This is a genomic window from Halopiger djelfimassiliensis, assembly GCF_000455365.1.
In the GTDB taxonomy this organism is placed as follows: domain Archaea; phylum Halobacteriota; class Halobacteria; order Halobacteriales; family Natrialbaceae; genus Halopiger_B; species Halopiger_B djelfimassiliensis.
In genome coordinates, this window is the sequence record NZ_HG315686.1 from 811,559 (window position 1) to 865,847 (window position 54,289).

At 61.1% G+C, this 54,289-nt stretch carries 62 protein-coding genes, 1 tRNA gene, 1 other RNA gene and 3 pseudogenes (1 of these 67 only partly in view); 50 read left to right on the forward strand and 17 right to left on the reverse strand.

Annotation, left to right across the window (positions count from 1 at the left end):
* The 10 genes and pseudogenes from TX80_RS14845 to TX80_RS14885 all read left to right on the forward strand — a co-directional run.
* Positions 1–143: the 3' portion of a hypothetical protein gene (locus TX80_RS14845; RefSeq protein WP_049923923.1), read on the forward strand. Its footprint begins 415 nt before the window's first position; only the last 143 of its 558 coding nucleotides appear in the window; its start codon lies off the left edge, out of view; its stop codon occupies positions 141–143.
* Between the two features lie 130 nt (positions 144–273).
* On the forward strand, positions 274–2,064 hold the full coding sequence (locus tag TX80_RS14850; RefSeq protein ID WP_081661625.1) for a carboxypeptidase regulatory-like domain-containing protein: 1,791 nt from the start codon (positions 274–276) through the stop codon (positions 2,062–2,064).
* An 89-nt stretch (positions 2,065–2,153) separates the two neighbouring features.
* Positions 2,154–2,585 carry a hypothetical protein gene (locus tag TX80_RS14855; protein WP_049923926.1) on the forward strand — a complete coding sequence of 144 codons (432 nt, stop codon included), beginning with the start codon at positions 2,154–2,156 and terminating at the stop codon, positions 2,583–2,585.
* Positions 2,586–2,608: 23 nt separating this feature from the next.
* Positions 2,609–2,776 (forward strand): annotated as a pseudogene (tatA, locus tag TX80_RS14860) (twin-arginine translocase TatA/TatE family subunit); the annotation flags it as partial.
* A gap of 20 nt (positions 2,777–2,796) precedes the next feature.
* Positions 2,797–4,572, forward strand: coding sequence for a hypothetical protein (locus TX80_RS14865; protein WP_049923928.1), 1,776 nt, complete (start codon positions 2,797–2,799; stop codon positions 4,570–4,572).
* A 95-nt stretch (positions 4,573–4,667) separates the two neighbouring features.
* Positions 4,668–4,844 carry a hypothetical protein gene (locus TX80_RS19110; RefSeq protein WP_154658672.1) on the forward strand — a complete coding sequence of 59 codons (177 nt, stop codon included), beginning with the start codon at positions 4,668–4,670 and terminating at the stop codon, positions 4,842–4,844.
* Positions 4,844–5,059, forward strand: a complete 216-nt coding sequence (locus tag TX80_RS14870) for a hypothetical protein (RefSeq protein ID WP_049923929.1) — start codon at positions 4,844–4,846, stop codon at positions 5,057–5,059. Before TX80_RS19110 ends, TX80_RS14870 begins: the two co-directional genes overlap by 1 nt.
* Positions 5,056–6,093 carry a hypothetical protein gene (locus TX80_RS14875; protein WP_049923931.1) on the forward strand — a complete coding sequence of 346 codons (1,038 nt, stop codon included), beginning with the start codon at positions 5,056–5,058 and terminating at the stop codon, positions 6,091–6,093. Before TX80_RS14870 ends, TX80_RS14875 begins: the two co-directional genes overlap by 4 nt.
* Positions 6,090–6,932 carry a hypothetical protein gene (locus tag TX80_RS14880; protein ID WP_049923932.1) on the forward strand — a complete coding sequence of 281 codons (843 nt, stop codon included), beginning with the start codon at positions 6,090–6,092 and terminating at the stop codon, positions 6,930–6,932. The genes TX80_RS14875 and TX80_RS14880 overlap by 4 nt, the downstream gene beginning before the upstream one ends.
* Positions 6,929–8,062 carry a winged helix-turn-helix transcriptional regulator gene (locus TX80_RS14885; protein WP_049923933.1) on the forward strand — a complete coding sequence of 378 codons (1,134 nt, stop codon included), beginning with the start codon at positions 6,929–6,931 and terminating at the stop codon, positions 8,060–8,062. The genes TX80_RS14880 and TX80_RS14885 overlap by 4 nt, the downstream gene beginning before the upstream one ends.
* Positions 8,063–8,274: 212 nt before the next feature.
* On the opposite strand, the gene TX80_RS14890 is transcribed toward TX80_RS14885, so the two are convergent.
* Positions 8,275–8,820: a MarR family transcriptional regulator gene (locus TX80_RS14890; RefSeq protein ID WP_049923934.1), complete on the reverse strand. Its 546-nt coding sequence runs from the start codon at positions 8,818–8,820 to the stop codon at positions 8,275–8,277.
* A gap of 270 nt (positions 8,821–9,090) precedes the next feature.
* Here TX80_RS14890 and TX80_RS14895 point away from each other — a divergent pair, with 270 nt between their 5' ends.
* On the forward strand, positions 9,091–9,486 hold the full coding sequence (locus TX80_RS14895; RefSeq protein ID WP_154658673.1) for a hypothetical protein: 396 nt from the start codon (positions 9,091–9,093) through the stop codon (positions 9,484–9,486).
* 43 nt (positions 9,487–9,529) lie between these two features.
* Here the strand turns inward: TX80_RS14895 and TX80_RS14900 are convergent, their stop codons facing one another.
* Positions 9,530–9,808, reverse strand: coding sequence for a hypothetical protein (locus tag TX80_RS14900; protein ID WP_154658674.1), 279 nt, complete (start codon positions 9,806–9,808; stop codon positions 9,530–9,532).
* Positions 9,809–9,969: 161 nt separating this feature from the next.
* Between TX80_RS14900 and TX80_RS14905 the strand changes: the two genes are divergently transcribed.
* Both TX80_RS14905 and TX80_RS14910 read left to right on the forward strand, forming a co-directional pair.
* Positions 9,970–10,290, forward strand: coding sequence for a hypothetical protein (locus TX80_RS14905; protein ID WP_049923937.1), 321 nt, complete (start codon positions 9,970–9,972; stop codon positions 10,288–10,290).
* Positions 10,291–10,501: 211 nt separating this feature from the next.
* Entirely contained in the window at positions 10,502–10,885 is a 384-nt protein-coding gene (locus TX80_RS14910; protein ID WP_049923938.1) for a hypothetical protein, read from the forward strand.
* Positions 10,886–10,991: 106 nt separating this feature from the next.
* On the opposite strand, the gene TX80_RS14915 is transcribed toward TX80_RS14910, so the two are convergent.
* Positions 10,992–11,993 (reverse strand): hypothetical protein, encoded by a 1,002-nt coding sequence (locus TX80_RS14915; RefSeq protein WP_154658675.1) that lies wholly within the window; start codon positions 11,991–11,993, stop codon positions 10,992–10,994.
* A gap of 136 nt (positions 11,994–12,129) precedes the next feature.
* Between TX80_RS14915 and TX80_RS14920 the strand changes: the two genes are divergently transcribed.
* Positions 12,130–12,393, forward strand: a complete 264-nt coding sequence (locus TX80_RS14920) for a hypothetical protein (RefSeq protein ID WP_049923941.1) — start codon at positions 12,130–12,132, stop codon at positions 12,391–12,393.
* Between the two features lie 7 nt (positions 12,394–12,400).
* Here TX80_RS14920 and TX80_RS14925 read toward each other — a convergent pair whose 3' ends face one another.
* Positions 12,401–12,646 (reverse strand): hypothetical protein, encoded by a 246-nt coding sequence (locus TX80_RS14925; RefSeq protein ID WP_049923943.1) that lies wholly within the window; start codon positions 12,644–12,646, stop codon positions 12,401–12,403.
* A gap of 137 nt (positions 12,647–12,783) precedes the next feature.
* On the opposite strand from TX80_RS14925, the gene TX80_RS19830 reads away from it, so the two are divergent.
* Together TX80_RS19830 and TX80_RS19120 are read left to right on the forward strand one after the other, a co-directional pair.
* Positions 12,784–12,930, forward strand: a complete 147-nt coding sequence (locus TX80_RS19830; protein WP_154658676.1) for a hypothetical protein — start codon at positions 12,784–12,786, stop codon at positions 12,928–12,930.
* A gap of 2 nt (positions 12,931–12,932) precedes the next feature.
* Positions 12,933–13,100 (forward strand): hypothetical protein, encoded by a 168-nt coding sequence (locus tag TX80_RS19120; RefSeq protein ID WP_154658677.1) that lies wholly within the window; start codon positions 12,933–12,935, stop codon positions 13,098–13,100.
* A gap of 404 nt (positions 13,101–13,504) precedes the next feature.
* Here TX80_RS19120 and TX80_RS14930 read toward each other — a convergent pair whose 3' ends face one another.
* A complete protein-coding gene (locus tag TX80_RS14930; protein ID WP_049923944.1) occupies positions 13,505–13,855 on the reverse strand; it encodes a hypothetical protein in 351 nt (116 codons plus the stop codon).
* An 80-nt stretch (positions 13,856–13,935) separates the two neighbouring features.
* Between TX80_RS14930 and TX80_RS14935 the strand changes: the two genes are divergently transcribed.
* The 8 genes from TX80_RS14935 to TX80_RS14965 all read left to right on the forward strand — a co-directional run bounded on the left by TX80_RS14935 (position 13,936) and on the right by TX80_RS14965 (position 20,561).
* A complete protein-coding gene (locus TX80_RS14935; protein WP_049923945.1) occupies positions 13,936–14,571 on the forward strand; it encodes a helix-turn-helix domain-containing protein in 636 nt (211 codons plus the stop codon).
* A gap of 210 nt (positions 14,572–14,781) precedes the next feature.
* Complete coding sequence (locus tag TX80_RS14940) at positions 14,782–15,087, forward strand: hypothetical protein (RefSeq protein WP_049923946.1); 306 nt, start codon at positions 14,782–14,784, stop codon at positions 15,085–15,087.
* Positions 15,080–15,337 (forward strand): hypothetical protein, encoded by a 258-nt coding sequence (locus tag TX80_RS14945; RefSeq protein WP_049923947.1) that lies wholly within the window; start codon positions 15,080–15,082, stop codon positions 15,335–15,337. Before TX80_RS14940 ends, TX80_RS14945 begins: the two co-directional genes overlap by 8 nt.
* Positions 15,338–15,898: 561 nt before the next feature.
* Positions 15,899–16,360 (forward strand): hypothetical protein, encoded by a 462-nt coding sequence (locus TX80_RS14950; RefSeq protein ID WP_049923948.1) that lies wholly within the window; start codon positions 15,899–15,901, stop codon positions 16,358–16,360.
* 176 nt (positions 16,361–16,536) lie between these two features.
* The gene (locus TX80_RS14955) at positions 16,537–17,172 is read left to right on the forward strand and encodes a tyrosine-type recombinase/integrase (protein ID WP_049923949.1); all 636 of its coding nucleotides are present in this window, start codon (positions 16,537–16,539) and stop codon (positions 17,170–17,172) included.
* Between the two features lie 77 nt (positions 17,173–17,249).
* On the forward strand, positions 17,250–18,299 hold the full coding sequence (locus TX80_RS19125) for a hypothetical protein (RefSeq protein ID WP_154658678.1): 1,050 nt from the start codon (positions 17,250–17,252) through the stop codon (positions 18,297–18,299).
* Between the two features lie 320 nt (positions 18,300–18,619).
* A complete protein-coding gene (locus TX80_RS14960) occupies positions 18,620–20,284 on the forward strand; it encodes an LA2681 family HEPN domain-containing protein (protein ID WP_049923950.1) in 1,665 nt (554 codons plus the stop codon).
* 91 nt (positions 20,285–20,375) lie between these two features.
* Positions 20,376–20,561, forward strand: coding sequence for a hypothetical protein (locus TX80_RS14965; protein WP_049923951.1), 186 nt, complete (start codon positions 20,376–20,378; stop codon positions 20,559–20,561).
* Between the two features lie 370 nt (positions 20,562–20,931).
* On the opposite strand, the gene TX80_RS14975 is transcribed toward TX80_RS14965, so the two are convergent.
* Complete coding sequence (locus TX80_RS14975) at positions 20,932–21,285, reverse strand: hypothetical protein (protein ID WP_049923953.1); 354 nt, start codon at positions 21,283–21,285, stop codon at positions 20,932–20,934.
* Positions 21,286–21,465: 180 nt separating this feature from the next.
* Positions 21,466–21,540 (reverse strand) — tRNA-Arg (locus TX80_RS14980).
* A 180-nt stretch (positions 21,541–21,720) separates the two neighbouring features.
* Here TX80_RS14980 and TX80_RS14985 point away from each other — a divergent pair.
* The 6 genes and pseudogenes from TX80_RS14985 to TX80_RS20115 form a co-directional block, all read left to right on the forward strand.
* Entirely contained in the window at positions 21,721–21,900 is a 180-nt protein-coding gene (locus TX80_RS14985; protein ID WP_049923954.1) for a DUF7511 domain-containing protein, read from the forward strand.
* A gap of 76 nt (positions 21,901–21,976) precedes the next feature.
* Positions 21,977–22,831, forward strand: coding sequence for a geranylgeranylglycerol-phosphate geranylgeranyltransferase (locus TX80_RS14990; protein ID WP_049923955.1), 855 nt, complete (start codon positions 21,977–21,979; stop codon positions 22,829–22,831).
* Positions 22,832–22,994: 163 nt separating this feature from the next.
* Complete coding sequence (locus TX80_RS14995; RefSeq protein WP_049923956.1) at positions 22,995–23,615, forward strand: RAD55 family ATPase; 621 nt, start codon at positions 22,995–22,997, stop codon at positions 23,613–23,615.
* Positions 23,616–23,693: 78 nt separating this feature from the next.
* Positions 23,694–24,104, forward strand: a complete 411-nt coding sequence (locus TX80_RS15000; RefSeq protein WP_049923958.1) for a CoA-binding protein — start codon at positions 23,694–23,696, stop codon at positions 24,102–24,104.
* Between the two features lie 127 nt (positions 24,105–24,231).
* The gene (locus TX80_RS15005; protein ID WP_049923960.1) at positions 24,232–24,426 is read left to right on the forward strand and encodes a hypothetical protein; all 195 of its coding nucleotides are present in this window, start codon (positions 24,232–24,234) and stop codon (positions 24,424–24,426) included.
* 150 nt (positions 24,427–24,576) lie between these two features.
* Positions 24,577–24,693, forward strand: a pseudogene (locus TX80_RS20115) (plastocyanin/azurin family copper-binding protein); the annotation flags it as partial.
* A 40-nt stretch (positions 24,694–24,733) separates the two neighbouring features.
* Here TX80_RS20115 and TX80_RS15010 read toward each other — a convergent pair.
* Complete coding sequence (locus tag TX80_RS15010; protein WP_049923961.1) at positions 24,734–25,174, reverse strand: hypothetical protein; 441 nt, start codon at positions 25,172–25,174, stop codon at positions 24,734–24,736.
* Positions 25,175–25,590: 416 nt separating this feature from the next.
* Here TX80_RS15010 and TX80_RS15015 point away from each other — a divergent pair, with 416 nt between their 5' ends.
* The 3 genes from TX80_RS15015 (at position 25,591) to TX80_RS15025 (ending at position 29,041) form a co-directional block, all read left to right on the forward strand.
* Positions 25,591–25,968, forward strand: coding sequence for a winged helix-turn-helix domain-containing protein (locus TX80_RS15015; RefSeq protein ID WP_081661628.1), 378 nt, complete (start codon positions 25,591–25,593; stop codon positions 25,966–25,968).
* On the forward strand, positions 25,965–26,240 hold the full coding sequence (locus TX80_RS15020; RefSeq protein ID WP_049923963.1) for a DUF7521 family protein: 276 nt from the start codon (positions 25,965–25,967) through the stop codon (positions 26,238–26,240). Before TX80_RS15015 ends, TX80_RS15020 begins: the two co-directional genes overlap by 4 nt.
* A gap of 194 nt (positions 26,241–26,434) precedes the next feature.
* Positions 26,435–29,041 (forward strand): efflux RND transporter permease subunit, encoded by a 2,607-nt coding sequence (locus tag TX80_RS15025; protein ID WP_049923964.1) that lies wholly within the window; start codon positions 26,435–26,437, stop codon positions 29,039–29,041.
* 273 nt (positions 29,042–29,314) lie between these two features.
* Here the strand turns inward: TX80_RS15025 and TX80_RS15030 are convergent, their stop codons facing one another.
* Together TX80_RS15030 and TX80_RS15035 are read right to left on the reverse strand one after the other, a co-directional pair.
* The gene (locus TX80_RS15030) at positions 29,315–30,295 is read right to left on the reverse strand and encodes a PLP-dependent cysteine synthase family protein (protein WP_049923965.1); all 981 of its coding nucleotides are present in this window, start codon (positions 30,293–30,295) and stop codon (positions 29,315–29,317) included.
* A gap of 156 nt (positions 30,296–30,451) precedes the next feature.
* Positions 30,452–30,802: a DUF5798 family protein gene (locus tag TX80_RS15035; protein WP_049923966.1), complete on the reverse strand. Its 351-nt coding sequence runs from the start codon at positions 30,800–30,802 to the stop codon at positions 30,452–30,454.
* Positions 30,803–30,941: 139 nt separating this feature from the next.
* Here TX80_RS15035 and TX80_RS15040 point away from each other — a divergent pair, with 139 nt between their 5' ends.
* The 7 genes from TX80_RS15040 to TX80_RS15065 all read left to right on the forward strand — a co-directional run bounded on the left by TX80_RS15040 (position 30,942) and on the right by TX80_RS15065 (position 38,753).
* Positions 30,942–31,310 carry an Hsp20/alpha crystallin family protein gene (locus TX80_RS15040; protein ID WP_049923967.1) on the forward strand — a complete coding sequence of 123 codons (369 nt, stop codon included), beginning with the start codon at positions 30,942–30,944 and terminating at the stop codon, positions 31,308–31,310.
* A 195-nt stretch (positions 31,311–31,505) separates the two neighbouring features.
* A complete protein-coding gene (locus TX80_RS15045) occupies positions 31,506–33,764 on the forward strand; it encodes a CDC48 family AAA ATPase (protein ID WP_049924110.1) in 2,259 nt (752 codons plus the stop codon).
* 160 nt (positions 33,765–33,924) lie between these two features.
* Positions 33,925–35,229 carry an outer membrane protein assembly factor BamB family protein gene (locus TX80_RS15050; protein ID WP_049924111.1) on the forward strand — a complete coding sequence of 435 codons (1,305 nt, stop codon included), beginning with the start codon at positions 33,925–33,927 and terminating at the stop codon, positions 35,227–35,229.
* Positions 35,230–35,322: 93 nt separating this feature from the next.
* Positions 35,323–35,634, forward strand: an RNA gene (gene ffs / locus TX80_RS18755) — signal recognition particle sRNA.
* 500 nt (positions 35,635–36,134) lie between these two features.
* Entirely contained in the window at positions 36,135–36,863 is a 729-nt protein-coding gene (locus TX80_RS15055) for a helix-turn-helix domain-containing protein (RefSeq protein ID WP_049923969.1), read from the forward strand.
* 108 nt (positions 36,864–36,971) lie between these two features.
* Entirely contained in the window at positions 36,972–37,880 is a 909-nt protein-coding gene (locus tag TX80_RS15060) for a DMT family transporter (protein WP_049924112.1), read from the forward strand.
* Positions 37,881–37,946: 66 nt separating this feature from the next.
* On the forward strand, positions 37,947–38,753 hold the full coding sequence (locus TX80_RS15065) for a LolA family protein (protein ID WP_049924113.1): 807 nt from the start codon (positions 37,947–37,949) through the stop codon (positions 38,751–38,753).
* A gap of 28 nt (positions 38,754–38,781) precedes the next feature.
* Here the strand turns inward: TX80_RS15065 and TX80_RS15070 are convergent.
* The 3 genes and pseudogenes from TX80_RS15070 to TX80_RS15080 form a co-directional block, all read right to left on the reverse strand.
* A pseudogene (locus tag TX80_RS15070) lies at positions 38,782–39,072 on the reverse strand (mechanosensitive ion channel family protein); the annotation flags it as partial.
* 122 nt (positions 39,073–39,194) lie between these two features.
* Positions 39,195–39,443 (reverse strand): YhbY family RNA-binding protein, encoded by a 249-nt coding sequence (locus TX80_RS15075; RefSeq protein ID WP_049923972.1) that lies wholly within the window; start codon positions 39,441–39,443, stop codon positions 39,195–39,197.
* Positions 39,444–39,512: 69 nt separating this feature from the next.
* Positions 39,513–39,797 carry a ribonuclease P protein component 4 gene (locus tag TX80_RS15080; RefSeq protein WP_049923973.1) on the reverse strand — a complete coding sequence of 95 codons (285 nt, stop codon included), beginning with the start codon at positions 39,795–39,797 and terminating at the stop codon, positions 39,513–39,515.
* A gap of 136 nt (positions 39,798–39,933) precedes the next feature.
* Here TX80_RS15080 and TX80_RS15085 point away from each other — a divergent pair, with 136 nt between their 5' ends.
* From TX80_RS15085 to TX80_RS15105, 5 genes are all read left to right on the forward strand, one after another.
* Positions 39,934–41,016, forward strand: coding sequence for a glycosyltransferase family 4 protein (locus TX80_RS15085; RefSeq protein WP_049923974.1), 1,083 nt, complete (start codon positions 39,934–39,936; stop codon positions 41,014–41,016).
* A 111-nt stretch (positions 41,017–41,127) separates the two neighbouring features.
* Positions 41,128–42,897 carry an ABC transporter substrate-binding protein gene (locus TX80_RS15090; protein WP_049923976.1) on the forward strand — a complete coding sequence of 590 codons (1,770 nt, stop codon included), beginning with the start codon at positions 41,128–41,130 and terminating at the stop codon, positions 42,895–42,897.
* Positions 42,897–43,769, forward strand: coding sequence for a phosphatase PAP2 family protein (locus TX80_RS15095; protein ID WP_049923979.1), 873 nt, complete (start codon positions 42,897–42,899; stop codon positions 43,767–43,769). The genes TX80_RS15090 and TX80_RS15095 overlap by 1 nt, the downstream gene beginning before the upstream one ends.
* Positions 43,770–43,833: 64 nt before the next feature.
* Positions 43,834–45,657: an ABC transporter substrate-binding protein gene (locus TX80_RS15100; protein WP_049923980.1), complete on the forward strand. Its 1,824-nt coding sequence runs from the start codon at positions 43,834–43,836 to the stop codon at positions 45,655–45,657.
* Complete coding sequence (locus TX80_RS15105) at positions 45,657–46,568, forward strand: phosphatase PAP2 family protein (protein ID WP_049923982.1); 912 nt, start codon at positions 45,657–45,659, stop codon at positions 46,566–46,568. Before TX80_RS15100 ends, TX80_RS15105 begins: the two co-directional genes overlap by 1 nt.
* A 55-nt stretch (positions 46,569–46,623) precedes the next feature.
* Here the strand turns inward: TX80_RS15105 and TX80_RS15110 are convergent, their stop codons facing one another.
* The gene (locus TX80_RS15110; protein ID WP_049924114.1) at positions 46,624–46,983 is read right to left on the reverse strand and encodes a hypothetical protein; all 360 of its coding nucleotides are present in this window, start codon (positions 46,981–46,983) and stop codon (positions 46,624–46,626) included.
* 207 nt (positions 46,984–47,190) lie between these two features.
* On the opposite strand from TX80_RS15110, the gene TX80_RS15115 reads away from it, so the two are divergent.
* On the forward strand, positions 47,191–47,526 hold the full coding sequence (locus tag TX80_RS15115) for a HalOD1 output domain-containing protein (RefSeq protein WP_049923984.1): 336 nt from the start codon (positions 47,191–47,193) through the stop codon (positions 47,524–47,526).
* Positions 47,527–47,528: 2 nt separating this feature from the next.
* On the opposite strand, the gene TX80_RS15120 is transcribed toward TX80_RS15115, so the two are convergent.
* The gene (locus tag TX80_RS15120) at positions 47,529–48,293 is read right to left on the reverse strand and encodes a DUF2797 domain-containing protein (RefSeq protein ID WP_049923986.1); all 765 of its coding nucleotides are present in this window, start codon (positions 48,291–48,293) and stop codon (positions 47,529–47,531) included.
* 264 nt (positions 48,294–48,557) lie between these two features.
* Between TX80_RS15120 and TX80_RS15125 the strand changes: the two genes are divergently transcribed.
* The 4 genes from TX80_RS15125 to TX80_RS15140 all read left to right on the forward strand — a co-directional run bounded on the left by TX80_RS15125 (position 48,558) and on the right by TX80_RS15140 (position 53,330).
* Positions 48,558–50,777 (forward strand): alkaline phosphatase D family protein, encoded by a 2,220-nt coding sequence (locus TX80_RS15125; protein ID WP_049923989.1) that lies wholly within the window; start codon positions 48,558–48,560, stop codon positions 50,775–50,777.
* 69 nt (positions 50,778–50,846) lie between these two features.
* A complete protein-coding gene (locus tag TX80_RS15130) occupies positions 50,847–51,194 on the forward strand; it encodes a BsuPI-related putative proteinase inhibitor (RefSeq protein ID WP_049923990.1) in 348 nt (115 codons plus the stop codon).
* 78 nt (positions 51,195–51,272) lie between these two features.
* Positions 51,273–52,172, forward strand: a complete 900-nt coding sequence (locus TX80_RS15135; RefSeq protein WP_049923991.1) for a CbiX/SirB N-terminal domain-containing protein — start codon at positions 51,273–51,275, stop codon at positions 52,170–52,172.
* Between the two features lie 3 nt (positions 52,173–52,175).
* Complete coding sequence (locus TX80_RS15140; RefSeq protein ID WP_049923992.1) at positions 52,176–53,330, forward strand: DR2241 family protein; 1,155 nt, start codon at positions 52,176–52,178, stop codon at positions 53,328–53,330.
* Between the two features lie 37 nt (positions 53,331–53,367).
* On the opposite strand, the gene TX80_RS15145 is transcribed toward TX80_RS15140, so the two are convergent.
* Positions 53,368–53,952: a DUF7524 family protein gene (locus TX80_RS15145; protein ID WP_049923993.1), complete on the reverse strand. Its 585-nt coding sequence runs from the start codon at positions 53,950–53,952 to the stop codon at positions 53,368–53,370.
* Between the two features lie 15 nt (positions 53,953–53,967).
* A complete protein-coding gene (locus tag TX80_RS15150) occupies positions 53,968–54,162 on the reverse strand; it encodes a methytransferase partner Trm112 (RefSeq protein ID WP_049923994.1) in 195 nt (64 codons plus the stop codon).
* Positions 54,163–54,289: the final 127 nt, after the last annotated feature.

Consider the following 54,289-nt stretch of genomic DNA (forward strand, 5'->3'; position numbering starts at 1 on the left):
CGGACGCTCTCGCCGAGCCGTACGAGGAAGGGTCTCACGATAAGGAGAAGGTGTCGCGCGACTACCTTCTCCCGGCTGGTTGCCTGCGCGCCGTGCTTGGCGAACGGCAAACAACCACCGAGGCGAGCGAGACGGCGGTGTAGAGCGCGACTTGTCTTCGCTGCGGGTGATACTACTCGCAGGCCGACTTCTTGCTCAGCGACTGGCTGAATCGGGCCATAATGTCAGACAGCAGATATATAGTCTTGCAATCATATCCTATTACTCAGACGTATGCTTAGCAGAATCAATCGCAGCCAGGTACTGGCCGTCCTGATGGCCGTAGCTCTCATGGGCTCGGCCTTCACGGCGTTCGCCGGAACAGCTGCGGCAAGTGACGGTAATGGTACAGTCGAAATCGTCAACAAGGGCGACTCAGGGCAAGACTTCAATGTCTACGATGACACGGGGACACAGGTTACCTCCGTGAATATCGCGGCTGGTGGCTCGGCGACGGTCGAGGTTGCCGCTGGCACGGGTTACTACGTGGAGGCGGCCAGCGACCTCACTGAGTCGCCGACGTTCGAGGTTGTCGAACACTACACGACGACGGTTGAGCACCACGGAGGCTCTACCTGGGTGGTTAACGAACCGAAATTCGGTACGCTCGAAGTGCTCGTTGAGGACGCTGACACGCTTGACGGCATCGAGGGCGCAACGGTTGACGCCGTCGACCCTGAGACGGGCGAGGTCATTCAGACGACCACGTCCGACTCGACTGGCCTCGCTAACTTCTCGGAGATTGAAACGGGCACCTACGACGTGGAGGTGACCGCTGACGGCTACCAGGATGGTGGTGCCTCGTCGCTGACGGTTAACCAGGGCGAGACGACTACCACGACGGTCTCGCTGAATGAGGCTAACAGCGTGCCGACGGCGGACGCTACGGCGTCCCCGACGACCGCGGAAGTCGGCGAGTCCATCTCGTTCGACGGTAGTAACTCGTCCGACCCGGACGGTGACACGCTGTCGTACTCGTGGGACTTCGACGGTGACGGCGTCGAAGACGCAACCGGTGCGACGCCGACCCACTCGTACAGCGCAACTGGCAGCTACACTGCCGAACTGACGGTCACGGACCCTGACGGTGCGACCGCCACGGACACTGTCTCCATCACCGTCGAGGAAGCGACCTACCCAGTCTCGTTCAACCTTAGCGACGCTGATGGTAACGGCATCGAGGCTGCAGACATCATCGTCACGGACGACGCTGACGGCACGCAGGTTGCCTCGCTGACCACTGACTCGACTGGTGCAGCGTCGACCAACCTCGCTGACGGTAACTACTCGTACGAGGTTGACGCCCACGGCTACACCGACCCCACCGGGTCGGTCAGCGTCTCCGGTGCCTCGGAGAGTGTCTCCGAGACGCTGAGCGCGGTCGACCTCTACGACATCGAGGTTAACGCAGAGGATGACGGCACCGCGGTCGCCGATGCCACCGTAGACGTTGCGGGACAGACTGCAACCACGGACGCCGATGGCTACGCCATCGTTGAGGGTGTTGAAGAGGGTAGCTACTCCCTCACCGTCTCGCACGCCGACTACACGGACGATGTGACGGCTGACCTCACTGTCGACAACCACCTCGACGTTACCGCGGACTTCGCCGACCTCTCGGCCACGTCCGAGGTTGTCGAGACGTTCGACGTGACCTTCGACATCTCGGACGGTGACGCCGATGTCGAGGGCGCACTCGTCGAGTTCGCGGGCGAGTCGGCTGAAACCGACGTGGACGGCCTCGTGACGTTCGAGGGCGTCAAGGAAGGCACGTACACGGCCACCGTGTCGCACTCCAGCTATGCTGACGACCTGACGAACGACGTTACGGTCGACAGCCAGCTCAATGTCTCCGCTGACTTCGGCGCGGCGGACGGCGAGGTCTGGACCGTCGAGACGGTTAACGACGGCTCCGGTGGTGTTGGTGGTGGTGTCGGTATCGTCGTTATTCTCGCCATCCTCGGTGCGCTCGCTGTGCTCGGCTTCGGCGCATCCGGTGGACGGGACGACTACGGCTTCAACTAATCGCAGTATTGCGGTTCGCGGTCTTCTTTTAGGGCGTTAATGTCAGACGGTAGATATTTAGTCTGCCAGACACGTTATTACTCACAGGTATGCTTAGCAAGGCTAAAGACATGACTCACGCCCACCTTGAAGACGTGGGTGCGCTGGTAGCCGGTGGCGTCATCGGCTTCCCGCTAACAATCGGAGCAGCAAATATCAGTTACTTCGGCCACGACTTCAGCTCCATCAGCTACGAGGCTGCCGGGGCGACGTTCGGTCTGGGCCTCATCTTCTGCGTAATCGCAGGGATTGTCAGCCTCACGACGAACGATGTCCGGGGTGACGTGAGCCAGCTGGAGAAGGGCGCGGCGGCGACCGCTGTTGGTCTCCCGCTTGGCTACTCGTTTGTACCTCTTGTCCGTGAGATGGTTCATTACGGTGGCCAGACGACCGAGCTTGGCTTCTCCCTCCTCATCGTCGTGGCGTTCGCCATCCTCGCGGCGATGCCTAACGAGGCGGTGAAGCAGAATATCTTCGGGTAGAACCGTTCAAACGGTGAAATTTTATGACTGCACTACCGCTGATAGCCGTCCCCGGGGGTCCAGAGGTGCTGGTAATAGCACTGCTGGTCGTCCTCTTGTTCGGAGCGAACCGAATCCCGAAGCTCGCCCGGTCGACGGGTGAGGCTATCGGGGAGTTCCGCAAGGGCCGGCATGAGAGTGAGGCGGACCTTACCAACGATGGTGACCTACAATGAGTACACAGAACCCACCTGACACGACCGAGGAACAGACCCCCGCTCCCGAAGCGGGTGAAGTAGACAACGAGGGCCGACTGTATCGCACGGTCGGCCCGGCGATGAGCCGACGCAACATCCTCCGTGCTGGGGCGGCCGCGGCTGGTACTGCTGCCCTCCCGCTGGGCGCGAAACAGCTAGGCTACGAGCCGGTTGGAACTGCGCAGGCAGTCGCCCCTGTTGCGGCGTACTGGGGTGGCATTGTCGTAGCGACGGCGGCTGGAGCAGTCTATCACTGGTACACCGCTGACGACCTCCCTGACAGAGAGGACGCAACCCTCTCGCAGACGCACCGGGATGTTCACGCCATCGCCCGCGGCCTCGATAGTTCCAGCGACAAGGAGCAGGACTTCGAGAATCTCGTTGCACAGAACGCACACCATGCTATCTGGAGTGAGGCTCTGTACGACTTCGCCATCGACTACAACGAGGCTCTCGACAAATCTCTCGCCACGCTGAAGGATGAGTTCCGGCAGCGAATCCGTGACGAGTACGCTGAGCGAGAGAAGCAAATCCTGCAGAACTGGAACACGGATATGCGGCAGCTCGCGGAGATGCTGGCCCGCATCCAGGACTATGGATACGAGGCCGACCTCGACCAGATGCTCCGTGTGTACGTCGTCACGGACGACGGCCCGTACAGCTACTCACGGGAACATTACAACTACGCCACGTTCGCGGATACCCGGTGGTCCACGCCGTCGAGCGACCACGGCCTCACTGCGATGGTCGACCCCTACAGCGAGGAGAACGGCGGTACCATCTCGCAGGAAGACCTCGTCGAGCGCGACTACGAGCTCATCAACTGGGAGGTCGAGACCGCCGTCGACTTCTGGCACAGCGACTTCAGCTGGTTCCAGTTCGACCAAATCAACGAGGGCGGGTGGCTGAACCTCGAAAACGGCGAGGCCGTCCAGTTCGACGGGGCGGATGTCGACCGCATCGAGCACGTCGTCGCCCAGCCCCCGGACGACGCAGACGGCGAGTACTACTTCCTCCACCCGGAGCGCCGGATGAGTGCGCTCGACACCATCCGTACTGAGGCCAAGAACCTCGCCTCGGAGGTTGACGCCTACGTTGACGGGATTGCAGCTACTTACCCGCGAGGAGAGTTGCCCGTGATGGACGTGGTCCCGCCGTCCCAGCTCCACGAAGAGTTTGGGTACGAGGAGGGTGACGCTGGTCTCTCCGCCCTCTACCTGTCGCAGCTCGGCCTCAACACCGACCTGCGCGGGACTGTTACCGTCACCAACTACGGGGACACCTACGACCCGTCGACCGACGAGGGAGATGGCACGGAGCTGACTGGCTACCTCGCCACGGCCGCTGACGAGACGTTCGAGACCGGGGAAGTGTATGACGGGGCGGACTACAACGAGGACATCCTCCTCGTCACGGATGCCGGTGTGAACAAGCTCACTCGGTACTTCCGTGTCGAGGAAATCCGCAGCTATGAGGGTGGGGAGGTCGTCAAGAAGTCCTCGTTCACGCCCGAGTCGTACAACTTCCAGAGTAGGGACCCTGACCTCTACGAGGAAGACATCAAGTCGAACCGTGACGCTCGACAGGACGCCATCGAGAACGAGGAAATCACCAAGGCAGGCATCGGGGGCGGTATCGGTGGCTCGGCTGGCACGGCACTTCTTATCCTCGGTGGTCTCGCAGCAGCCATCCTTGGCCTGTCCGGTGAAGATGGCAAAGGTGGAGTGAACGTCAACCTGCGAGACCGGTAGTCGTCACACTCTTCTCTACCTGTCCAACACCCTGCCCGACCCGTCAGAAATATCAGAGGAAAGACATTTAGACGTTGATATTATAAATAGTAGTAATGTCAGTAGTAGACCAAGATGGGCCACTAATCGCTATAGCTCTGCTCTTAGTGGCCTACGCCATCATCTGGCAAGGTATAGCTGACTGGGCGGCCGCCCTCCCAGTTGGAGCGCAAGTACTGATTGTCGCTGTCCTCGGCATTGCCGGCCTATCCCTGGCGGGAGGTGATGACTGATGCTACCAATAGCACTCGGAGGAGCGAAAGCAGGGGCATCAGCCATCCGACCACTCGCCGCGCTGGTCCTCGCCCTCGCTATCCTCGACGTGACGGGTATCGTCCCATTCGAGATGTGGTTTACCTGGGCGTGGCAGCTGCTCGTGGCCCTGTTCGAGCGCCTCGCGGCTGAAGCACTCGGCCTCTCCGCCTATCCGGCGGGTGGTGGGCTGTGACTCGCAGGGCCGTCACGGGGGTCTTCCTCGCCATGATGCTCCTCTCCGTCCTTGCGGTCGCACCGGCAGCTGCGGCTGACTACGAGGACTGCGAGCTTGACGACGATGTCGAGCAGTACCGTACCTGCCTCGCAGACTCGGTGACGCACGACCAAGTCCTCGACTGGACGCAGGAGGACCCAGACGACCTATCACAGAAGCAGATTGACGCCGTCTACGCCGTCCCACTCGACGGATTCTCCGACGAAGAAATGGAGCAAGTGTCCAACTGGATGGTCGAGGAGAAGACTGGAGTCGACCCGAGTGAGGTCAACTTCAATAATGACTCCCTCGACGGGCTGCGCAACCGACTCGACGACGCAGGCAGCGTCGAGGACGCCCGCAACCGGGTTGATGGATGGGTAGACACTCATACCGAGACAGGACACGAGGAAGACGGTGAGACAACCGTTGAGAGCGACGAGAATGTTGCGGATGGGTCAGAGGATGATACCAGTAGCGAAGCTACTGAGACAGCTGTAGAGGAAGTTTCAGGTAACGGAGTGGACTGGGACTCCTCTGTCATCTACGAGGTTGGCACGCTCCGAGTAATCGAAGAGGATTGGAGTGAGGGCTACATCGTCATTGAAGCCGACCGGTCACAGGAAATCACGTTAGCGAAGAAGTCCTCTATCACCAGCACGACCGGTACGTACGAAGAGATTAGCATCGACTCAGATGAGACGCTCCGCATCGACCTCGACGAGGCGAGCTGGTACAGTATTAGCTCGTCAGGCGAGTTTCGGGAGCGGACCAGTTCGCTGACGCTGCGGCTGTTCCAAACGGCCGCTACGTGGAGTTTCGTCCTACGGACGTTCCTCGTGACGCTCGTGGGGATGTCGGGGCTGATGTACTATATTCACTGGCGGAAGGAGCGCAAGCGCAACAAGGGCGCACGCAGCGAGCTGAGCGGGGAGTACATCGAGAACATCCCCGCGCATACATCGGACAAAGCGGACGACGATGACGCCGACGAGGCGGGTGAGAGCGAATGATGCTCTACATCGCTGGTACAGTGCTAGCCGTGGCGGTCATCGCGGCCGGGACGTACCTGTTCGAGCGGGAGGATGTGGTCGAGGGTTACCAACGAGTGCGGGAAGAGGTACTCGACACCCTCTCGCAGCCGTCTAAGCTGCTGACGTGGGGCCTCATCCTGTTCCTCGTCGACCTAATCCTCGGCGGGCCGGTCGTGGTGCGGCTCAACGCCCTGTCGCTGGCGAACCAGCTGACGTTTATCGTGGCCCTGTGTACGCTCATCATCGGTTACAAGCCCGCACAGTACCTCCACGCCCTTATTTGGAGTTCGAACGACATCCACCTGCTCGTCGTCAACCCGACCTGGAGAGGCTACGTGGACCTTGTCTCGATGTCGCCAGAGGTGCGCGACCAGTACAGCATCACCGGCGCGGACTCGCTGTACCGTAAGCCCATCCCGCTCGCAGGCGAGATATACATCTGCTGGACGATATACACCGACACAAAGGAAATCGTCAGCACGTGGAAGGCGATGCCTGACCCCGTGGAAATCGAGGAGGAAAAGGGCGCGCTGGAGTCGATGCAGCGCATCGTCGAGGACAAGTTCGACGACTGGCGCGACGACCTCCATCTCTCTAACTACCGGAAGAAGGTCGCGCGAGAGGACGCCGAAATCGCCGTCGCCCAACTGTGGGACGAAGGCGAGCGAGTCACGGGCGAGATGACGCTCAAAGAGCTGTACGACCGTGCTGAAGAGGAGGATATAGACCCTGGGGAGGTCACGGTCACCCTTGAAGACCAAGAGCAGATGCCAGGGGCGGCTGCAAACGATGCCCACCAGGGCGGTGAGACGGCATGATTAGCAGCTCTAAGCTGCGCGAGTCACTCCCCTCATTCAGGCTGCCTGTGCTACAGGATGCGGGCCTCATCCCGCCCGAGGAGCAGGAGTGGTTCGACCTCTACCGGCGGACGTACTCGGAGGGGCAAGGCGTCCACTACGAGACGGGTGAGCCCGCTGATGAGTACCACGAGTCAAAGACCTACGTCGACAGGGCACTCCCAGTCATTGAACGCCAAGTTGCGAGTGCCGTCAGGAACGGGAACGAGTCTGTTATGGACTTCATCCGCGGCCTTGACGGAGACGATGGTATTGACATCGCATACTGGGAAGAGTACGAGAAAATCAAGGACCTATTCCGTCAAGAGCCGCGCTACACTGACTTCACGAACTCCATCTTCCAGTGCGTGATTTACTCGTCGGCCGTCCCCCCGACCGGGCGCGGGAAGTCGAACACGATGTACACGCTCGTGGAGATGGCTCAGACCGTCTATCCAAACCTACGAGTCATCACGAACAACACTTCCGACGACTTCGAGACTGCGCCCGAACAGTGGGAAGACATCGAGAGACTCGTCCGAAGCGATGACGGCTGGAAGCTCCTCTGCATCGATGAGGCGGCACAATTCCTGCAGTACGCCGACCAGAGTGGCGGTAAGACCGTTTCCCAGTGCCTGAAGCTCCTCCGGCATAACCACTGCCACCTGTTGATGGTCGGCCACACGGGGATGGACATTCCGGCTGACATCCGCCGGCAAGTATTCTTCCTCGACAAGCAGAGCCAGAAGCAAGGCGTCTTCGGGTATGGAATCACCTCGAACGACATCGGGACGATGGAGGTAGCCAACGAGTTGTTCAAGGTCTCGAAAATCCCGCCCACGAACCTTGACTACGACGATATAGACGACGAAGGAATCGAAATCAAGTTCGATGGTGGGGGAGTTACTAGCGAGTACATCGTTGAGGGCCTTGTCCGCGAAATAGGGCAGGTTAGCGACGAGATTGCCAAGATAGAAGAGTTAGAGGAGAAGCGTCGAGACCTCATCCGGGAACTTGACGAGGAAGGGGACCTCACCATCCGAGAGATTGCGGATGCGGCAAATGTGTCGAAATCCAAGGTTTCGAACATCCTCTCCGAGGAATTCGAATAGCCGTCCACGGGTTGGACAGCCCACATTCTGGCTGCCGCGCATAATCGACAGACAGTGAGCCGTTCGCCGAGTGGACGATTCCACCTGCACAGATACCCACCCTCTACTACGTAGAGGGTGACTATTCTCGGGCCGACCTCGTTGCGCTCGCGCCCGCTAAGACCTACCGTTGGTGCAGCCGCCAACCCGGGGAATACGGGGTAGAATAGGGGTTATTCGTCGTATCGCTCCATTTCGAGCCGCTTCTTCACTCCCGATACCGTTGCTCCCTCCGTTTGCCGGAGCGTCTTTAACGCCACCTCAACCAAAAACTCCAGCTCCTCGACCTTCTCTTCGAGGTCTCCACTCGCGCCCGTGTCTCCGTGTTGGGTGGCTGTTCGGGCCGCGAGAGCGTCGAGGCGGTTCTCGTGCCGGTCGAGACGGCCGTGCAGCTCCTCGAACTCAGACTTAGTGACCGTGACGGTCTGCTCGTCCTGGTCCTCGTTCTCGTTGAGGAGGTTACCGCCGATGTTGCCCTTCCGAATCCGCTGCTCGGCCTCGTCAGTGAGTACGGCGATGCGGGGCGGGAAGCCACCGTTGGGAGCTTCATCCGCTGTCTCGATGCGGATGAGGCCGCGCTCCTCAAGGTCTGGGAAGTAGTACTTAATCTCGCCCCGAGAGAGGCCTGCGTCTGCTCGAATCTGGGAGGTCGTAGCCTCTCCTCCGTGGCGCACCACCGACCGGAGGAACTCGATGTGCGTGTCGTTTAGGTCTGTCATACAAGTGTCACTATAGCCGAAGACTATTGGTTTACCCCTCAGGTTGCAACTACGCCATCCTAGGAGGCTACCCACTAGGATGTCCTCTGACGACCTCCTAGGGGGCGACGGTCTAACGACATCCCCATCGCGCGCGGACCTTTCACCACTGGCGCGAGGTGCGGGCCAGAAGTAGACGAGCGACTGTTGAGGGCGAGGGCCGAACAGCGCAACCCAACCCCGAATCCAAGGGAGGGGAATACCTTTAGAAATGGCAGTCAAGAAACAAGTATGGCAGCATCAGACCGAAGCGACGACGCACAGGCACGACGAGAACAGCTGACCACCGAAGAGCGACTCCAGCGACTGGAGAGTGAAATGGAGTTCCTCGACGAGGTCAGCATCGACCAAGGAAGCAGCCTCAACTTCCTCAACGACGAGAACAACGAGCAGTGGGACGAGATTATCAGCCTCCAACAGGAACTTGTAGAGCTTGAGAGCCGAGTTCACGAACTGGAGAACATGGGCATAGTGTTCCGACATTTACTCAACCTCGACGGTGTGAAGCCAGCGGGCCGCGCCGGAGACATCCGCGAATGCAACGGCGACCCCGACTGCGAGGTCTGCAACGACGAGGACCTAACTGACATCGACATCATCGGCGACGACGTAGAGTACATCGACTGACACCGCCGCCCCATTTCCCGAGAACCTGGCCCACGAGCAGCCGCTACACCGGCGCGGTGAAATAGGCGATTGTGAACGAGAGACCGACGTAGACTATTGCTCCGACAAGGAGGGCAGCTACGACCCGCCCGCTACGCAATGTGAGGACCGAGCTAATGGCAGCGATGAACACCGCGAACAGAGCCTCTGCGTGCGACGTAGGGGCGAGCGTAACGGTGAAAGCGTAGATGAAGCGGGCGATGGAGCCCCCAGCGGCCGAGGAGCTGGATAAGTCCCCGAACCAGAGGAGGAATGCACCCGCTACCCCGACGACAACCACCATAGCGACACTCAATGCCTCTTCTGGGTTAGTCCCGCCCCTCGTTCCCATACCCGAACTACAACATCACGATATATGATAATTTGGACGAGATAGAGATACAGCTGCTACCGACTGTACAGTAGTTTTAACCAATCTCGTACCTACCGGTTGGGTAACTGACTATGCCATCTTGGGACGGAGGAGATGTAATCGATTACGACGGGAACGAATTTGCTGTCGGGGAGCAATTGGAGGTCTCCACCCCAGACGCTCAATACGCCGAGATTCTCCGCATCGGACATTATACACGTACGAATGCTGACCCACTCACAGGATATGGGCAGATGAAGCCAACTTGGAGTTACGACATCGGCGTCTTTGACGAGGATGGAGAGATGGTCCGACGACTGGATTTAGAGGAAAACGAGGTACTGGAGCGTATCGAGGACGGCGAGTGGGAGCGCCGCCGAGAACAGTCCTCGCTGGATGACTGGGGTTCCTAACCCTCGTCTCGAATCCCAAATGCCGCTTCCTTGAACGATGGGAACGCCTCAGGTCCCCACTCCTCTTTCTCTGATTCCACGGTCATAAGGCCCTGATTCTCACCGGTCATAGTCTTACCAACGGGCGCAACAGCCATAGTACTCCCGACCAGCCTGTAAGCAGGGAAGTGTCACAAATAGTTTGATACTCCCACCGTCGAAACCCGGGTGTATGTCCGAAGCAGACACCGACGAACAGTTAGACCAATTCCTCCAACTCGTCGAGGAGAAGACCGGCGAAGAGCCACTCCCCGACCCACACCTCGGAGACATCTGCTGGATTATGATACACTACCCCATCGAGTTCCAGGGCGAGACGTTCCGCGCCGAATTCGACATCAACATCTCCGAAGACGGTGTCACCCCGCAATGGGGCGAAATCCTCCTCGACCTCCCGGACGAGGAGCGTGTGGCAATCCTAAACGACGTTGACATTACAGACCGAATCGGATACGCAGAGGGAGTAGAAGCACTCTACGAGTTCCAGGCGTCCAAGGACCAGATACCCGAGCTGATGGACGACCTCCAAGCGGCCCACGCCAAAGTCTACGGGTAGTCTGTCTACAGGAACAGGAACACGACGTGGGCGACGCCAGGCTATATGTCCGAGGTAGGTGATTGAGGAGCTACAGGTTACTGCAGACTGATTCTGACCTCCTCTATCACTGGAAGTCTCCGAAAGTAGCCTGCCCTCGCTCCGGCCGCTTCCACGTATTTGGTGATTTAGTATTCTCTTCCTCTTCTTCAACCTCCTCGCGCCCTCTGCCCTTTTGGTCATCTGACTCGGTCGAGTTTTCCTGTTCGTCATCTGTCTCATCTTCACGGAGGAGTGGAGCAGGGATGTAGTGGGAAGCGTCTTTCACGTAGGCGATTTGGCGACCAACGTGGTCGGTTAAGACGAACTCTGGTCTATCGGTGAACTTGTCGAAATCAACTTTGGTCCATCTGTACTGAGGCAGAATTCCTCGACTCAAGTGAGCATACATCATGTAATACCTATCTTGAGCGAGCCATTTGGGGAGATGAAACCGGGCTTGAACCTCGGGTACAGTCGGTTCCACGTCTAGCTCGAACGGCGGTTCCCACTCTTCAGCATCGGGAACCATCCAAACGAAGACCTTGTACGCATCATCCTCAATCTCTTCCCGGGTGAGGATGCAGCGGTCGCTCTCGAAATCACACTCGTACGCCCAGAACACGCTGTAACCAAGTCGATGGTAGTCGTGCTGAACCCAGTCAGCATCCTTATCCTCGTTCTTGTGCTGGACCTCAATTATGATACCCTTCCCGAATAGGGGGTCTGGCTCTTCAAATTCAAGAAGAACATCTGCCCTCCGGTACTCAGCGGGGCTTGGAATTTTACCTAAGTCCAGTGTAACCTCAGGTTCGCAGCGTTTCCATTCGGACTCGTCGTAGAGTTCTTTCAATCGAGAGGTGGCCAGAGAAACCCATTTACGGTGAGTTTCTGATTCTCCCCCTCCGCCTCTTCCCGAACAGGACTTACTATCCGCGGATGAGTTGTGAACGAAGTGTCGGGCTCGACCGTCTGAGGTTGGGCCACGAGGATGCATCTCGCCGCCGCAGTCGATACAGGTGACTTCTTCTCCGTCCTCGACCCCCTCCGGGATTACTCGCTCTCCGTCTTTCTCCCCAATCCACGGCATATTCGGCAAGTATCCAAGAAGCAGCATTAACTTTCTGCTCAGATGGAATGTTGGTTGAGCATGGAAAAGCAGGAGCACGATGTGAGTGACGCCAGGCTATATATGACAAGTCTCTCGTCGGAATCTATCGGAAACAATGACAGAGACGCTGAGAGACCAGATTTGGGACGCTACGATGGAGAAACTCGTCGCCGAAGGCAAGCTTAAGGCCGCCCACGTGATGGTCCATTGCGGGCTGGACGAATCCCAGCGACAGACTGTCCGGCGTACACTGCGGGCACTCGAAGAAGACGGCTGGCTCGAACGGGATAGCCCGCAATCTGGCATCTGGCGAATCGGCTGGAAAGGCCGGATGCTTCTCGACGTAGATGACGAGACTATCGAGAACTCACAAACCTAACGAGAAGTCACGGCTGCCGATTCAGCACGTCGCAATTGTCGAGGATTTTACGCTCCCTGATGTCCCGGCGAAGAATAGTCTCCGCCCACACTGAGAACGGAGTGTCCTCGGGACGGCCAACCCGGTCAATCTCTCCCTGCAGCATCCGCTCGACGAACTCCTCGAACGTCTCGTCGTTATCGAGTTCTGCGAACTCGTCACGGAGGTCGTCGATGTTCTCAACCTCGCTGATGTCGTGGTCTAAGACTGCCATACTGCGTCCGTCACCACCGCCCACAATAATATTGTCTATTTGATATGTGGGCACGTGGTCAGACGGTCACGTGACCACGTGGGCACGCCGCCGATAACCACCGATAAACCTTAAGTCCTATAAGATAAGTGATAGGTATGGGCGTACCCGATACCCGAGTACAGGTTCGCTGCTCTCGATGCACCACGACCCTCGTCGTGCCCCGCCAGTGCATCGACGCTATGGCCGAGTGTCCCGTCTGCGGCTACCTCCCCGAGGAAATCCGCGAGACGTACAAGCAGTAACGATGCGGGCCACGCTCACCCTCTGGGTGGTTCTCACCGCCCTCTTCGGCGCGACTCTCACCCTCGCCGGGTGGCTCAACCCGCTCGACGGCATCACGCTGGGCATCGCCTGCCTGGTCTTTGTCGAAGCCGCGAACGGCGACGCTCTCGCCGGTGGTCAGCGTGACTGACGCTTGGCGGCCAGTGTGCAAGCCCGATATTCTGCTCTACGTTGATGGGGATGCAGAGCCACGGTGCTGCCCGTGGTGCGAGTCTTGGTGGTGTCTCGAACAGGTAGACGCCGGTGGTGGAGAATGACCCGTCACGGACGCCAAGCCCGCCTCTTCGAACCGTACTGGGACGACGAACAGACTGTTATCGACGAGTGGGCGGCCACCCGCCAAGAAAAGCAATGATAGGGACCGTGACGAACCATCCATGTCCCGGATGCGGAACTGTTCTCCTGCGATGGGGCGAGGAACTCTCCTGCCCGGCCGCACACTGTCGCATCCGAATGGAGGGCTGCGACTGCCTCGACAGCGGGCTGAGCGACCATTGATTCACTCACGGGCCGAGAGCGCCCGAGAGCTGGCGGTTACCAACGATTCAGGAGCTTCTCAACGTAGTAATCGACCCACGATGGGTAGCGGAGCCATCGTAGCACGGGCAGACCGACCGTCCACCCGCATCGATGGCAGATGAGGAACCGGTCGCCGTCGAGGCGGCGAACGTACGCTTGACAGTTTGGGCACGTGCCCTCGTTCCGAGTGGTATCGTAGTAGTCGGATTTGAGTTGCCGGTAGTACTGCTCGCCGAACTCGATTTTGTAGACCCAGGTATCGCCGTTGACAGTGAGGTAGTCGTCCTCAAATTTCAGCTGCCACCCGTCGTTCTCGTAGACCTCGCGCACCCAGCGCGGCGGGTCTTCGAGCCGCTCCCACGACATACGTCGTGGATTCTCCCACATTGTGATAAGTTCACCGACCAACCATAACGACTTTCTATATTCTCTGGAAAGTGGAGTGTATGCACAATATAGACGGTGATGCGTTGGATTCACTCGGAACGAGTGCAGATGAGCTTGCTGCCATCGGCCAACTGCTCAACCGGCCGCGACTCGCACACATCTGGTACACTCTCTACGTAGAGGGAAACATCGTCCAAGAGGGTGACAACCCGTTTCTCTGGGATGGGCTAACCGTTTCCGAGCTGGAAGAACACCTGAAGGTCCCCCAATCGACGCTGTACAACGACATCGAGGAACTCGTCGACATCGGCGCAGTAGAAGTGGCCTCAGAATCCCAACCAAAAGGGTACAAGGCCACTTTTCTTGAGGCAGAGGGGGACATCGTCGAGGAAATCGATGAAGAAGATGCAATCGTCAACCCTCCGCTGATTGGACTGGTCGGGCAAGCATACGTCGATGAGAAGGTTGAAGAATTCCTCGACGAACACGGACACGACGCTGTCTGGGAGGCACTCTTGTTCTACAGAGCGAAGGGTGGTAGTCAGGCAGAACTCGGATACACTGACCTCATCCCTGACATCCCTGACGACCAGTTGGAGTCGATTGTGCCCTCGCTACGACATATCCTCCGGCAGATGTCACGAGACCCGGTCTGGGGCGGGGATTACTCAGAGGTGTTGGAGTCGGCTCAGTAGCCCGTCGGAGAAACTCGTAGGAATACGACATCAGCGGAATACCTTTGCACTCTGCGAACTACTATCAAGACGCCTTCACGAGTGGTCGGGACCAACGCACACTCAGTCGGGCGGCCCGCCGCCCGCTTTTCCGTGTCGTAGAACCAGCGATAATCCGACACCAACCTGTCAACCGACACACCTTAGACATATAACATATATTACCATTGTATGGCAAAGTCAACTGACAGCGACGAAGAGACCTACGAACTGACCCGCGAGCAGGTCGAACTATTGGTGACCGACATTGGGCCGGAACGCCGTGACCAAGGAGCGTTCGCCCTCGTAATGACCGCCGCCGGTTTGGGGCTGATGGTTGATGCCTCCGAGGTAACAATGGCCGTCGTAGGGACGCTACTCTTCAGTTTCGGGCTCTACTGCGCCATCCAGTTCGACAAGTACGAAGCCGACCTTGACGACTTGGCGTTCGCGCAGTCGTTCGACGAGTGGGCCGAGTCCGGTGGTCGAGATGACTGACGATTTTGACCCCGACGAGGTGGACATCCCCGACTCGGCCGCCCCCTTCGAGGAGGACCAAGAGCGAGTCATCCGCGAGGCGTACTGGGACTCGTACGAGACGAAGTACTACGACGAACTCTCCTTCGACTGCCCAGAGTGCGGGAGTCGGATGAACTTTATCGGCGACCAGCGGTTCAAGTGTCCGAACTGGCGATGCCGGGAAGAGCGGGACGTGGAGCTGGTGCGCGCCGGTGGTCGAGATGAGTAACATCGAGGTTGAGTACGCAGGCGAGGTCGAGAGGATGGGTTTTGTTCAAGATGTAGTCTGGTCCGCAGGACGCCAAGCCAAACAGCTAGCCCACTTCATCCTCTATGGGCCGCGCACCTTGGACGACCTGTAGCTCGTGTCGTAGAATAGGATACTCGGCGACGCCCGGTGTGCCCTCGACGCCCGTGGACCTTCTCACACCCGCCTGAATCCTACTACAGTAGACCCTTGATGCTGCCGGTGAGTTTAACGAGGAGCCAAACGATGGCGTATAACATCGTGTAGAGGCCCAACAACCACGAAGCCAAAACAACCAGTGTCGACGCTCCGAGCAGGAGGAGTAGTGCCCCAAGGAGGGAGCTTCCGATTCTCACCGGCAGCGAACTTGGGTCCGGTGCGGTACCCAAGAACGATTTACCCTTACTGTAGGCACCTGTTGTGAGTCTTCTCGCGGTATCTCTCGCAGCATCAATCGGAGTCGGTAGAGTGTCTAGTATGCTCATAACAAGCGTGTATCTATCATCAGAGATTTTTATACGTCTAGGATGGTAATTCAGAAACATGGACACAGGCCTGACCAACCGAGAGGAGTATGTCCTGACGAACGGGAATCATCCTGGTGCAGTTGAGAAGGGGTTTGAGTGGCTTCAAGAGGAGTGGCAAGACCCGGAGAACAGAGATACAGTAATCGCTGTCCCGAGCAAAGGAAACCTCGATAACATCCGAGACAGCCTAAAATCACTTCTCGGTGAAAGCGGGTTTAAAGACCTCAAGAGCAGCGACAACTACACTAATCTCGGAGAAGGCGTTCATCTCCACACAATGACGAAACGCATTCGTCCGAATAGATGGGATGGAGGGCCGGTATTGGCATTATTTGTCGATGACGAGCAACTGGAAGAGATAGACGAACTACGTGGGACTACATCAATTCTGGCGGTCCCTTGGCGGAGAGAGGATGTTAGCGATTGGGAAGACCGGTGGTCACCAGAGGTAGTCCAGTTTGACCCCAACGAGAACTGAAGTATAGCTAGTGGCCTACCCGAGCAGTATTGTCAGTTTGGGTTTCTCCTTACAGAAAACCAAACTCAATCCCGAAATCACCCCTATATCCACCCCAAACCGGGGCAGATTCGGCCCGTTCTGCAGATGCCAAAACTGACGCAAGACCTATAGTATCGGAAATCCAATCAGTTGCTATGCCAGACACTCAGACCGTCCACCGGTACATCGGCATCGGAGAGGTGGACAAACTGCGCGATGCCGCCCACGACCGAGACCTCCGGTACAACTCGCTCGGCCGCCGGCTGCGCGACGAGGTCCTCGTCGTCCTCGGCATCGACCTCGGCCTCCGCGCCGTCGAACTCCACCGCCTGAAGCGGTCGATGTTCCGACTCAATGAGGGCGAGGTGATGCTCCCCGGCGCGATACAGAAGGACTATCCTGTCGAGGACGCCAGCCCGAAGCCCGCGACGCTGCGCCTTGACCCATACGACCATTTCGGCACAGTGCGGTTGCTCCGCTCGTACTTCGCCTCCGAGTGGTATCAGGAGCGCGACAGCGACTACGTCTTCCCGTCGCGCCAATCCGACCAGATGACAACCGAGTCCATCAGGAATACCATCGAAGACCTCGCCGTCGAGGCCGATGTCATAGTCCACCGGACGGACGGCGAGCCCGCCAACCCTGAGGAACTCCACCCGCACGCCCTCAGGCACAGCGTAGCAAACTATATGCTCGCTGCAGACGCCAACCTCGTCGAGGTGCGGAACAGACTCCGGCACCGGAGCATCAACACCACCGAGAGAGTCTACGACCACTTCCAGAGACGGTGATTCTACTTCTTGGCAGACGAAAAACCGTCCGAGCTAGGAGACAGAACTTAAAAGTAGCATTCTGAGAATGTGCTACCATGGGGAATGACGAGGGGCTAACAAAAGATGAGTTAAACCGTCTCTATTACGACTATTCACCAGTTAGCGAATTCCTCAGAGAGGCGGTTCAGAAGACACAACCCCATCTCCTATGGTTCATCTTCGGAATATTTCTCGTGCAACCGGTGTTACTGGTGTCTGCTGACCAACCATTATCGGAATTACCTGTATTGGGATGGCATCCTGGATTAGCCCCCTTAGCAGTGACTACCATCGGTTGTTCACTTCTGATTTACAAATTTCTGCTAATCCAAGAGCATTCTCTCCATAGCCAGCCCCCGTTCAATACGCCTGAATGGATTTCTAAACAACGGATAGCACTTCTCTTCCTCTCAGTTACATTCGCCCTCACGATTCTCATACCGTTATTTCACGGCATGAACATACCAGAGGGGAAGCCAGCGAGTCCATTCAACGACACATTCCTGCAACTCAGCGGTCTCGCGGTCCTCCTATCCTACAAATACATCTCCAAGGTTTTGTGGGATATGCTAGAACTCACCAAGAATGAGTTTCGGGCATTTGGAGTCATGCTTCTCGCACTTGCAGTTGTTATGATTTCTTCACTCAATTTCCCAATGTTATCCAGTGTAGACCTCTCTCTACGGCAAAATGCCAAGATGATGGTTACATCTGGACTCATAATTGCATCACTCTATGTCGGAGTCTCTAGGCAGCTCAATAGTCTTCGAGAGTCTTACCCAGAAGATACCGGGAGCCCTCAATCTCGACCGTTGGCTATCCTTCGAGAAAGTCGATTAGTCTCAGTCGGAGCTGGAACCATCGTGGGTATCGGTCTGCCTCTCGCTGCTTCGGTCGAAACTGCACGAAATGCTGGCGTAGAGTACGGTGACATGCTCATCATTGACCATCTGATAACGGGGTATATGAGTGCAGTACTCGGTATTGTTGCTCTCGTCTGGTTCTATCTTGTCCTCACAGTAGTGATTGCAGCACTGTTAGGAGTTACCGGCATTCTTGGACGAGTCACAGTACGGTTCCACAGCCGCCTACAAGAGTTTAAGTAGCAAGCCACGGCCAACCGCGGCCATGCACCCTCGCCTTGGAGACCGTGTACGAATTGACGTTCCCGACGAGACAGACCCCGACTTCCGTTGGCATGGCGAGCCCGGCTTAGTCATCAACATCACTGAGAGCGAGCTGGGTCCCATCTACTCCGTCGGTCTCGAAAACTACTCCATTACCATCGACGCCAGTCCGCGAGACCTCCGGCCACCGGTGAATGATAGATTAGTTCGTTAAAACAGTCAAAGAGATGCTTGAACATGGAGATGTGGCAGAGTTGACTGACACGGAACTTAAGTGCAAGTAAGGCCCAAAATAGGTGATGGCTGAAAAGTCACTGAAGGAACTCTTCGAAGCGATTGAAGATGAAGCAGAGGGGGACGGAGCTGCGGCAGGGGAGGCGGAGGAAGCTGTTGAGCGAGACCGGTTACAGAGGTTGCTTGATGCTACAGACGAGGAATGGGATGAACTGAGTGTTAGAGAGCGTCTCAGTTTGGTATCTGCTCTATTCAACTATTCAGATAAGTACGACGAAGTAGAAGGGTTGGAGCGGGTAATCGAACTAAATGACCAACTTGACGTTCAGGACCTTGAGCCAGAATATGCTGCACAATGGTACTACCAATTGGGGAACGCTCATTCAGCCTTAGCGCACAAAACAGCCAGTGGACCGCGAAAGCTCGACTTTTTCGATAGCAATCACTTCATCGAGGCGATTGGTTACAAGCGCGCTGCAGTTGTCCAAGACGACCTCGATAAACTCTCAGACTATCGAATTAGTCAAACGTACTGTAATTTAGCGAACATCCTGGCCGAAACTGGCCGGAGTTCTGAAGCTCTGAGACTGTACAATATTGCCCTTGGTGTCAATCCCGACCACGGGATGGCTTTAGCGAATCGAGGACAGACTAAATGGGAATACTCGCTGTTTCTATTCGATGAACATCAAAAGCATATGTTCCTCCATTCGGCGTATCTGGATTTGAAGGTAGCTCTGGAGAACGCTGACGACATCCATCCAGGAGCTGAGGCAACTTTCCGCTCGACTCTTGAGCAGTTGAAGCCATTTGCGGATAAAGGCAATTCGATACACGCAGAAGACGAGAGGTCGTTAGGTGACTCAGAAGAGGAAATAGCATATAATGAATGGGTTTTGGACAATCGTCTCTTTCTGAACCCCCTTAACGACATTTCCACTCATACCTGCGCCGCTTATGATGATTTTCATCTACCGAACATGATTTTACCGGAGGGGGACTTCCCGTACCCCGGTATGTATAATCGAATGAAACAAGAATTCGCCTCTGCTAGATATATATTCTACGAAGGTCTCACCGGGGATAGAAACCATTTCTCTGATAGACGTGTTCGACTAGAAAATACCCTTGATTACTCTGTATCTGGATACCGCACGGAGCAAATCAAAACCGCACTTCGCCTATCCTATTCAATATTTGATAAAATCGCAGTCTTCTTGAACAAGTACTACGACGTACACGAGATTAATGAAGGAGATGATGAGCCGAGTTTCGATGAAATTTGGTATCCCAATATGTCCTACGATTACCACAATCTCCATGATGTGTTTGAGAGCAGCACAAACTGGGCGCTTAACGCACTATATTGGCTAAAAAAGGACTTCAGTCACCACATCAGTGAGCGTGACGACGAATCATCAGTAACCGTTGCACACGAACTAAGAAGTGTCAGAAATGCAGCCGAGCACGACTACTTCAAAGTAATTGAAAACGGTTTCATTGATGAGGCTCGACACAGAGAGAACCCTGTGTTCCAGGATACAATCTACGACGCCATAGGAGAGCGTGAACTCGAACAAGCCACAATGGAGATGCTCCGGCTCTCCCGAGCGGCTTTGTTCTATCTCAGCTTTGCTGTACACATAGCGGAAGAGGCGAAGCGAGAAGCATATGAGGATGTCCTAGGGGGGATAAGAAGCACTCCCCTTCCGAACGAATTCAAAAGATAACTATCAGTCACCAACTTACGAGCTGCACTTCTTCTTTGCATCAGTGAATCATTTACATAAATCAATAGGGTAGGGGTGCATCCACACAGGTATGGCAAAGTTCCAGGCTGACAAGCTCCGCGAACTCGAACAGGCTAAGAACAGCGACGACGCAGACATCTCCGTCCTCGCCTTCGCAATCGGAGTCGAAGTGGCCGAACTCGAAACTATGAGCAAAGACGAACTCCGGGGCATTGCCCAAGCGAACGCCCTCGACCCCGACGAGTTTGACCTCTAAACACGCCGCTCTTTTCCCCACGCCCGCTGCACCTGAGGAGCGGGCAGCCGCTCGATATTCGCCAGCTCAACATCTCGTTCAATAAGCTGGTCCTCCTGGTGACCCAAGTCCTGATACGTCGAGATGTAGGCTAATATGTAACGGATGTGCGGGCACGTGCGCTCCTCCGGCGGCTGGCTTTGATGCCGCTCCCAAGCGTCACAATCGCACGCTGCGCCTCGGTAGATGTTCATCTCCCCGTCCGCTGGCTCGTACCAGACCGAGGTTGAGAACGAGTCAACCCGCCAGTGAAGGACCAGCCACCCCTGCTCGCTCGACACCATCTTACCAACACTCCAGGGGGCTGACAGATAGGCTTTGCTGCGCGGCCCTACTCCGCGCCGAGGTTGCAGACGAAATCCAACCGGATGAAAGCGACCTGCTGCTCTGCGACCATCACTAAGTGCCCCTCTGGTTCACTGTCTCGGTACTCTAACTCGGCCTCAGGAGCGAGCGATAGGTCAGACGGGTTATCCCACTCCGCGCGCCATCCATCAGGAATACGTACGATTTCGTCCCCGTCAAGGTCAATGGCAAGCTGGTCATCGCGCTCCCCCACATCAACAATATCGATAACGTAGAGGTCTTCCTGGGGCTGCTTGATGCCGGCTTCTTCGAACTGTTCGGTCCACTCGTTCGTGGCCTCAATTACGGTCTCAGCGATGTCGTCCGGTACGTTTCCCATGGTTGGGGGTGACCCCAGGGATTATTACCTCTTGCCAAGTTGGCTCCAGCAGGAATCGTGGCACGGCTCCGACCCCAAAGTCCTCACAGCTTCAAATCGCCGACCCGTCGTGCGAGTCGTAGCTGTAGCCTCGACGCTGTATGGCGATTACCCGTGGCTTCGAGGATAGTTGTGAGAGGATGGGCGCTGCAGGATTTGAACCCGCGACAGCTTGGTCCGAAGCCAAGTACTCTGTCCAGACTGAGCTAAGCGCCCGCACCTGATCCGTATCAGGTGGGTCCGTATAAGTCACTCGATTTTCACCGATTCCGACAGGCGTCGACACACGCCGCGGTGAGACGACTCGAGCCCGCGATCGGCTGCCAAAATACGGCTCGTTCCCACCGAATGAAAACCACCGGAAGGGGTCTATGTAGTGGTGGTCTATGCGGGGATATGACGGTCAACGAGCCACCCGTTCCGGAGGACGGAAACGACGATGCACCGCTCGAGTTGCTGTCGGACGACGAGGGGACCTGGACGGCCGTCCCGGTCGATGCGAGCGGCGACGAGCGGGTGACCAAGTGGCTCTCGATTTCGGCCGACGACCTCTGTGATCTCGAGGAGTGGCGGTAACGGGCGCGAAAGCGAGCGGCGACGGCCGCTGTTGCGGATCGTACGGTTTAACCGGTCCCGTTGAGCAGTTGCGTCCATGACAGCGGGGGAGACGATCCGCGGGTTGGTCGAGTTGACGCGGCCGGTGAACGTGATCGCCGCGAGCGTGCTGACGTTTATCGGCGCGTTCGTCGCCGGCGGGGTCACAGACCAGTCGCTCGAGGTGGCGGCCGCCGTCGGGGCGACCGGGCTGGCCGTCGGTGCGGGGAACGCGATCAACGATTACTTCGACCGGGAGATCGATCGGATCAATCAGCCGGAGCGGGCGATCCCGCGGGGGGCGGTGAGTCCTCGGGGAGCGCTGGCGTTCAGTGTCGTCCTCTTCGTGATCGCCGTTGCGCTCGCGGTGACCCTGCTGCCGCTTGCGGCGATCGCCATCGCGGGGATCAACCTCGTCGCGCTCGTGGCGTATACGGAAGTCTTCAAGGGGCTGCCGGGACTGGGCAACGCGCTGGTCGCGTATCTCGTCGGAAGTACGTTTCTCTTCGGCGCCGCGTCGGTCGGGGAGATCGGCCCCGCAGTCGTCCTCTTCGTCCTCGCTGCGATCGCGACGCTCACGCGGGAGATCGTCAAGGACGTCGAGGACGTCGAGGGCGACCGCGAGGAGGGGCTCAACACCCTTCCGATCGCGATCGGCGAGCGGCGGGCGCTCGTGGTTGCCGGCGGCCTCCTCGTACTCGCCGTGCTCGCAAGTCCGATCCCGTACGTGCTCGGGTACTTCGGCGGAACGTACCTGCTCGTCGTCGTTCCGGCCGACGTGCTCATGCTCGGTGGGGCCTACGAGAGTTTCGAGAACCCGACGGCCGGTCAGGCGCGGCTCAAGTACGGCATGTTTCTCGCGGCGCTTGCGTTTATCGTCGGTCGGACTGCCCTCGAGTTCGGTGCCCTCTAGGAACTTCACGTTTCGAATTGGATCCCGATAACGTTTCGAAGTTACCGGAGCTAGTGGGGCGCTAATCAAAAGTACTATAAGCGTAATACCGAATCTACATACCAACCTGAACGGTACCAGCGGTGACGACGACCACCGCCGCAGATGGATGTGAGTATCTGGTATGTATGACCTAGACGTCCTCCCGGACACCGAACTGGATCCGGGGACGAACGTTCTCATCGCGGGCCCGCCGCTTACTGGCAAACGTCAGATCGCGCTCGATATCCTCGCAAGCGGCGCAGACAGGGGAGACGGATCGATCGTGGTGACGACCAAAGACAGCGCCGAGAAGATCCTCTCGGCGTTTACCGAGCGGGTCGGCGGGGATGTCGACGTCGGGATTGTCGACTGTGTCACGAAACAACGCGGCATCGGCACCATCGAAGCCGATCCACGGGTCAAGTACGCGTCCTCGCCCGTCGATATGACCGGCATCGGAATCAAGCTCTCCGAGTTCCTGCAGGAGTTCTACGAGGAACGTGGAGTGACCGAGAACCGCGTGCTGTTGTACTCGATTTCGACGCTGCTCATGTACTCGGATCTCCAGACGGTGTTTCGGTTCCTCCACGTGTTTACGGGCCGAATCCAGAGCGCGAACGCCCTCGGCGTTTACGTCGTCGACTCGACCGCCCACGACGATCAGACGATGAACACGCTCAAACAGTTGTTCGACGGCGTCATCGAGGTCGATCAGGGCGACGAGAACGGGCCGGAGATCAATACGGTCGGGCTCGCGACGTAACCGACCCGACCCCGGCGCTTCTGGCCGGCCCACGAGGTGACCCGGAGAGGTTTACGGCCCGAGCGACTACCGCCGAGTATGGCGGTCGATTCCGACTCGGAGATCCGAGACGTGCTCGCTCACGAAACGATCGCGGTCGTCGGCTGCTCGAGTACGCCGGGCAAAGCGGCCCACGACGTCCCGAGCTATCTCCGCGAACAGGGGTACGACGTGATCCCGGTCAATCCGTACGCCGACGAGATTTTCGGTCGGCCGGCTCCGGATACGCTTTCGGACGTCGAAACGGAGATCGACGTCGTCTGTATCTTCCGGCCGAGCGAGGAGGTCAGCGATATCGTCGACGAGGCGCTCGAGCGCGACGACGTCGACGTTATCTGGACACAGCAGGGGATTCGTGACGACGACGCGGCCGAACGGGCCGAACGCGACGGTCGGCAGGTCGTCCAGGATCGGTGTCTGAAAGTCGAACATCGACGACTCGGTGCGTAGTGCATTGGGGGACATCAAAACCGGCGGTGCTGTGGCTGACAGCCTTGGTTTGAAACGAACGGCAGCGGAAGGGGTGTGGTCACCGACAGAGACTTACCCGCAAGCGCTGTACACAGTAGCAGTACCCATGTGTGACCGGTCCGGGAGCTGTTCGAACGACGGCACCTGCCAACTCGTGCTCAAAAACCGGAATACTGGGATGGAGTTGGTCGAACACCACTGCAAGGCCCATCTCGTACTCCGGGTGTGGGAGGTCGAACGCGACGAGGGGCTGGCTGTCGTCGACGCGACCACGCTCCATCGGTCATCGTCACCGGGCTGAGGCGACGTCCCCGCCTCGAGCGCGATGTCTCGCCTCGAGCATGGCGAAAGGCAGGAGACGACGGACGACCGTTGTCCGGCCGTGTTTCGGAGCTCTCGAGAGCGCACTGATCGGTGAAAGCGGTTATCCGTTCGCACATACGTTTGAGACAGTGGCACCTACAAGTACGTCTGCGAACCGCACAGAACGATGGGTATGAAGGTGTCGTCGTTGTCGAGTGATGCCCGCTGCGGCAGTCATTCGTCTTTTGACGTCTTTCCAAAGTAGAGGCATCCTCAACGGCTCTGATAACTGCTGTCGGCTCGCTTCACAGAAGCCCGGCAACGACGAGCAGCGCTATCGAGACACCGCTCGCGCCGAGAAACCACGGTCGCGCTTGAGTTGCAGCCGCGACCGCTGATGTCTCAGATGGGCTGCCGGTCAGTCGACGGAACCCGAAGAACAGCACGACTGCGAGGACGAGCCACAGGCCGACCATCGCCAGTACGAGGTTTCCTCGGCCCGTCGTCTGGAGCGATTCGGCAGTATATAGGGTTCCTGCGAGATGGCCGCCGCTGAACAACAATAGAAGGACTGAGGCCCCCGTAAGATGCCAGAATCTCCGTGCGATAAGCGTCAGCGCTTCCGCACTCAGCAATTCGCTTCGCGCTGCCGGGATAACAGCCCCTGCAATCACGAGAGTCCCACCCGTCCACAGCGCAGCGAAGACCGTGTGGATGGTCATTACTACATCAAGTACAGTCGTCATTGACGAACCCCCGCGCTCGATTGCGCATCAACCGAAACGGAGTTGCGCGATCGACGCATTGTGCTTATACGCCCAGCGTTTCTGGGGGTGACTCGGGTAGTAGCTCTGTATGACATCAGTCGATTATTCGGGGCAGGATATAAACATCAAAGGAGGTGTCCCAGAGTCTGGGATGAGTACCTGTGAACGACCAGAAACAGCAGTAACGCACCACAGCGTGCTATTCCAGTACCCTGGGAATGACCGTGGACTCTATACGCTCTACGACGGAAGAATTGAGCAATATAACATGGCGCACGTGAAATGCCACAGCGAGTATACAATAGACAGCACCTAAGATGAGCGAACAAAACGTTGATCCGAATCGACTATCACTGATTCCGTCGAACATTTCATTCCGAGAATCATCGACTGAAATGGACCGATGGTCGTCCGAAGAACCCAATGAACCCGCCCTCCCGATGGTGTTGAAATCCCTCGACGACGATAAATGTCGAACCATACTCACGCTCTTGGACGAACCGAAGTCCGCCAGCGAACTCTGCGAGGAGTGCGGTCTATCGAGTTCGACGGTGTATCGGAAGCTCGAACTGCTTCGCGAATCGATGCTTGTCCGTGAATATACGGAGGTTCGGCGTGACGGACCAAACGCGACCCTCTACGAACGCGATTTTACTGATATCTCGATCAGTGTCACCGATGACGAGTTCACGATAGAGGTATCTCGACCTAAAGAAGACCCAGAAGATCGGATGGCAACGTTCTGGTCCGCAATGAAGGAGGAGTCGAAATGAACCTATCTATTGTTTTGCTCGGCGTCGTCAAGATTACTGCCCTCGTTCTCGGGGGGATTGTGTCTCTGATGGCATACAGAGCGTACAATCGCACGCGAATCGCGGGCCTCCAGTTCTTTGCGATAGGGTTGGCGCTCATCACACTTGGAACGTTTCTCGTTGGAGTGTTCCATCACATCGGTGGAGCTTCTGCTATCATCGGGATGACCCTCGAGAGTGTGATCATCAGTATTGGGTTCGTCGTGATGATCTATGGGCTCAGCCAGACGTAACGTCCGAATCGGTCTTACTGAAGATCAGTCCTTGAGCTAGTTTCGTCGACCCAACGACTAGTTCTCCCATGTCCTGGGAACCTTCCATCTCTCCTTATCAACCCTCATCGGAGTGAGCGTATGGACAGGCCCACCATAGCTATCAGTCAGTCAAATCCCTCACCCCCTGCCATAACAGGCGGTGGTGGTAATCGATGAAGCGAAACCTGGCGTCCGAGTACGCGGACCTAATCGCATCGCGGAGTAGGTTACTCATCGTACTGTTGCTCGTCATCAGCGCCGTCGTTGGTGCTGGCGCGATTGTCGGTACGACTGGGGAGGGACAGATCGGCCAAGCCGACATCGATTCCCCAGAACAGGCGGCACTTGACCGCATCGAAGCAACGTACGAGACGGACGATGCAGTCGTTTCACAGGTCGTTGTCAGGGACGAGGGTGATAACGTACTCACTCGCGAATCGTTACTCAAAAGCCTCCGTCTTCAGCGGGCCCTCCGAGAAAACGAATCGGTCAATGCGACACTTCGTGACGGGACGGGGATTATCGGCATCGAGAACGTCGTTGCGAACGTTGCATACGCCCACGATCGGGGTGAAAACACCGGCACGTCGGCTGTCGACAGGGGTTCTGGAAACAATACGTCGGTGACAGGGCAGGGTCAGTCGTCAGCACCGACGCTCGACCAGCAGATCACAGCACTTGAATCCAGCACTGACGAGGAAGTCGAAACGTATCTCAGCCGTCTCCTCGACTCAAATACCTCTGTCTCCGGCAGTGATCCAACCCAATTTTTGCCGACGGATTACGAACCAGGAACGACGAGTGCCGACGCGAGAACGACCCTCGTCTTTCAACGGAGTCCGAGCAGTTCGACGGCGACTCCCCAGACGGTGAACGATGCACAACTGGTCATCGGTTCGCTCGTCGAGAAGCGCTTCGACGACGCGTTCGTGTTCGGACAAGGTATCATCGATGCGGAATCCTCGCAGGCGATCGGCGACACGTTCATCATCATCACGCCTGTCGCCATCGTCCTCCTCCTCCTCGTCCTCACGATTGCCTACCGGGACCTCATCGACGTTCTCGTGAGCCTCTTCGGAGTGGCCGTCGTGCTGGTTTGGTACGCTGGCATACAAGGGTGGCTCGAGATTCCGTCGAATTCGACCCTGATCGCCGTTCCGTTCTTGCTTATTGGCCTCAGTATCGACTACTCGCTCCACGTCGTCATGCGCTACCGTGAAGCCCGAGAGGGAGCGCTCGACACCACCGATGAGAACGTCGGTCGACGCGACCCTACGACGGCGATGCGTGTCGGAATCGCCGGCGTCGTTGTCGCTCTTGCTACCGCCGCATTCTCGACGGCTGTCGGGTTCCTCTCGAACTACACCAGTCCGCTGGGCTCGATTCAGGATTTCGCCATCCTGAGCGGTGTGGGTATCGTCGCGATCTTCGTCGTTTTCGCTGCGCTTGTGCCAGCCATCAAACTCGAACTCGAACGGTTCTTTGACTGCCGTGGCCGCGGCCGTCATAATCCCGCCGTCGGCGTTGGTTCGGGGCGGCTGAACCGTGTTCTCTCGGGCACCGCTACGGTGGCCCGACGCGCCCCAATCGTCGTCATCGTCCTTTCGTTGCTCCTCGCCTCCGCAGGCGCGTACGGCGCAACGAGTATCGACACCGAGTTCAACCAAGCGGATTTCATCCCGCAGGATGCACCGCCGTGGATGGAGACACTCCCGGAACCGTTCGCACCCGGCGAGTATGAGGTGAGCGAGAACCTCGAGTACCTGAGCGACAACTTCCGCCAACGCGGAGAGGAAGCAGAGGGGCAGATACTGATACGCGGGAACGTGACCGCGCCAGCACTGCTCACCGCAACCGACGATGTGACCCGGAATACGAACAGCAGCGGCACGGTCGTCGTCGGTTCCGATGGAAGAGCCGCTATCGAAAGCCCAACATCCGTCCTTCGTGCGGTTGCCTCGGAAAATCAAACGGTCGCAGATGCAATCGAAGCCCGTGATACGGACGGTGACGGTCTCCCAGACAGAGACGTCGCGGCAGTCTACGACCTGCTGTTCGATGCTGCTCCCGAACAAGCATCGTCGGTCCTCTATCGTGCCGAGAACGGGTCGTACGAATCTGCACGGCTAACTGTCGGCGTGCAGAGGGACACCTCGGCTCAGTCGGTCGCAGGGGACGTACGAAACGTTGCCTCGACCATCGAAGAGGACGCCCCAGTTCGAGCCATTGCAACGGGCGGTCCGATCATTACTGCCGTGGTCCAGAGTGCTCTGTTCGAAACGCTCGTCGAAGGGTTCGCTATCACACTCGGGGTTATTCTCGCGCTACTTATCGGCATGTACTGGTGGCGGTACCGAACACCGGAGTTGGGAGTCGTGACGCTCGTGCCCGTTCTGATCGCGCTTGCGTGGTTGCTCGGCACCATGTCCGTGCTCGATATTCCGTTCAACAGTGAGACAGTCGTGATCACGAGTTTGGCGATCGGCCTCGGTGTGGATTACAGCATTCACGTCAGTGAGCGGTTCTTCGACGAACGCGCTCGCCACGATTCGCTCGTCGAAACGCTGGCAACGACACTCGAGGGAACTGGTGGTGCGTTGCTCGGAAGTGCAGTGACGACGGCGGCGGGCTTTGGGGTACTCACACTGGCGCTGTCACCCCCGCTCCAACGCTTTGGCATCGTCACCGGGTTGAGTATCGTCTACGCGTTCATCGCATGCGTGACGGTGCTTCCGTGTCTGCTTGTGGTTCGGGAGCGCGTGCTCACACGATTGGTCTGAGCACGAACGAACACGCGTGCGTTCTTCCACCGATGTCGTAACTTTCCAAATCGGGGAGGCCACTTTGTGATCCAGCGACGATCTGAATGTTAGCCGATAGTGTCCGTCTGGCCGGGAGTGATGCACGAAGAAGAATCTACACTGTGTCAGAATCGGTCTTGATACGAGAACCTACAGGTTCCCTTCCGCAGGGTACTTCTTAAGATACTGGTGGTTTGTCGGACTTCAAACAGTGACACACGTGCGAGCGGGCGGCCCGACCGTCCGATCGAATCAGGAACTCCACTCCTCGAACGACCGGTAGATCCCCTTCGAGAGGTAGCGTTCGCTCGAGTCCGGAAACACCGTGACGACCGTATTGTGCGGCGTCTCGATGTCCCCGTCGGCGATTTCCCGGGCGACCCGTCGTGCGGCGACGCTTGCAGCGCCTGCACTCGAGGCGACGAGATGACCTTCCTCGCGGGCGAGGCGCTTGAGTTCGTCCTGTGCATCCCGGTCGGAGACGGGGTAGACCGCATCGACCAGTTCGGGGTCGAACAGTTCGTTCGTTTCGACGTCGTGGGTTCCGATCCCCTCGATCTTGTACTCGTCTTCGGTACGCTCTTCGCCGAAGAGTTCACCGTAGACCGATCCCTCGGGCTCGACGGCTGCGACGTGTGTTTCCGAATCCTGCTCGAGCGCGTAGCGGGCGATTCCCATGAGCGTGCCCGCCGTTCCACAGCCGGCGACGACCGCACCGACCTCGCCGTCGAGGGCCTCGTAGATTTCGGGACCGGTCGTCTCGTAGTGGGCTTCCGTATTCAGCGGATTCGAGAACTGCTGGGGGACGACGGCGTCGTCGAGTTCCGCGGCGAGCTCGTGGGCGCGCTCGATCGCACGCTCCATGCCGTCCTCGGTCGGCGTGTTGATGATCTCTGCGCCGAGGGCCTCCATCAACTGCTGTTTCTCGACGCTGAACCGCTCGGGAACGACGAAGATCGCGTCGAGTCCGAGCTGCTCGGCGGCGATCGCGAACCCGATCCCCGTGTTGCCCGCAGTCGGCTCGACGATCGTTCCACCCGCCGGCACGTCACCCCGTTCGAGCATCCGCTCGAGCATATAGCGGCCGATGCGGTCTTTGATGCTCGCGCCCGGATTGAACGACTCGAGTTTCGCGTAAATACGAACGTCGTCCGGGCCGCCGTGAACGTGGACGAGCGGTGTCTGACCGACCGTCTCCAGCACCGATTCCAGCGGTCGCTCGTGGATAGTCATCGTGCTGGCAAATGTTGCCCCCACTGTTAGCAGTTGCGATACGACCGCTACCGCCGGACCCGGTCGACGACGACGAAAACGTATCCGAACACACAGTTGTATACGGAGCTTTCGAGACGGGAAACGCGAGACGAGATCACAACCCGTGGATCGACGTTACTCCGCCGTCGCGTCGGTCGACTCGCTTTCGGCGGTCGAGTCCGCGTTCTCGTCTGTCTCCGAGTTTGCGTCGCTTTCACCCTCGCTTTCTCCGTCGAGTTCGGCCTCGTCGATCGCCGCGTCCGCGAGGATCTGCTCGCCGTCGATCCCCTGTTCCTCGGCGATCGCGAGCAGCAACGCCCGCTGTTCCGTAAGCTGGTGGTCCAGCCGCCGTACCGTATCGTGGGTGTCGTCCATCTCCTCCTCGAGGCTGATAATTCGTTTCTGGAGTTGCTGTACCTGTTTGTACATCGCTTCGGCCCGGTCCGAAAGGCCCTGAATCTTCTTTGCAGTGCTGCCGAGTCCCATACCCGTGTGATGTGTTGGCCGGCTAATGGGCCTTTTCCTCTCGGTACATGGTCCTGAACCTCTTGTTCATTATTACCATGGTTCGAAAGTCTTATTACGAACCGCGTTCAATCATCGACTGAATTCGAGGTGAACAGCCATGGTGCTCCGACCGAGCGCAAGCACCTGGACCCAGAGCCTCGACATGCCATCCCAGCTGTTCGGTGACCGCGGAGGCAGCGACTACGAACTGTACGAAGAAGACGACGAGTTCGTCCTGACGATCGACATGCCGGGGTTCGAGACCGACGAGATCGATCTGGCCTGGGACGAGGGTGTCCTGAACATTGCCGCCGAACACGTCGACGACGAACGCGGCCGGAAGAAGACCTATCACCGCCGGTTCCGGTTCCCCAAGGACATCGCCGACGACGAGATCGTCGCCGAGTACACCAACGGCGTCCTCGAGGTCGCCCTGCCGATCCGGGGTGCGACCACCCACGGCAAGGAGATCCCGCTCGAGGGCTAACGTCACCCGATCGTCGCCGGTTCCGTTGCGTGTATCGCCTCCGGGCACCGCCGCCGATGAACCGCGTCCCGGCTCCGGCCGGTGAACCACCCCTCCCGTCGACGCGTCCGTTCTCTCGTGTCGACCGGTCGTTTCTGGTCGTTTCGGAGTCGACGGCGGCATGCTCGCGCGTCGACGGTCGAGACGATTCGACCGATGCAACTCAGCGTAAAACCGCTCAAACGGAAAGACGCGGGGAGTGGTCTCGCCTCGATCGACCGGGCCGCGATGGACGAACTGGGGGTCACAAGCGGTGAGTTCGTCGCGATCGAGGGCCGTGACGGCCGCGTTATCGCGCGGGTCTGGCCCGGCCGATCCGAAGACACCGGGCGAGGGATCGTCCGGATCGACGGGCAGTTGCGCCAGGCCGCTGGCGCGCGGATCGACGACACCGTCTCCGTCGAAGCGGCCAACGTCGAGCCGGCGTCGACGGTTACGGTCGCGCTCCCGGAAAACGTCCGGATTCAGGGCGACGTCGGCTCGTATCTCAAGGACAAACTCTCGGAGCGAGCCGTACGCCCGGGTGAGACGCTCTCGCTCTCGCTCGGCTTCGGACTCCTGACGAGTCGCTCCGGCCGGCGACTGCCGGTAACCGTCGTGGACACCGAGCCGAGCGGAACGGTCGTCATCACAAGCGGGACCGAGATCGAGGTCGTCGATCGGACCCCGGACCAACTCGAGATCGAGGCCGAAGGACCGATCGAAGGGGGCGACTCCCGGGGGGAGACGCCGAACGTCACCTACGAGGACGTCGGCGGGCTCGACGACGAACTCGAGCAGGTCCGGGAGATGATCGAATTGCCGATGCGCCACCCCGAACTGTTCAGAGCGCTCGGCATCGAGCCGCCCAAAGGCGTCCTCCTGCACGGGCCGCCGGGCACCGGCAAGACGCTGATCGCTCGGGCGGTCGCAAACGAGATCGACGCCCACTTCCGGACGATCTCCGGCCCGGAGATCATGTCGAAGTACTACGGCGAGAGCGAAGAGCAGCTACGCGAAGTCTTCGAGGAGGCCGCGGAGAACGAGCCGGCGATCGTCTTCATCGACGAGCTCGACTCCATCGCCCCCAAACGCGAAGATGTCCAGGGTGACGTCGAACGCCGCGTCGTCGCGCAACTGCTCTCGCTGATGGACGGCCTCGAACAGCGCGGCGAGATCACCGTCATCGGGACGACAAACCGGGTCGACGCAATCGATCCCGCGCTGCGCCGTCCTGGCCGGTTCGACCGCGAGATCGAGATCGGCGTCCCCGACGTCGACGGTCGCGAAGAGATCCTCCAGATCCACACCCGCGGCATGCCGCTTGCCGAAGACGTCGATCTCGACCGCTACGCCGAGAACACCCACGGCTTCGTCGGGGCCGACCTCGAGAACCTCGCGAAGGAGGCCGCGATGACGGCCATGCGGCGGCTCCGTCCCGAACTGGATCTCGAGGCCGACGAGATCGATGCCGACGTCCTCGACGAAATCGAGGTCACCGCGGACGACTTCAAGCGCGCGCTTCGCGGGATCGAACCCTCCGCGATGCGGGAGGTCTTCGTCGAAACCCCCGACGTCACGTGGAACGATGTCGGCGGTCTCGAGGCGGCCAAAGAACGGCTCCGGGAGAACGTCCAGTGGCCGCTCGAGCACGCCGACGCCTACGAGCGGGTAAACCTCAGTCCCGCCAAGGGCGTGTTGCTGTACGGCCCGCCGGGTACCGGCAAGACCCTGCTCGCGAAGGCCGTCGCCAACGAGGCCCAGTCGAACTTCATCTCGATCAAAGGCCCCGAGCTCTTCGACAAGTTCGTCGGCGAATCCGAGCGGGCCGTCCGCGACGTCTTCGAGAAGGCCCGGGCGAACGCGCCGACGATCGTCTTCTTCGACGAGATCGACGCCATCGCGAGCGAACGGGGCAGCGGCGTCGGCGACTCGAACGTCGGCGAACGGGTCGTCTCTCAGCTGCTGACCGAACTCGACGGACTCGAGGAACTCGAGGACGTCGTCGTCATCGCCGCCTCGAACCGGCCGGAGCTGATCGACGACGCCCTCCTGCGGCCGGGCCGGCTCGACCGTCACGTCGCGGTTACCGAGCCGGACGAGGAGGCCCGCCGCGAGATCTTCGGGATTCACACTCAGGAGCGGCCCCTCGCCGACGATGTCGACCTCGACACCCTCGCGGCCGAGACGGCCGGCTACACCGGCGCGGACATCGAAGCCGTCTGTCGGGAGGCCGCGACGATCGCGGTCCGCGATCACGTTCAGGCCGAAGCCGCCGGTGAGGAGCGCGACGTCGACGAGATCGTTCTGACCGCCGGGCACTTCGAGCAGGCCCGACAGGAGGTCTCGCCCGAATCGACCGCGGCGTTCGAAACCGGTCCCGAGGCGGGCGGCTTCGACGAGGTCCTCGAAGACGCCGAAACCGAAGCCGAGTAGGCGGGTCCACACGGAGGGCGACTGCGCTCTCCGAGTCGCGGCTCGCCGACACGGCCGACCTCCGAACGCCCGTTCGACCGACTTCTCCTCGAGCGTCGTTTCGACGAGCCGCCGGACTTCATCGGGAACCTATATGTCGGCCGACTTTCTATCGGGTTTTATGACAGTTTCGAGGGAGCCGAAATCCCGTCGTCGGCGTCGGCGCGATCTGCTGACGACCGCCGGCGCGACGCTCGTGACCGGTCTCTCGGGTTGTATCGACGCACTCGAGGGGGAGACCGAAACGGACCCGGCAGCCGATCCGACCGGTTCGGGAGACGATCCGGCCGAGTCGGTCGCCGAATTACGACCCGACCTGACCGACGCCGGGTCCTACCGGATGCACCAGTACGGTCCCGATCACGTCGGTGCCGCGGCCGGTACGGGACCGACCGCCGACGTCGAAGCCGCCTGGACGTTCCGCGAGGGCGAGGACGACTCGTACTACGAAATCGGGTCGCCGGCAGTCGTCGACGGGACGGTGTACGTCGCCGAGGGACGCTCGGTCGGCAACGACGGTGCGGAAACGACCGTCTACGCCCTCGACGGCGCAACCGGCGAGATCGAGTGGGAGTGGACTTACCCCGGGACCAACTCCTTCGGCGGGACCGTCGTCGCCGACGGGACGGTCGTTCAGGGGGTCGGTCCCTCGGTCGTCGCCCTTGAGGCCGACACCGGAACCGAACGCTGGCGGGTCGATCGCGACCTCAACGACGAGGTGACGGTCGCCGACGGAACGGTCTACGCCATCGAGACCACGTACTCCGGTCCGCCGACGCTCGTCGCGATCGACCTCGAGAGCGGGCACGAGCGCTGGACCGCCGCGTTGGCGGACGACGGGACGTACTGGCCGACGCTGCCGGCGGTCGCTGATGGGATGGTCTACCAGGGTGGGAGCGAACTCGTCGCGCTGTCGGCCGCCGACGGCGAGCGGCAGTGGTCGCGCGACGTCGAGCGCCCGGTTACCGGACCGCCGACCGTCGTTGACGATGCTCTCTACGTTCCCGTCGGCGACGGCACCGTCGCGGCGTTCGATCGGGACGGAACGCCGCGCTGGAGCCAGGCGGTCGAAAGCGCTGGCCAAGGGTCGGGACTGGAACCCGTCACGTCGCCGGCCGTCGACGACGGCACGCTGTACGTCACGAACGCGTGGCAGCTGACCGCGTTCGAGGCCGAAACCGGCGAGAAACGCTGGACGACCGAAACGGGCAGTAACGATCCGCCCGTCGTCGCCGACGGCGTCGTCTACGCCGGCGGGCTGAACACGATGGAGGCGTACGACGGGACAGACGGGAACCTCCTGTGGCGATACCGGTCGGACGCCACCTCCGGCAGCGGCGACGTTGCGCCGGTCGTCGGCGGGGCCGTCTTCTTCCCCAGCGGGGGACTTCACGCCCTCATCGAACCGGACGAAGCGTCCCGATAGAACCGCAAGCGCCGCCGCCTCGAGCGCGTGAGATCCCCGTTCCCTCCGGCGATCGGAGAGGCGAAAGGTCCTTAAGTTCGCCCCGACTACGACGAGATGGATAGGTCGGGCAGTTAGGCCCTGCTCGTTACCCGCAGTATGGCCTTCAGCGGGGACCGAACACCGCGGGCGTCCGGTCAGACCGGCCGGGGCCCCGGGAGCCAACGTGGAAGCCTCGTCCGTCGGGGACAGCGGTCCGCGATGGCCGTCCGCAGGGACGTCCCATCGCGGTTAGCCGGCGACAGCCCATCAGGCGCGGAAGCGAGCAGTGGACCGCCGGACACCTGTCGCTCGACGGGTCGCGGGGTGGAGAAGGCAACCGGGATTCCCCCGACCGGAACGCCGGGCAACCGTGGGTTCCACATTCATACCGTATCGTTGTACGGCGAGCGGCGGCACTCCTCTCGAGACACAGCACAACCCGAAAGTAGCAACCACGAGGGTCTCCTCGCACAGCAGTCGGTAAACGATCGTTTCGGTCGCAGGGATCGCATTCCGTACGGCCCTCGGTCCGTGACTGCCCAGAGCAGATACCGTTCCCGATACATCGAAATATTCGGCCCGAATAGTCATCGTATGGACGTCCCGTACGGGGCCGGTTCGAATCGGACTCGTCACGGGTCCCGTGCTCGCGGTACCGTCGTCGCGTCTCTGCTCCTGACGGGGTGGAAACCCCTCACTCGAGGACTCCAGATCGCCGCTATCGTCGGTTGGATCGGTCTCTATCTCCCGCTGTTGTGGACGTAGTAATCGATCTCGGTAACGGGCAGCCGTCCGGCCCGCGACCGTCCCGTCCGAAGGCGGCGTCGACGGGAAGAAGTAGCCGCGATCGCAAGTCGATTGGTGCTCCGGCCCGAGGAGTCGGTATGATCTCCCTCGCGCTTTCGGTCCGACAGTGTGACTGCCCGTTGAGCGCGGCCAGTGGAGCCCACGACGTGGCGTTCGTCACCCCACACTGGCACTACCACCACGACCGGTCGCGGCTCGAGCTTCGCGTACTCGCGGAGGGCAGCGATCGAACCGAAGTCGAACGCGGGCTGGACGTGCTCCGGACCCACGAGGAGACGAAATCGTTCGAACTCCTCGCCAAACAAGGGCACGCGGCGCGGGCGCGTCTAACGATGGGAACGACGAACATGATGGGGGCAGTGGTCGAACACGACGGCTATCTCACCGGCCCCTTCGAGAACGTCGGCGGGAGCGAGCGCTGGGAGATCGGCTTCGACGACGAGGTCGCCGCCGAGGGCGCGCTGGCGGCCTTCGAGAGACACGACGACGAGTACGAGATCCGCGACCGGCGACGCGTCGACCCCGCGACGGTGCTCGAGGACGTCCGCGCCGACGTCGTCGGCACGACGGTACTCGAGGGAGCGCGCCGACTGACCCGGACCGAACGCGAAACGATCCGCCGGGCCGTCGACGCGGGCTACTACGACGTTCCGCGGACGGCGACGCTCGGCGACCTCGCAGCGGCGCTCGAGGTCTCGGACGCCGCCGTCTCGAAGACGCTGCGCCGGGCCGAGCGCAAACTGCTCGCACCGACGGTGACCGCCCTCGAGTCGACCGATCGACACGCTCGCACGACCGGCGAGTGATCTGTGAGCGACGGGGTTAACATCCTAACGAGAGCACCCATCCCCGGGAGCTTCGTAATCCAGCGTGTGATTCGAAACTGGAACCGTGACGTCTCGCTCTCGGGAACGATTCTATCGACCGTCTCGACGTATCTGTTCGCGCTGGCACCGCTCGCTGCGGCCGCCCTGTGGGGCGGCCTCTATGTCGTGAGCAAGTGGGGCTTCGACGCCGTGCCGCCGCTGACGCTTGCGTTTCTGCGGGTCGTCGTCGGCGCGGTCGCGCTGCTCGTCGTCGTCCAGTTGACGTATCCGGCACGGCAGTTTACGCGGCGCGATCTGTTCGGATTCACCGCGCTCGGGGCCGTCGTCGCCACGTCGCTTGCGACCCAGTTTCTCGGCACTGCGCTGACGACGGCGAGTCAGGGCTCGCTCATCACCGTTCTCACGCCGGTCTTTACGATCCTCTTCGGGGTGACGCTGCTCGGGGAGCGGCTCTCGATGCGGCTGCTCGTCGGCATGCTGGTCGCTATCGCCGGAACGATCGTCGTACTGACCGGCCAGTACGACCTCTCGGAACTGGCCGGCGCGGCGACGACGGGTGTCGTCATGCTCCTGCTGGCGAGCGCGACGTGGGCGCTGTACACCGTCTGGGGAAAACCCCTGATCGACCGGTACTCCGCCCTCGAGACGGCGACGTACTCGTGTGTCGCCGCGGTTCCGATGCTCGCGGCGCTGGTGCCGCTCGAGGTCGCGGTCACCGACGCCTCGCTGCGGGCGATCGAACTGACGCCGGCGCTGATCGTCGCGGTCCTGTATCTCGGGCTGCTCGGGACGGCCGCAGCGTGGTATCTCTGGTACAAGGGAATGGAGTACGTCGACGCCAGCGTCATCTCGGCGTTTTTCTTCAGCCAGCCCGTCGTCGGCGCGCTCTTCGGGGCGACGCTGCTCGGCGAATCGCTCGGGTCCCGGTTCGTTCTCGGCGGCGTCGTGATGGCCGTGGGTGTCTATCTGGTCTCGACGACGCGAACGGCCGCGTAGCTGACCGTGAAAAATACCGTTTGGTAACAGTAAGATTTAGGGCAACTATTGTGGAACGGTAGCATGATGGCGCTGTTCAGATCCGTAGCCAGACTCGGTTTCGTCGTGCTCGTCCTCCTCAGCGGGTGTATTACGCTCGCTCCGCCGGCGATCGACAACGGCGTCGCTGCCGAGGCCGATCCCGATCCGGACGAGGTCTTCGACGGCGCGTTCGTTCACAGCGACGATCTCGAGGACGTCCACGGCAACCAGACGACGATCGTATCGACTGAAAACGGGACACACACCGAAGTCGTTCGCGTTTCCGAACGCCCCTACGTCGATTTCCGCAGCGAAGTGCTCGAGTCGTCCGTTTCCGATCGCGTCGGTGAGCAGTACGTCTCCAACGCCTCGGCGTCGTGGTGGTACGACCCGAAATCGAACACCGCAAGCGTCTTCGAACCCGACGACCCCTTCGACAACGAGGCGGTCCGCGACGCACGGGCCGACGAAGCCGACCGCCAACGCGACCTCTACGATCTCGAGTACCAGGGGACGGAGACTGTCGCCGGCCGTGAGGCACACGTTCTCTCTGCAACGGCCAAGAACGAATCCGTTGTCGACGAAATATCGCTGCTCGTTGGCGATACCGAGTTCGTCTACGCGCTCGAAACGGTCGATCCGTCCGAAGAACTCGACATCACCGAACAGACGATCTGGATCGATACGGAGTACAAGTATCCGCTGCAGGAAGAACTGGTCGTCAACGGAACGGACGACGACCAGTACGTGATGACCGAACGGTTCGAGACGATCGAGTTCAATACGGACCTGTCCGACGATCGGTTCGCGTTCGAGCCGCCGGAGAACGCGACGGTCGAAGAGCTCAATTGATTGTGTCCGGCACGAAACGCGACGCCGGCTATTCGGCCGGCTGAACGACGCTCGAGGGGTTCTCGAACGCCAGTCCGCCCTCGAGCGTCCGGACCGGGTACGGGATGTCGATCCCCTCCTCGTCGAACCGTTGCTTGACCGTGGTGACGTACTCGCCTTTGATTCGGACGAAGTCCGCCCGCGAGGGGTCTTCGATCCAGAACCGCGACTGGAGACCGACGTCGGAGTCGTTGAGTTCCGTCACCCGGACCGACGGCGCAGGGTCGTCCATGATGTCGGGATGTCGTCCGGCTTCCTCGACGATGCTGTCGGTTGCTTGCTAGATGTCGTCGTCGCAGTAACGTGGCGGTACTGTAACCGAGTTGACTCGACTCGCGCCCCCCGTGAACGGCGCGACTCTCTCGCTGTTGAAAGGTAGTGGGACCAAACCGGGGACGGCGGTCATCGATGCACGACGGCCGTGTGGCCGCGCGTTTCGACGAGGTCGGCGTCGACGCGGTCCGCGAGGTCGGCCGCCTTCTCCTCGGTCGAACTCCCGGCGCGGGCGGCGCGCAAGAACTTCACCTTCACGAGGTCCCTGTTCGAGAGCTGATCGTCGAGTTCGTCGACGACCGATTCGATACCGCTCTTGCCGACCCAGACGGTGACGTCGAGGTCGTGTGCTTTCCGTTTGAGTTCCTGTTGATCCATAACCCCGCCTAGGGGGGCGACCCGCTTGAATCTTCTCGAAACGAAACCGCTTCGAACGCAACGTGACGATCAGTCCTCGTAGGGGTATCTGGCGTGGTGACCACACTCACAGGTGACGACGACGTGGCCGTCCTGTAGCCTGACGCGGGCGTTATCACCCGGTCTGAGATACGCATCACAGGCGTCACAGGTGAACCGCCGAAACGTCCGCGGAAGCGAAAGTCGGTTGCGCTCGGCGACGCGGCGCGCGAGTCGGACGTAGTAGCGGGCACGGTCGTCGTCGTCCGCCGTCGCCGCCGCTCGAGCGAGGTCGTGGAGGCGCTCGATCCGTTCGACGGCGATGTCCGCGGTCATGCGTCCGTGTTTCGTCGGTGCACCTATTGGTGTTGCGTTCCGCGCTGGAACGAGCCGCCCGGAGCGCGATCGCCGCCGCCGAACGGCGCTCGCGCGGGAGTACCGTTTTGAGGCCGGCCGGTGAGGATACTGGTTCGTGCGAGTCCTGAACTACCTCGAGTGCGGATCGCTGCTAGCACGCAGCGGGATCAGTACGGCCGCCGCTCAGCAACGGACGGCGCTGTCGCGGATCGCCGACGCAGCGTTCGCCGTCGATCTCGAGGTCGTGACCGATCCCTGGCGCGACCCACGGTGTGCGTTTCGGGGCGGCGCGGCCACCTGGCCGATCGTCGACTACGACCTGGCTCACTGCAACGCGGTCGGTCCGGGTTCGATCGCGGTCGCACGACACGCGATCCGAACCGGACGGCCGCTGGTCTTGCACGCCCACGTTACCCGCGCGGACTTCCGCGACAGCTTCCGCGGATCGAACGCGATCTCGAGACCGCTCGGGCGGTATCTCCGCTGGTTCTACTCGCAGGCCGATCTCGTGTGCTGTCCCAGCCGAGCAACGAAGCGCCACCTCGAGAACGAGTCGGTCGACGCACCGATCGAACCGATCACGAACGGCGTCGACGTGGCGTCCCTGAAAGGGTACGAACGGCTCCGCGAGCCCTATCGGAGCCGGTACGGTATCGACGGCGACGACCCGGTCGTCTTCGCGGTCGGGAACGTCTTCGAACGGAAGGGCGTCTCGACGTTCTGCCGGCTTGCCCGGCAGCTTCCATACGAATTCGTCTGGTTCGGCCCGTACGATCGCGGGCCGCTGGCGAGTCAGGCTATCAGGAAGTGGACACAGGAGCCGCCGGACAACGTGACGTTCACCGGATGGATCGACGACAAACGCGGGGCCTTCGGTGCCGGCGACGTGTTTTGTTTTCCGACCCGGGTCGAAAACCAGGGCATCGCCGTTCTCGAGGCGATGGCCTGTGGAAAGCCGGTCGTAATACGCGATATTCCCGTCTTCGAGGAGTTTTACACCGACGGGAAAGACTGCCTGAAGTGTACGACGGACGCGGAGTTCCGGAACGCGATCGAGCGGCTCGCAGCCGATCCCGGCCTCCGGCGACGGCTGGGTCGAAACGCCCGCGAGACCGCCGCCGAACACGATCTCGAGACGGTCGGCGAACGGTTACTCGAACTGTACCGACAGGTATCCGTTCGGAGTGTCGACGATTGAGCCGCTGAATCAACGAATCCGTGATTGGAAAGATTCTTAATCATTCCATGCAACCGAATGTAGTACGCAATACTGTTATATACCAGAATAATAGGGGTGTCATAGAACGGAATGAATCACGAACTCAGTAACCCTGACGACGGCGTCAGCCGACGGTCGGTGCTGGCTGCGACTGCAGCCGGGCTGGTCGGCTCGACGGGCGGTTGTATCGACCGCGTCCAGAGCGTCGTCGATCAGGACGGAGACGATCAACTCTCGCTCTCTATCATGACCGTCCCCGCGGACGGCGACAGGGAGAGCGTCCAGATCGCCCGCCAGCTCGAGGCGAACCTCGAGGCGGTCGGTGTGGACGTCACGGTCTCGATGCGGTCTCGGTCCGAGTTTCTCGAGGCGGTACTGATCGAGCACGATTTCGACCTCTACGTCGGTCGCCATCCTGCCGATTTCGATCCCGACTTCCTCTACGAGGCCCTCCACTCGACGTACGCGAACGAGGCCGGCTGGCAGAACCCGTTCGGGTTTACCAGTATGGCGTTCGACTCGTCCCTCGAGACACAGCGCCGCGCGGACGGCCAGGAGCGAGCAACACACGTTGCATCGGTACTGAACGGACTGGCACAGGAGAAGCCGTTTGAGCCGATCTGTATCCCATCGGAGTATCGAGTCGCCCGAACGGATCGGTTCGACGGCTGGGAGGACGACCATCTCGCGACCCGACTGGGCTATCTCGGGCTCGAGTCGGGCGAAGGCGTCGACCGGCTTCACGCCCTCGTCACCGACGCTCGACCCTCCCAGAACGTCAATCCACTCTCGGCGACGATCAGGGAACGGGGGACCGTCATCGACGTCCTGTACGACTCGCTCGCGACCGTCGACGTAACGGACGACACGACGTCGCTTCGGCCCTGGCTCGCCGCCGACTGGGAGTGGAACGATTCGACGGCGACGGTAACCCTCCGCGAGGGCTGTCGGTTCCACGACGGCGAACCGGTCACCGCCGCCGACGTCGCGTTCACCTACCGCTTTCTCGCGGACACGACGCTCGGCCGTGGACCGGTCCCGTCACCGGCACCGCGATATCGCGGCCAGGTCGCGGCGATCGACGACATCGAGGTCGTCGACGACCGCCGGCTGACGGTCTCGGTAACGAGCGGCCAGGAGGTCGGCGAGCGGGCGTTTACCGTCCCGATCCTCCCCGAGCACGTCTGGCGGGAACGGGTCGAATCCCGCATCGGTCGACCGGACGAGTTCTCCCCGCCACAGGGGAAATGGGGTGTCGTCACCACGGACAACGTTCCACCCGTCGGGAGCGGCCCCTTCCAGTTTGCCGCCCGCACCGAGCGCGAACACATGACCCTCGAGCGCTTCGACGAGCACTTCACGCTCCGAGAGGACGTTTCCCTCCCCGAACCGACCGTCGAGGAACTGCGGTTCGGCGTCGATCCGGGAACCGCGTCCTCGATCGAACGGGTCGCCGGCGGTGAGGCGGACGTCACGACGTCGATGCTCGAGACGTACGCCCTCGAGGAGATCCCGGACGCGCCCGAAATCGAACGGCTGGAATCGCCGTCATGGACGTTCTATCACGTCGGCTTCAACACCCGGAAGACGCCGTTTAGCAACTCACACTTCCGGCGTGCGGTCGCCCGACTGCTCGACAAGGAGTGGCTGGTGGAGTCGGTGTTCCACGGTCACGCCACGCCGGTCACCGCGCCGGTCGCCGACGAGTGGGTACCCGACTCGCTCGTGTGGGACGGTGAGGATCCGGTTACGCCGTTTGTCGGCTCCGGCGGCGATCTCGACGTCGAAGCCGCCAGAGCCGCGTTCGAAGCGGCCGGCTTCCGGTACGACAGTGACGGACGGCTCTTGGGGCAGTACTGATGTTCACCGAGGTATTACTGCGGGTCGTCACCGTCGTCGTCGGGCTCATGCTGCCGGTGGCGATTGCCGTCTTCGTCGGTCGGCAGCGACTCGCGACGGTGCGTTCCGAGTGGAAACACCGCCTTCGGGTCTGTGGGCCGACCATCGCCGTTTTGCTCGTCGTTTTGGCACTCAATCGGGTGATGCGCCAGATCGGTCCCGGACTCTCCAGAGATATCGGGATCCACATGACGGAGGTATTCTACGACCTCGAAGGGGAGTTCGTTCTGATCTTCCAGACCATCCAGACGTCGGAAGTGACGTCGTATTTCACGTTTACGTACGTGTATGGCTACACGTTTTTGCTGCTCTTTCCGGTCGTCGCCTACTTCGCGCTGTCGGATACCGTCCCGTTTCGGCGACTCCTCGTCGCGTATTCGTTCAACTACGCGTTGGGGTTGGTGCTCTACATTTTCGTGATCGCGTACGGCCCACGGAACATGATGCCCGAGTTGGTCGGCGAGACGATGCTCTACGATACGAAACCGGAGTATCAACACCTCACCCGACAGGTCAACCGCAACACCAACGTCTTCCCGTCGCTTCACACCTCGCTTTCGGCGACCGTCGCGACGTTTGCCTACATGACTCGCTCGGAGTATCCGAAATGGTTCCCCGTCGCGACCGCCCTCGCGGTCAGCGTCATCGTCTCGACGATGTATCTGGGAATCCACTGGGGGATCGACGTCGTCGCCGGTCTGCTTCTGGCCGCGGTCTCCGTCGCGCTCTCGATCAAACTCGTCGGTCGATGGTCGGTCTCGGCGGGCCTCGAGACGATCGGAGCCGTGCTCCGACCACCCTCCGACGACCCGTCGACGACCGACCGGGAGTGACGACGCCGCGACGGCAACGCAATACTGTTATACCACCGCCAGCGAACTGTGACAAACGAACGAGATGAGCGAAGCCGCCCCGGATGCCGACCACGGTCGTGAGAGCAGTACCGGCGGAGTCAGTCGCCGAGCGATGCTGGCCGCGGCGACAGGCCTGACCGTCTCGAGCAGCGGGTGTATTCGGCGGGTCCGCAGTATCGTCAATCGCGACGCGATCGAACCGCTCTCGCTCACGATCACGACCCTCCCGGCCGACGGCGACAGGGAAAGCATTCAACTCGCTCGGGAAATCGCATCGGTTCTCGAGGCGGTCGGAATAGACGTCTCGATCGAAATGCGGTCCAACGAGGAGTTCCTGCGGGCGATCCTGATCAACCACGACTTCGACGTCTACGTCGGTCGCCACCCCGGGGGCACTGACCCGGACGTTCTCTACGAGGCGTTGCACTCCCGGTACGCCGAGGAGGCGGGCTGGCAGAACCCGTTCGGGTTCACGAACCTGACGTTCGATACCCTCCTCGAGGAGCAACGTCGCGCCGTCGGTGAGGAGCGATCGGCGGCCGTCGCAACCGTGCTCGAGGCGCTGGCCGTCGAACAGCCGTTCGTCCCGATCTGCGTGCCGGAGGAGTACCGGCTCGTCAGGAGCGACCGCTTCGACGGCTGGAACGACGGCCACCTCGCGACCCGGCTGGGCTATCTCGGGCTCGAGTCGCTCGGGGACGCGGACGGGAAGCGAACGCTCCGCGTCGTTCATACGGATGCGCGGCCGTCACAGAACCTCAACCCGCTTTCGGTCGAGTACCGCAATCGGGGAACGTTTACGGATCTCCTGTACGATTCACTGGCGAGCCCCGACGTGGACGCCGTCGCCGGCGACGGGGAATCCGACGGGATCGAAACGCTTCGACCCTGGCTGGCGGCCGACTGGGAGTGGTCCGACGACGCAACGATGACCGTGGAACTCCGCGAGGGCTGTCGGTTCCACGACGGCGAGCCGGTCACCACCGACGACGTCGTCTTTACCTACCGCTTTCTCGCGGACACGACCCTCGGGGACGGCGAGTTCCCGTCACCGTCGCCACGCCACCGTGGCCGGGTTGCGGCCGTCGACGGCGTCGACCGGATCGACACACATCGGGTCGAACTGTCGTTTGACGCCGGTGACGCCGCGGCCGAGCGTGCGCTGACGGTCCCGGTGTTGCCCGAACACGTCTGGCTCGACCGGGCGACGAAAGCGGACGTCCCCGGCGTTCGCGTCGCCGACGGGACGACCGAAGCCCTCGTTGCCGACAACGTGCCACCGGTCGGGAGCGGTCCCTTCCGGTTCGTCGACCGGGCCGAGCGCGAACACGTCACCTTCGAGCGCTTCGACGAGCACTTTACGCTCCGGAAGGGCGTCGCCCTGCCGGAACCGACCGTCGACGAACTCCGGATCCGGATCGACCCCCGGAGTACGTCGGCCATCGAACTCGTCGAGACCGAGAGCGCGGACGTGACGAGTTCGACCCTCGACACCTACGTACTCGACGACGTGATAGGGTCGACGGGCGACGGCGTCGAACTGCTCGAGTCGCCGTCGTGGACGTTCTACCACCTCGGGTTCAACGCCCGACGGGCACCCTTCAGCAACCCGCGATTTCGCCGCGCGGTCGCGAGGGTGATCGACAAGGCGTGGCTGGTCGAGACGGTCTTCGACGGATACGCTCGCCCAATCGCCGCGCCGGTCGCCGACGAGTGGGTACCCGACTCGCTGGCGTGGAACGGCGAAGATCCCGAGACGCCGTTTCTCGGCTCCGACGGCGATCTTGACGTCGAAGCGGCACGCGACGCGTTCGAAGCCGCCGGATTCAGGTACGACGAGACGGATCGACTCCGGGTGAGACGCTGATGCTCGGCAGAGTACTGCTGCAACTGGTCGTGGTCGAGACGCTGCTGATCGCCGTCTCGGTCCCCATCTTCGTCGGCCGATATCGGCTCCGGGATACGCTGGCAGAGTGGCCGGAACGCCTGCGCTCGATCGCCCCCGCTACGGCCGTGCTTGTACTCGTCCTGCTGTGTAACAACGTCGCCAGACAGGTCGTCCCCGACCTGTCGTGGATGATCGGCCGGAACCTCACCTGGACGATCTACGACCTCGAGGGGCAGCTTATCCCCTGGATCCAGTCGTACGCGACGCCCGCGGTGACGGCGTACTTTTCCTTTATGTACATCTACGGCTACGTCTTCCTGCTCGTCTTTCCAGTCATCGCGTACTTCGCGCTCTCGAACACCCGGCCGCTCCGGGAGTTGCTGGCGGCCTACACGCTCAACTACACGCTCGGGTTGCTCTGTTACGTCTTCGTCATCGCCTACGGGCCGCGAAACATGATGCCGGAACTCGTCGAGGCGCTGCTGTACGATACGTATCCGGAGTATCAACACCTCACCCGACAGGTCAACCGCAACACCAACGTCTTCCCGTCGTTGCACACCTCACTTGCGACCACCGTCGCAGTCCTCGGCTACCGGACGCGGTCGATCTATCCGAAGTGGTTCCTCGTCGCGACTGCGCTTGCGGTTTCGATCGCGATATCGACCATGTATCTGGGGATCCACTGGGGAATCGACGTTCTCGCTGGAATCGTGCTCGCGTACGTCAGCGTCGAGTTCGCCGGAACGCTCGTCGGTCGCTGGTCGCTCTCCGAGTGGCTCTCCGGACACGGCCGATCGCTCCGGAGATGGGTGTGGCGGTCACGTTCCAACCGTCACGATGCCGAACGATCCCCTGATCGGACGAAAACGCACGATACCGAGGAGTAGTCACACTGGTTGCTCGGCGATGACGAAAACGGGAATCGGTCCGTCGGAAAAGCCGTTACTCGTCCTCGAGCGCGTCGGCGATGCGCTTTAGCGCACGCGTCTGGTCGCGCATTTCGTCCCGAAGCTGGCGCACTTCGCGGACGAGTTCCTCGTTGCCGACCTCCTCGCCGCGACCGCCCGGCCCGCCGGGGCCGCCGCCGGGGCCGCCACCCATCATGCCGCCCATCATCTGTGCGAACGGGTTGCCACCCATACCGCCGGGGCCGCCGCCACCACCGAACGGACTTTCAGGGGGTTCGCCCTCCCCTTCGCCCTCTTCGGCGCGTTTTTCGCGGATCTCTTCGACTCGCTCCCGGAAGGATTTCTCTTCGGCGTCGTCGCCTCCCTCGTCGGGGGATTCGTTTTCGTCCGTCATACACTCGGATTCTGGGCCGTCGCGGAAAAGGATTGCCATGTTTCGAACCGAGGGACTGCCGGCGGAGTGGGTCCGCCGGCAGTCCGGAACGATCGATCGCGGCGTACCGGCGGGTGACCCATCGGATGGCAGTGGTTCGAATCGAAGCACCTGCTATTGCACCCCACAGCCTGACACGCCCACTCGTGTCAATTATTGGGTAACTAAATGACCGAACCGAATCAGCCGTCCGCCGGAGACGGGGATCGGCCGGTACGGGTCGAACACGAATACGACGCGGAAACGCCGCCGAGCATCGCCATCGTGCAGGCGATCGCCGCGATCGAAGGTATCGATCCGATGAACTCCCCGGCCGCTCTCGGTATCACGCTCTACGATCACGTCGACACCGAGGCGCTGGATCGACTCGTGACCGACGACAGCGTCGGTGCGATAACGATCGATCTAGCGATAGAAACCGAGCGACGGTACGCCGTGCGGGTACGAACGAACGGCCGACTCGTGGTCCAACGGATCGAGCAGTCCGTCGAACGAGTGGAATGACGTCAACCGAACGATCCCAGCGACGACTGAAGGCTTCGGTCCGTCTCGCCGTCCTCGAGATCGTAGCCGACGAGATCGCGCATGTCGACGGCGTAGGTCGTCCCGCCGTTTTCGAGGACGAGCAACCGCCCTTTCACGCCGACGACAGTTCCCGTCGCGAGCGTCTCGCGGACCGGTCGCGACTCGAGGTCGATCCCGTAGTCGAACGCGAACCGCTCGATGACGTCGAACGGTTCGAGTGCCCGCACCCAGCCGTCCGTATCGACTTCGCTCGCGAGCGCGGCGACTTTCGGGCCGGTGCGGACGCGATCGACCAGTCGGTCGGCGATTTCGGCCTCGATTTCGCGGGCGAGTCGACCGTTCGAGACGGTGTGGACGTGGGCCGCACGGTCGGCTCCCTGCTCGCGGAGTCGGGTCTCGAGCCGCCGGGTTCGGGTGACGCCCACCTTGAACGTATTCGGTGCGAACGCGGCGATGTACACGGCGTGGTCCTCGTAGCAATCCATCTCGTCTTTCAGACAGGTGCCCGTACACCGGGCGCAGACCCACGTACTCGTGTGGTAGTCGCAGTAAGGGGTTTCGGGCCGGTCGCACGGACGGTGATCGTCGTCCTCGAGGACGCCGGCACAGTGGCGGTCGCCGAGCGAGTACGAGAGGCGGTCACCGGCCTCGAGCGACTGGCGTGTAACCTGCCGTCTGTCGCCGTCACCATCGCTGACCAGAAGCGCCGATCCGCGGCCGCTCGGTTCGTACCCGACCAGTTGCACGACGGGGGGTTCGGACCGGGCGCAAATAGGCGTAGCGCTCCCGGAACACGGACGCCGTCGCCGACCGCCGACCCGAAACGTTGTAAGTTTCCCTACAGTATTTACGAGGATATATCCGCCCGGTGAAATAACTACAGCAGCAGTCCCTACCGACGGGAATATACCGGTACGACGGCCCCTCTCCCGGTCCGCCCATAAACATACCATTATTTATATAAAATATATAAATTGTTTGCGGAGCGGGAACTCGAGGTCACTGCCACGATGGCACCATCAGATTCGGACGGACACGACGGACTGGAAGCGAAACAGCGGCGGGCGTTCCTCCAGCGTGTCGGGCTGGTCGCGACGTCGAGCGGACTCGTCGGAACCGCGGCTGGGTCCGACGAAGACGAGACGACGCCGGCAGACGACGAAGCCGGGTCGGACGAAACCACCCCACAGCGACTCGACGGAACCGTTTCGCTCACACACGGCGTCGCGGCGGGCGACGTCACCGCGACGACGGCAGTCGTGTGGGCGCGAGCGGCAAGCGAAGCCACGATTCACGTCGCGTACAGCGACGACCCGTCGGAAGACGACCGCGGCTACGATCGGCTGTCGGTCGACGGCGAAACCGACCACACCGGCCACCTCCGACTCGAGGGGCTCGAGCCCGGAACGCGCTACCGGTACTACGTCTGGGCCACGGACGGGGAGACCACGTATCGAACGCTTGACGACTGGGCCGACGGCGCGGACGCGCAGGAGCGGACCGGCACGTCGGCCCTCTCCGACGGCGAACCGAACGGCGGCGACTCGGCCGAACGCCCCGACACCGACGGACGACCGACCGACCGCTCGAGCGCCGCACCGGACGCCGACGCGATTCCGGACGCGGTCGAACACGGGACGTTCGTCACGGCACCCGCACCCGACGACGACGCGGGCGTCACCTTCGCCTGGAGCGGCGATACGTGGGGGTACGGGAACGACCCCGTCGAGCCGCCGTTTCCGGGGCTGCGGACAATCGCGGAGCGAGAGCCGGATTTCTTCCTCTACCACGGGGATACGATCTACGCCGACGCGAAGACGCCGGCCGGGAAAATCACCGACAACACCCCGATCGACGACGCGCTCGGGATCTACCGGGACAAGTACAAGGAGATGCGCGATCCGCCCTCGGAGATCGCTCCCCGAACGAACCTGCAGGAACTCCTCGAGTCGACGTCGGTCTATACGGTCTGGGACGACCACGAAGTCGTCAACGACTTCGCGGGACCCGTCGAGCCGTTGATGCCGGCGGGACGCCGCGCGTTCCGGGAGTACTGGCCGCTCGACAGGGACGACGACGCCCGGCCCGGGGCGTCGAACCGGTTCTACGATTCGTTCCGCTGGGGGAGCCACGTCGAACTGTTCATCATCGATACGCGCCAGTACCGCGATCCAAACGTCGACCGCGACGAGAAGTCACTGCTCGGGCGCGAGCAACTCGAGTGGCTGCAGGACGCGCTCGCGGCGTCGGACGCGACGTGGAAACTCCTCGCGTCGCCGGCCCCGCTCGGCTATCCGTCCGATTCGTGGGTCACCGCCGGGGATCGGACCGGCTACGAAGGGGAACTGCTCGAACTCCTCGAGTTCGTTCGGACGGAACCGATCTCGAATCTGGTGGTCGTCGCCGGCGACATCCACAAGTCGGTCGTGGGGGCGTTCGATCCGGACGACGACGGCGAGTTCGAATTCGTCGAAGCCACTGCGGGACCGCTGGGTGCGCCGGCCGGAAAGCCCGCCGACCTCCATCCCCCGCTCAACCCGACGGAGTTTTTCGCCAAAGGCGAGTATGCCAACTTCGGGACCGTCGACGTCGACGAATCGGGCGAAACGTTGACGATCAGTATTTGCGACGAACACGGGGCCGAACAGTTCACGAAGACGTTCCACACCGCCGACGTCGATCCCGGCACGGAGCCGGTCGATCGAATCGAGAGCACGTTCGACGAGGGGACCGACGGCTGGCTCATCTCGCAAAACGGTGGGAGCACCCAACCGGAGTACCGCGAAAGCGGCGGTAATCCCGGGGGGTACATCCGCGAGGCGGAAAACAAGGGCGGCATCGCCTGGTACTATCAGGCCCCGTTCAAGTTCCTCGGCGACCGCGAGGCGTTCTACGACGGGACGCTTTCGTTCGATCTTCGACAGGAACGAACGGACCAGCAGTTCGACGCCGATCCGATGGACGGCGGGGACGTCCTGCTCGCAAGCGGCGAGACGAAACTCGTCTACGAGTTCCGCGGCCCGGACAGCAAACCGGGGACCGAGTGGACCTCGTTCGAGGCCCCGCTTGACGCCGACGCCGGCTGGATCGACCTGACGGCTCGAGAGCCGCTCGCGACCGAAGACCGGCTTCGGGCCGTCCTCGCCGATCTGGAGGTGCTTCGAATCCGCGGCGAGTATCGGAACGGAGACGACGCGAGCGAACTCGACAACGTCGTCCTCTCGCGGTAACCCGGGGACGACGGGCCGGTTCTGTTCGCCACGGGAAGAACTATCAGTAATGAGTCCAAACGCGGAATCATGAGCCTCGAGGGAACGCTCGAGACGACAGGCGACGCGACCGGCCCCGTCACGTTCCAGTTTACCGTCACCAACACGGGAGCCGAACCGATCGAACTCGAGTTCACCGACGCGTGTAAAGCGGAGTTCGTCGTCGAAGACGACGGCACGGAGATCTGGCGGTTTACCGAGGGACGGATGTTCGCCCAGGTCATGAGTTCGAAGACGCTCGACCCCGACGAGTCGTTGACGGTCGACGCGGAGTGGGCCGATCCCGACCCCGGCGAGTACGACGCGGTCGCCGAGCTACGGGCGCGAAACGAAACCTGCAACGCCGGGACCGAGATCACGGTGGCGTCCGCGCCGTGACGAACGCGGGGCGGCCGGAAGCCGGCGATGGAAACCGACAGCGAAGTCCCTAAACCATCGCCATCCTAAGCCGCTCGTATGCAAGCGCTGGTTATCGCGGCCCACGGATCGCACCTCAATCCGGACGCCTCGGACCCGACCTACGCCCACGCCGACGCCGTCCGCGAAACGGGCGCGTTCGACGAGGTCCGCGAGGCGTTCTGGAAGGAGGAACCCCACTTTCGGGAGGTGATCCGAACCCTCGAGTCCGACGAGGTCTTCGTCGTCCCGCTGTTTATCAGCGAGGGATATTTCACCGAACAGGTAATCCCCCGCGAGTTACGCCTCGATGACTGGGATCCCGACAAGTGGGACTCCGACGGAACGAACGCGTCACAGGTCACCCTCGAGGCCGAGGACGTGGGCAAGACCATCCACTACTGTGGTCCGGTCGGAACCCACGACGCGATGACGGACGTGATCGTCCAGCGGGCCGAAAGCGTGACCGGGGACCCCGACGTCGGCGACGGGTTCGGCCTCGCGGTCGTCGGTCACGGAACCGAGCGAAACGAAAACTCGGCGAAGGCGATCGAGTACCACACCGAGCGGATCCGCGAGCGAGATCGGTTCGACGAGGTCAGGGCGCTTTTCATGGACGAGGAGCCGGAAGTCGACGACGTCACCGACTACTTCGAGAGCGACGACATCGTCGTCGTCCCGCTGTTTATCGCCGACGGTTACCACACGCAGGAGGACATTCCCGAGGACATGGGGCTGACCGAGGACTATCGGCTGGGGTGGGAGGTTCCGGCCGAGGTAGCGGGCCACCGCATCTGGTATGCCGGTGCCGTCGGGACCGAGGGGCTGATGGCCGACGTCATCCTCGAGCGTGCCGCCGACGCCGGAGCCGACATCGGCGATGCGGTCGAGGCGGTCCGGGAAGCGACCTCGATCGAAACCGATGCCGAGACGGAGCCGAGCGCGGAGCCGGGGGACTGACCCGTGACCGAAGATAGCGCCGGCGTCGAACCCCTGCTCGAGGCGGTCGACGACGACGGGATCGAGTTCGACGGCCTCCGGATCGATCGCGGAGACGACGGCTACGCCCTCGAGACGCCCGACGAGACGTGGGCCGGCCTCGACGAGGGCGACCTGCGAGACGCGCTCGAGCCGCTTGAAGCGTACGTCACGAACTGGCGCTACTGGCAACGGTCCGTCGGCGGCTCGGGGACCGCCCGCCGGGCGTTCCTCCGGTGGTGTGAACGGGCCCCGCTCGAGTTCGCAATCGACGATTCGGACGGCGACCATCCGTCGGTCGACGAACCGTTGTCCGTTCCCGACCGGTACGAGGTCCTTCGAGAGGGGTTCGACCGCGAGTGGGGACAGCTCCGCATCACCGCTCGGCTGGTCGACGATGCCGACGATGATCCGGCTGGCGAGCGGGTCTACGACCTCTGGCACGTCGACGATGCCGACACCGACCTCGCCGAACTCGAGGTCTACGACGACCCACGCGACGCCCGCGAGATCGCCACGTACGACGAGGACGGACGGTACCGGCCGCTGAAGACCGCACCCACGCTCGCCTCGGGGTGGGCCTTCACCGGCCTTTCGGCCGACGAACTCGTCGACGCCGTCGAATTCTTCTATCCGGCGACGATCGCGAACTGGCATCGCGAACGACGGGGGTCCCTCGACGTCGACCACTGGCGCGAGACCGCCGAGCGACAGACCGGTATCTACGACGTGATCGACGAACTCCCGCGGGAGGCCGTCGACTGGATGGCCGAAGCCTGCTGTGTCGACTCCCAGTGTCTCCGCCGTCGGGAGTGGGAGTTCGAGGCGGGCGACGAACTCGACGTCGACGGCGGCGACGGCCGGTTCCCCTGCCGGGAGCCGTGTTCGCTCGTCGTCGCCGCCGCCCGCAAGTGGACCGTCCTCGAGTCCGAAACCGAGCGGACGTACGAACTCGAGTTGACCACGAGCGAACTGAACCAGCTCGAGGAACTGATCGACGCGGTTGCGGACGGACGGACCGACGAGATCCGCGAGGCCGACGTCTACGAGGGCGCGAACCGCTATCGTGCGCGATACCTTCGGGCGAAACGGTTCGACGACGAGGGGAACCTCGAGGTCAACGAACTGACCGAGGAGTAAGTACACTCGCAGGCGGCTCGAGGCCTCGAGTCGCCGACTATCGAAGCAATAGCGAAAGCGCCACCACGAACCCGACGACGACGATACCGGCCCCGATCGTGGCCGCGGGACCGCCGATCGTCGCGGCCATCGTCGTTCCGATTCCCAGCGAAACCACCCCGAGCGCGACGACGGCGACCGTCGCCGGTTCGGGACCGCCCACGCCCGTCAGCCGGTCGAGAGCCGTCGGTTCCGGCTCCGATCGGGACGGTTCCGCGAGCGATTCGTCGACATCGATGTCGGGCGGTCCCGGCGTAACGGTGACCGGGATCGAGACGGCTTCGGAGCCGTACCCGGTCAGGACTTCGAGGTGACCGTCGACGGACTCGGCGATGGAATCGGTGTCGACGGCGATCGGGACGGCGGTGACGTCACCCGGCTCGACGTAGTAGTTCGGGGTCTCGAGTGAGGCGATCCGTTCGAGATCACCGTCGAGTCGGCAGTGAACGTGTGCCGGCGACTCGTGGCCGTGCAACCGAACCACGATGGACTCGCTCGTTTCGATCGGTCCGTCGTCTCCGTCGACCTCGAGCGAGTCGGAGACGCCGCGATTGACGTGGACGGTGACCTCGGTTTCGGGCACGATCGATCAGGCCGATCAGGCCGGCGTTTCCCCGCGCATGTCCGGCGGCAGCAGGTTCGGGATGCCGTCGTCGACCGGATATCGTTCGCCGCATTCGGTACAGACGAGCGCCCCCGCGACGACTTCCTCGTCGTCGTACTCGGGGTCCTCGAGTTCCAGTTCGTGTTTGTCCAGCGGACAACGGAGGATGTCAAGCAACGACTCCTTCATAGTAGATACGCTTGCCGCGTTCAGCAAAAGGCTTCGGGAACGTCGGAACGACGAGTCGGTCGACGGTGCCGACCAGTGAACCTTTATACGATATCGTGCTTGTGACTACCAATGGAGCCGAAGGTTT

What these genes read in the sequence shown, in the direction of transcription:
- TX80_RS14850 (WP_081661625.1), top strand. Translation starts at nt 274, where the DNA reads ATGCTTAGCAGAATCAATCGCAGCCAGGTACTGGCCGTCCTGATGGCC.
- TX80_RS14855 (WP_049923926.1), top strand. Translation starts at nt 2,154, where the DNA reads ATGCTTAGCAAGGCTAAAGACATGACTCACGCCCACCTTGAAGACGTG.
- TX80_RS14865 (WP_049923928.1), top strand. Translation starts at nt 2,797, where the DNA reads ATGAGTACACAGAACCCACCTGACACGACCGAGGAACAGACCCCCGCT.
- TX80_RS19110 (WP_154658672.1), top strand. Translation starts at nt 4,668, where the DNA reads ATGTCAGTAGTAGACCAAGATGGGCCACTAATCGCTATAGCTCTGCTC.
- TX80_RS14870 (WP_049923929.1), top strand. Translation starts at nt 4,844, where the DNA reads ATGCTACCAATAGCACTCGGAGGAGCGAAAGCAGGGGCATCAGCCATC.
- TX80_RS14880 (WP_049923932.1), top strand. Translation starts at nt 6,090, where the DNA reads ATGATGCTCTACATCGCTGGTACAGTGCTAGCCGTGGCGGTCATCGCG.
- TX80_RS14885 (WP_049923933.1), top strand. Translation starts at nt 6,929, where the DNA reads ATGATTAGCAGCTCTAAGCTGCGCGAGTCACTCCCCTCATTCAGGCTG.
- TX80_RS14890 (WP_049923934.1), bottom strand. Translation starts at nt 8,820, where the DNA reads ATGACAGACCTAAACGACACGCACATCGAGTTCCTCCGGTCGGTGGTG.
- TX80_RS14895 (WP_154658673.1), top strand. Translation starts at nt 9,091, where the DNA reads ATGGCAGCATCAGACCGAAGCGACGACGCACAGGCACGACGAGAACAG.
- TX80_RS14900 (WP_154658674.1), bottom strand. Translation starts at nt 9,808, where the DNA reads ATGGTGGTTGTCGTCGGGGTAGCGGGTGCATTCCTCCTCTGGTTCGGG.
- TX80_RS14905 (WP_049923937.1), top strand. Translation starts at nt 9,970, where the DNA reads ATGCCATCTTGGGACGGAGGAGATGTAATCGATTACGACGGGAACGAA.
- TX80_RS14910 (WP_049923938.1), top strand. Translation starts at nt 10,502, where the DNA reads ATGTCCGAAGCAGACACCGACGAACAGTTAGACCAATTCCTCCAACTC.
- TX80_RS14915 (WP_154658675.1), bottom strand. Translation starts at nt 11,993, where the DNA reads ATGCCGTGGATTGGGGAGAAAGACGGAGAGCGAGTAATCCCGGAGGGG.
- TX80_RS14920 (WP_049923941.1), top strand. Translation starts at nt 12,130, where the DNA reads ATGACAGAGACGCTGAGAGACCAGATTTGGGACGCTACGATGGAGAAA.
- TX80_RS14925 (WP_049923943.1), bottom strand. Translation starts at nt 12,646, where the DNA reads ATGGCAGTCTTAGACCACGACATCAGCGAGGTTGAGAACATCGACGAC.
- TX80_RS19830 (WP_154658676.1), top strand. Translation starts at nt 12,784, where the DNA reads ATGGGCGTACCCGATACCCGAGTACAGGTTCGCTGCTCTCGATGCACC.
- TX80_RS19120 (WP_154658677.1), top strand. Translation starts at nt 12,933, where the DNA reads ATGCGGGCCACGCTCACCCTCTGGGTGGTTCTCACCGCCCTCTTCGGC.
- TX80_RS14930 (WP_049923944.1), bottom strand. Translation starts at nt 13,855, where the DNA reads ATGTCGTGGGAGCGGCTCGAAGACCCGCCGCGCTGGGTGCGCGAGGTC.
- TX80_RS14935 (WP_049923945.1), top strand. Translation starts at nt 13,936, where the DNA reads ATGCACAATATAGACGGTGATGCGTTGGATTCACTCGGAACGAGTGCA.
- TX80_RS14940 (WP_049923946.1), top strand. Translation starts at nt 14,782, where the DNA reads ATGGCAAAGTCAACTGACAGCGACGAAGAGACCTACGAACTGACCCGC.
- TX80_RS14945 (WP_049923947.1), top strand. Translation starts at nt 15,080, where the DNA reads ATGACTGACGATTTTGACCCCGACGAGGTGGACATCCCCGACTCGGCC.
- TX80_RS14950 (WP_049923948.1), top strand. Translation starts at nt 15,899, where the DNA reads ATGGACACAGGCCTGACCAACCGAGAGGAGTATGTCCTGACGAACGGG.
- TX80_RS14955 (WP_049923949.1), top strand. Translation starts at nt 16,537, where the DNA reads ATGCCAGACACTCAGACCGTCCACCGGTACATCGGCATCGGAGAGGTG.
- TX80_RS19125 (WP_154658678.1), top strand. Translation starts at nt 17,250, where the DNA reads ATGGGGAATGACGAGGGGCTAACAAAAGATGAGTTAAACCGTCTCTAT.
- TX80_RS14960 (WP_049923950.1), top strand. Translation starts at nt 18,620, where the DNA reads ATGGCTGAAAAGTCACTGAAGGAACTCTTCGAAGCGATTGAAGATGAA.
- TX80_RS14965 (WP_049923951.1), top strand. Translation starts at nt 20,376, where the DNA reads ATGGCAAAGTTCCAGGCTGACAAGCTCCGCGAACTCGAACAGGCTAAG.
- TX80_RS14975 (WP_049923953.1), bottom strand. Translation starts at nt 21,285, where the DNA reads ATGGGAAACGTACCGGACGACATCGCTGAGACCGTAATTGAGGCCACG.
- TX80_RS14985 (WP_049923954.1), top strand. Translation starts at nt 21,721, where the DNA reads ATGACGGTCAACGAGCCACCCGTTCCGGAGGACGGAAACGACGATGCA.
- TX80_RS14990 (WP_049923955.1), top strand. Translation starts at nt 21,977, where the DNA reads ATGACAGCGGGGGAGACGATCCGCGGGTTGGTCGAGTTGACGCGGCCG.
- TX80_RS14995 (WP_049923956.1), top strand. Translation starts at nt 22,995, where the DNA reads ATGTATGACCTAGACGTCCTCCCGGACACCGAACTGGATCCGGGGACG.
- TX80_RS15000 (WP_049923958.1), top strand. Translation starts at nt 23,694, where the DNA reads ATGGCGGTCGATTCCGACTCGGAGATCCGAGACGTGCTCGCTCACGAA.
- TX80_RS15005 (WP_049923960.1), top strand. Translation starts at nt 24,232, where the DNA reads ATGTGTGACCGGTCCGGGAGCTGTTCGAACGACGGCACCTGCCAACTC.
- TX80_RS15010 (WP_049923961.1), bottom strand. Translation starts at nt 25,174, where the DNA reads ATGACGACTGTACTTGATGTAGTAATGACCATCCACACGGTCTTCGCT.
- TX80_RS15015 (WP_081661628.1), top strand. Translation starts at nt 25,591, where the DNA reads ATGGACCGATGGTCGTCCGAAGAACCCAATGAACCCGCCCTCCCGATG.
- TX80_RS15020 (WP_049923963.1), top strand. Translation starts at nt 25,965, where the DNA reads ATGAACCTATCTATTGTTTTGCTCGGCGTCGTCAAGATTACTGCCCTC.
- TX80_RS15025 (WP_049923964.1), top strand. Translation starts at nt 26,435, where the DNA reads ATGAAGCGAAACCTGGCGTCCGAGTACGCGGACCTAATCGCATCGCGG.
- TX80_RS15030 (WP_049923965.1), bottom strand. Translation starts at nt 30,295, where the DNA reads ATGACTATCCACGAGCGACCGCTGGAATCGGTGCTGGAGACGGTCGGT.
- TX80_RS15035 (WP_049923966.1), bottom strand. Translation starts at nt 30,802, where the DNA reads ATGGGACTCGGCAGCACTGCAAAGAAGATTCAGGGCCTTTCGGACCGG.
- TX80_RS15040 (WP_049923967.1), top strand. Translation starts at nt 30,942, where the DNA reads ATGGTGCTCCGACCGAGCGCAAGCACCTGGACCCAGAGCCTCGACATG.
- TX80_RS15045 (WP_049924110.1), top strand. Translation starts at nt 31,506, where the DNA reads ATGCAACTCAGCGTAAAACCGCTCAAACGGAAAGACGCGGGGAGTGGT.
- TX80_RS15050 (WP_049924111.1), top strand. Translation starts at nt 33,925, where the DNA reads ATGACAGTTTCGAGGGAGCCGAAATCCCGTCGTCGGCGTCGGCGCGAT.
- TX80_RS15055 (WP_049923969.1), top strand. Translation starts at nt 36,135, where the DNA reads ATGATCTCCCTCGCGCTTTCGGTCCGACAGTGTGACTGCCCGTTGAGC.
- TX80_RS15065 (WP_049924113.1), top strand. Translation starts at nt 37,947, where the DNA reads ATGGCGCTGTTCAGATCCGTAGCCAGACTCGGTTTCGTCGTGCTCGTC.
- TX80_RS15075 (WP_049923972.1), bottom strand. Translation starts at nt 39,443, where the DNA reads ATGGATCAACAGGAACTCAAACGGAAAGCACACGACCTCGACGTCACC.
- TX80_RS15080 (WP_049923973.1), bottom strand. Translation starts at nt 39,797, where the DNA reads ATGACCGCGGACATCGCCGTCGAACGGATCGAGCGCCTCCACGACCTC.
- TX80_RS15090 (WP_049923976.1), top strand. Translation starts at nt 41,128, where the DNA reads ATGAATCACGAACTCAGTAACCCTGACGACGGCGTCAGCCGACGGTCG.
- TX80_RS15095 (WP_049923979.1), top strand. Translation starts at nt 42,897, where the DNA reads ATGTTCACCGAGGTATTACTGCGGGTCGTCACCGTCGTCGTCGGGCTC.
- TX80_RS15100 (WP_049923980.1), top strand. Translation starts at nt 43,834, where the DNA reads ATGAGCGAAGCCGCCCCGGATGCCGACCACGGTCGTGAGAGCAGTACC.
- TX80_RS15105 (WP_049923982.1), top strand. Translation starts at nt 45,657, where the DNA reads ATGCTCGGCAGAGTACTGCTGCAACTGGTCGTGGTCGAGACGCTGCTG.
- TX80_RS15110 (WP_049924114.1), bottom strand. Translation starts at nt 46,983, where the DNA reads ATGACGGACGAAAACGAATCCCCCGACGAGGGAGGCGACGACGCCGAA.
- TX80_RS15115 (WP_049923984.1), top strand. Translation starts at nt 47,191, where the DNA reads ATGACCGAACCGAATCAGCCGTCCGCCGGAGACGGGGATCGGCCGGTA.
- TX80_RS15125 (WP_049923989.1), top strand. Translation starts at nt 48,558, where the DNA reads ATGGCACCATCAGATTCGGACGGACACGACGGACTGGAAGCGAAACAG.
- TX80_RS15130 (WP_049923990.1), top strand. Translation starts at nt 50,847, where the DNA reads ATGAGCCTCGAGGGAACGCTCGAGACGACAGGCGACGCGACCGGCCCC.
- TX80_RS15135 (WP_049923991.1), top strand. Translation starts at nt 51,273, where the DNA reads ATGCAAGCGCTGGTTATCGCGGCCCACGGATCGCACCTCAATCCGGAC.
- TX80_RS15150 (WP_049923994.1), bottom strand. Translation starts at nt 54,162, where the DNA reads ATGAAGGAGTCGTTGCTTGACATCCTCCGTTGTCCGCTGGACAAACAC.